We start from the raw sequence: 57671 nt of genomic DNA, 5'->3' as shown, positions 1-57671 counted from the left end.
CTTTGGTTTTCTCCGGGATTTTGCCCTTGAGTGCCAGCAGCGTACCGACCAGCTGGATATCCGGCTTCACTGCCGCCAGCAGCTCCGGTTCGAAGAGCAGCTGCTTCCAGCCCTTACGCTCCATCGCATCGGTCTGAATAACCGAGACCACATCCTCCGGGAAGAAATTCCGCACATCCCCGAGCCACTTGGACAGGTTAATTGCGGCATGTCCCGAGCCTGCGCCTCTGCCCTTCGATGCGGCAGCGGCACTCCCTTCTGCCTTGCCTGCACCTGTCTCATTGTATATAGCCGCCAGCGCGGCATCCATAATCAGCTCTTCCTCGCTCAAGATCCGGCCGCTGCCCGGGCCGAAGCCGGGCAAGGCCTCTTCCGCGTCCTGCCCCAGAATCAGCCGCCAGCGTGTAAGGGCGCTGTTCTGGTTCTCCTCCTTCAGCTCTTCATCACCCATCTACAGATCCCCGAAGTCAAAATCATTCAGATCATCCAGCATTTTGGCTTCCTCCTCCTTCAGTTCTCCTGTCAGAATCTCGGCGGCCTGCTCTGTGTTCACGCCCCACAGCTCACCCAGCAGCTCGGCGATCATCGTCTTCTCACGCGGGGAGAAGGTGCTGAACGCCCGGCGCAGGAAGACCAGCGCACGCTTGAATTCCTCATCCTCCAAGGCGTTGATATAGTCATTCAGCTGTTCCCACAGGCTCATCCGCGACAGCAGCCCATAGCGGTTACGCATGGACAGCCCTTCGAACCAGCCTGCCCCGAGGTCCGCCGGTATTCCTGGAGACAAGCGGCGCGACACCTCCGCCGCAACCTCCCCGGCAGGAATGGCTCCACGCTCCATCAGGATCGCGCAGGCGAAGCCCGACAGCCGCGGGTTGCGGTCATCCCGCTGCGCCAGCTGCAGCAGCTCCTGCAGCCACAGGGCCGTATCTGCAATCTCGCTATGCTCCTGCGAGATGTTGTTCAGATCATTCATTGCGCCGATCATCAGCGCTGCTGCTTCATCATTGCAGCCGCTGGCATCCAGCAGGAACAGGCAGCCCCGGCGGAACAGCTCCTCCAGCAGCGGTATGAACGGGGCCGTATCCACCTTGCGGATGTCGCCATAGCCGATGATCTTGGCCAGCTCCCTGGCTGCCGTGGCAATCGAGACAACATCCCGGCTGTCTACCGCTAGGCGCTGCAGTACGCGGCTGCTCTCCTCCATCTGCGTGGTCATGGCACATTCGCAGGCGGTGACAATCAGCGCAGATGCCTCAGAGATGGAGCTGCATTCCAGCAGCTTCTCTCGCAGCACATAGGCTGCCGCCACTTCAATGGTCTCCCCCAGCAGGGTAGACTCCACAATCTCAATCTCTACCTCCGGCGCCCACTGGAGTATCCAGTGCTCCGCCCAGGTCGCCCCGGACTGGCCGCTCGGCACATTCCGGGCGAAGTGGATACCGAGCAGCTCCAGCCGGTGGAACAGCACAGAGCGGTGCAGATCGAGATAAGCCGCTTCACTGCTTGACACCCGGCGGTTCTCACGCAGATCCAGCGTCAGGTCGCTGGCTACGGTCGATCTGTACTTCTCCAGCTTGTAGCGCTTCAGCAGCCGGTTCAGGTCATCCTGAATCGGCGTCTGGCTGACGCCGTCGGCCAGCCTTCCGATGTTCGTGCCAACATCGACCCGGGCCAGCGAATCAGCGATAACAGCCAGATCCCCATGCCCGAGCAAGGTCTGCGCGGCATCCCGCAGATCACGCAGCGTAGGCGCGCTTCCGCCGTGCAGCGCAGCCAGCGACTCCGCGAGCCGCACCGCTTCAATGACTTCAGCCGTGGAGCGGTGCGTCCCTGCTCTGCGCACCATCCGGGCCACAGAGGAGAGATAGAGATGGGGCAGCTCCTCAGAGCGGCCGGAGGCCATCAGCTCCCACATCATCTGGAAGTAGTGCGGAGCCGCATTACCCGCACCGTAGCCAGACATGGTAGAGAGCTTATAGTAGGAATAAGGCATCAGCGTCAGCTTGGTAGAGCGTGCAGGCAATGACGCCAGCTCCGCATCGCTCATCCCCTCCGAGAGATCGGCCAGCGCGGCGGCGTGGTATGCACCGCAGATCACAACAATCTTCTCCGGCAGATGCCCTTCGTCAATCTTGAGCTGAATCTGCCGCCGCATATAAGATTCTCGCAATGCGTTATATGCATATTCCCGCGGCTGCTCTGCGCGCTCCGTGGACTCCGACAGCTCCCGCATCTGTCCTGAGAAGGCCAGTATCGCGGCCCGGTAGGCACCGCTGCTGGCGTTATGCTCGTAATTACGCTCCCAGTACATATCATAGTCATGCTCACCGGCGAGCCGGGCAATCCGGCTGTATACGGACTCCGGCTCACGGACTTCCTCTTCCGTCGGTTCCCCCTGTTCCTCAGCCACAGGCTTCAGCTCCGGGCGTCCGCCGGCATCCTGCCGTAACGCATCCTGCAGCCCCAATGTTACAGAAGAAGGCAGGTCGATGAACTCTGCCTGTGCTCCATGCTCCTGCGCCCATTTCATCCCCTGATATTCCGGGGAATACACAGCGAACGGCCAGAGCACCGTCCGCACGGGGAGATCCTCGGTGAAGGCCAGAATAGCTACCGGCGGCTTTGTTACCGCATGGGTTAAATGACGGATCTCTCCGCTTGCATCACTCGGCCCCTCAATCAGCACGGCGGTCGGCTGCAGCTCGTTCAAATATTCCAGGACATGTCTGGCACCGCCCGGAGACAGATGCCGGACTCCGAAGACATGAACACCGGCAACCGCTGCCCTGCTCACTCGTTCATCTCCTTGCAGGCTTGATAGAGTCCGCGCCAGTCCGCTCCTTTTTTCTTCATTACATTATCCAGATATTCCTTCCACACCAGCTTATCCTTGTCGTCATCCTTGACGATCGCCCCTTGGAGTCCCGCTGCCAGATCCTCGTCGGTCAGTTCTCCGCTCCCGAAGCTTGCCGCCAGTGCCATGCTGTTCGTCAGCAGGGAGATCGCTTCTGCCGTGGAGATTACACCGGCTGGAGTCTTCACCTTCTCCTTCTTGTCGAGGGTCATGCCGCTGCGCAGCTCGCGGAAGATGGTGACCACCTTCAGCAGCGCTTCATCTGCCGGAACAGCAGCCTGCAGCTCATAGGAGGAGGCGATCTCACCCACACGCTTCTTCACAATCGACAGCTCCGTCTCAAGGTCCGATGGCGCAGGCAGCACAATGATATTGAAGCGCCGCTTCAGGGCAGCGGACATCTCATTGACTCCGCGGTCCCGCGTATTAGCAGTGGCTATAATCGAAAAGCCCTTGCGGGCACTGGTCTCCTTGCCCAGCTCCGGCACGGAGATCGTCTTCTCCGACAGAATCGAGATCAGCGCGTCCTGTACCTCGGAGGCACAGCGGGAGATTTCTTCAAACCGGGCAATACCACCGTCCTCCATCGCCCGCATAATCGGGCTCTTGACCAGCGCCTCCGGCGTCGGACCATTCGCCAGGAGCATGGCGTAGTTCCAGGAATAGCGCACATGCTCTTCGCTTGTTCCCGCAGTCCCCTGCACTACCATGCCTGAGTTGCCGTAGATCGCCGCTGCCAGATTCTCGGACAGCCAGGATTTCGCGGTGCCCGGCTCCCCGATCAGCAGCAGCGCCCGGTCAGTGACCAGTGTGGCAACGGCCATCTCGATCAGCCGGGTGTTGCCGATATATTTCGGGGTAATCACGGTCTTGCCCGCCTTGCCGCCAGTAATGAAGGTGAGGACTGAGCGCGGGGACATCTGCCAGCCGGCAGGAATACGTCCGCTATCCTCCTTGCGTAGAGCTTCCAGCTCCTCACGATACAGGATTTCAGCCGGCAGACGCATGTAATCCTGAAGCTGACCTTGTTCTGTTGACATGTACACCTCTCCTTTATATATCCCCGTCCATCCGGGACAATCTCTTCCGTGCCGGTGACACTAAGTATATTGCAGACTTTACTGCTTACTTACTAGCTGGTCCAGTATATATTCCAGCTGGCGCTTGGATTCATATTTGAACCGGGGGGCGATCTCCTTCACCCGGTCCACATAGCTGGCAGGGAAGCGCTCCATCATCTCGAACAAGTAGTGGTCAAAGGTATACAAATTGCGTACGTTGTTCTCTTCGAGCGCAGAGATCAGCAGCTCCAGCCGCTCCGTCTCAGGCAGTTCTGCCCTCTCCAGTCCTTTAAAAATATTCGCGAGACGGTCATACGTGTACCGTTTGAGCGTACCTTCCAGCTTGCCCCGCAGGTAATTCTGCACTCCCTGATGTCCGGGCCGGGCGAAGACACAGGCCAGATTCATGGCATCCTGCTTGATGGACCATTCCAGCCAGCGCGGGTCCCATTCCGCAGCAACCTCTTCAGCCGACATGATCCGCCTGTTATATTGTCTGACGCCCGAGGCATCCCAACGCACCTCATAGTCCCAGTACAGGTCCACTGCCTGCTCCTCGATCGTATGGATCAGCAATTGCGAGCGCTGAGCCGCCTGCTTGGCCGTCTGCCCGATCAGCTTGGTCTCCGTGAGGGTTCCAGCGAACCGGTCGAACATCTCCTGCGGGCTGACTCTCCGCTTGGCCGCATGGAAATAATTCGGCAGATACCGCACGCTGCGCTGCGCCAGCTCTGCGAGCTCTTCCAGCGCGGCGTTATCCGCTGATTCCTGCTTGTACCAGGCCGCCTGGTCAATCAGATGAATCCAGCCGAGGGAAGTATAACGGTTATACTCCTTAAGAACATAGCTATAAATGGCATCCAGTTCCGCACTCTTTGCCTGGCGGAGAGCCGCCATGAAGGGAGCCAGCTCATCCCAGGCCTTCTCGGTGATTTTCTTATCGGCACTCGTCTCCGGTGCGGCCGTAAGCTCATCCATGAATAATGCCGTAAGCCTCGCATAGACCTCTGCAGGAGCCCCATACGCCAGCACTGCGGCTAACATCTCACGGTCCTTCTTCTGGAGGAACACCTCAATGAGCCGCTCTGCTCCCTGTGCCGTTCCACCCGCCGCCAGCGCTGTGTAGGCGGCTTCACGGATGATTTTCTTTTTGTCGGCAGACCACTCCAGCAGGAGTGCTGTATATTCCCCATACTCTCCCAGACACTTCATGGCCGCTGCCCGGATCTCATCACTACCGTTCTCGGCTGCTTGAACAATAACGTCCAGGTGACTGGAAGCGCCTGCTTGGGCAATGACCTCCAGCTTGCGGACCTCGCTTCGCCCCCCTGCCGGGTTGAAGCTCTCCAGCAGGTATCCGGCGATCTCCGGCCCATAAGAAGGCAGAATATGATTCTTCGCATATTCTGCCAGCTCCGAATACGGGTCGTTCAGCGCTGAGACAGCCAGCGGCAGCAGACGCAGATCCTGAAAGACTCCTTCCTTATAGGCATCCAATACAATCTCATATCTGCCGCTTCCGGTAGTGGTGAGCGCTTCAATCACAGGCGCAAGCTTCCGGTAAGTCTGATTCGTCTGAAGAGTGAACTTCCGGACCGGCAAGAGTCCGGGCGTCCCATCCACGGTTGTCGTTCCCTGGGTGTACAGCACGGACTCCAGCAGCAGGGTATTCTCCTGCAACTGAATACCCGGGGCAGGACCGTCCAGACTACCCGGTTCAATCAGTGCAGTGATTCCCTCGCCTAGCTTCTTAAAGACCGGTGACCGCTCGCCTAGCTGCTGAAATTGCGGAAGCAGCCGCTTCAGACGGAAATCTCCGGCCGCCAGCTCACTTCCGGCAATATACAGTCTTCTGTATTCCTGATGCAGCTCCTGCAATAACGCTGTGCTCATGGATTGTCCTCCCTAAGTGAATTTAATTCGTTCATGATACTGATCAGGTGCTCCAGTTGCCGCTTGGCCACGAACGTGTACCTTGGCGCCGCAGCTTCCAGCCGGGAACGGTATCCAGCCGGCAACCGCTCCATCAGGCGGGTCAGCGAATTGCTGAACTGGTTCGTCTGATCGAATCTGCCGCTCTCCAGTGCAGACATAAGCAGCTCCAGGCGTCCCGGCTCAGGAACTCCTGCACGTTCAAGTCCAATGAAGATGTTAGGAAGAACCTCGTCATCTCTGGGCTGCGGAGGCACCTTCAGCTTCTTCAGCAGATATTCCCGCACTCCCTTATGTCCCGGCCGGGCGAAAGTGCAGACCAGATTAAGTGCATCCCGCTGGATAAACCAGTCGAGCCAGCGCGGGTCCCAGGCGGCTTCAATCTCCTCAGCGCTCATTCGATCGAAGGTATCCTCAGCCTTGTAGTAGTACCGTGGCTTAGGGTTAATAATCACCCGGTCCAGGATGTCGATCAGAAACTGTTCCCGCTGCGCGGTATCCTTCTTCATGAAGGAGAGCAGCCTTTGCTTCAATCCCCCGGCGAACTGGTTATACAGCTCCTGCGGAATCATCATTTTACGGGCCGCCCGGAAATAATACAGCAGATAGTTGTAGTCACGCTCCGCCAATAACTGCAGCTCCCTGAGGCTGGAATCTGTTACTGTCCACTCCTTGTGCCGCACTGCCTGAATGATAAGCTGCTTCCATCCCAGCGACTGGAAGCGGTCATATTCGCTGATTACATAACTGTAGATTTCATCAAGCTTGCTGCTCCGGGCACTAAACAGCGCCCTCATGTACTGCTGGATCTCCGCCCAGACAGCTTCCGTCTGCTGCGGGTCTCCATTATTCTGCGGGGCCTGGCGGAGCTTCACCATGAACAGGTCGGCCAGCTTCTCCGCGGCCAGCGCAGCAGGCAGGTTCGCAAGCACCTCGGCAACTATCTCACGGTCCTTCCCCGCACAGAAGGCTTCGTAGAGCCGCTCCGCTCCCAGTTCACTCGCGCCGGCCGCCAGCGCCGTGTACGCTGCTTCACGAATCGCCTTCTTCTTGTCAGCCGACCATTCCAGCAAAGCGGCTGTATATTGCTCATCCCCTGCCAAGCAAGCGATAGCAGCAACCCTGACCTCATCGCTGCCGCTCTCTGCAGCCTGGAAGACCGTATCCAGATGCCTGGCGGCACCTGCCTTGGCGATGACCTCCAGCTTGCGCGCCTCGCTCCGCTCGCCTGCCGGATTGAAGCTCTCCAGCAGGTAGCCGCTAATCTCCGGCCCATACGAAGGAAGAATATGCTCCTTCACATAGTCCGCCAGTTCCGAATACGGATCATTCAGCGCTGAGACCGCCAGCAGCAGCAGACGCAGATCCCCGAAGACGCCTTTCTGGAAGGCATCGACCACGATCTCATATCTGCCGCTGCCCGTCGTGCTGAGTGCCTCCAGCACAGGCGCCAGCTTCCGGTAAGGCTGAGCAGTCTGAAGCGCGAAGCCCCACACGGGCAGAGGGCCTGGGGTTCCTTCCACAGCTGTTGTCCCTTGGGTGTACAGCACGGACTCCAGCAGCAGAGTCTGCTCCTGCAATAGAACGCTGGGGGCAGGCCCGTCAGGACTGCCGGGTTCAAGCAACGCTGCAATGCCTTCACCGAGTCTCTTGAAGACCGGTGACCGCTCACCGAACTGCTGAACCTGCGGAAGCAGCCGGTTCAGGCGGAAATCTCCCGCTGCCAGCTCGCTTCCGGCAATGTACAATCTTCTATACTCCTGATGAAGCTCCTGTAGTAACGCTGTGCTCATAGACACGCCTCCTGTCAGTACAGCAGTCGAATGACCTCTTCGTCCATAAGAACACTAAGCGGCTGGGCACGCAGACGTCCCTGGTCCAGGTCATGCTCGAACATGACCAGAACCGTGCAGTCCTCGCGGGCTCCCGCCGGAAGGAATGGCAGCAGCCCTACTGTGCCCTGCGGGACCGATGGGATATCCTCCAGGAGCAGCCGTGTTCCTTCCCCGTCGGTCAGGACATACTGGCCGTTCTCAGTAACGCCCAGAGATGATGCATGCAGCAGCATGACCGGCTGCTTGTCGCTCAGCGGGTTCTTGATCTGGTTCTTCACCTTCTTGAAGACTTCTGAATAAGAACGGTGAGCCATGGCGGCCGCCCGCTCAAGATCAGTACCCTGCACCGGTCTTGAAGACATGGACTCGTACCGGATACGGGCATTCATGTCCCCTGGATAGGTGTACAGCTGAGGAACCACGGCAATGTCGAAGAAGCTGTCTTCCTCGCGCATCAGCTTCGCCGCCTTGTATGGGCGGTAGTTAAAGGTCCGGCGGATCTCACCGCCTTCCGCAGAGAGATCCAGCCAAAAGCCAAGGTCTACGAACTCCTGGCGGGCAGCATCGTTGTAGCTGTAGAAGGATAACTGCAGCAGCTCCGCCCCCTCCTTCACCAGACCATATTCCTTCAGCTCGCTAAGCTGCCAAGCATGGCCCAGCCATTCATCAATAGTGGATTCGTGATCGAGCGCAAGCTCCGGGTCCTCGCTCCGGGCCTGGAGATACGCCCGGCCCTTCTTGATAAATGCGTGTAGCCGTGTCAGCTGCTCCACCGCATATGTATAGTTCTGCTCCTGATCCTTGCCGCTGGACATCAGATTCGCGAAGCGGCGCAGCTCGATCTGGGCCCCGGACAGATAATAGTTCCCGAGCTCCTTCACATGCCCCTGAAGCGTCTTGGCCGCAGACTTGTCAATCGTGGACAGGCCACTGCGTACGAAGGAGAGCACCAGCTTCTCCAGCAGATCAAGCCCTTCGAGCTGTGCGTTGATTTTTTTCTTCAGGGCGGATTTGTTAACCTTCTTCGGCTTGGGGTCTGCCCCTTCTGCCGCCTGCTTCACCTTGTTCTCTTCCCGCTTCTCCGCCTTCTCGCGCTTCGATGCAATGTCTTCAGGAACCGGGGCAGGCGTGAACGTCTGGCCTTCGGTGTAGGCATAGAGCAGACCTAATGCGTGCTTGCAGGGGAATTGGCGGCTGGGGCAGCTGCAGCGGAAGACCGGGCTGTCTGGTGCGATGAAGTCCACTGAGCACTCATAGGGCGTTTTGCCGCTTCCGGCACATTTTCCGAACAATAGTTCTCCGTTCTCCGACTGATGGAGCTCCACAAAGCTCTTCTTGCGGACCAGCCCCTGGCCGTTCTTGATCGCAGCAGCATTAGGTGCAAGTGAATCGACGTACGTGGATGTTAGCTCTGGCAAATTAGATTCCTCCCGGCTGAATTAGGATGTAAGCAGAATGAATAAACGTGCATACGGGGCACAAGTATTCATTACCCAACTTCACATAAAACGACTACAAATATCATCACAAAACGACTACAAATAAGATCACATGTTTGCATTTATATTAACAAATCTTGGCGTCCGATCCAATAGAGTAACCGCTTTCAGATAGAAAATGGGTGATAGGTCCTAGATTCACTTCTAGTCAAGCTCTGTTCTAAGCGATATATGTACACTCTATATTCCAAGTGGAAACAGCATTGCCGTCCTTTTAAAGGACGGTACCGTTTCAGCGAGAAATAGAAGGATAATTTATTGTGTGCAACATATAAATTCTTATATTTGAACAAAAAAAACGGCCAGCCCTCATAAGACAGCCGCCGTTCCTGCTTCCCCGCAGGGATATTTTATTTGAACCAGCCTTTCTCCTTAAAGCGTGTAATCGCCTCGATCCGGTTGCCTACATCCAGCTTGTCCAGAATGACCGAGATATAGTTGCGGACCGTTCCGGTGGTGATATAGAGCTGGCTGGCGATCTCTTTCGTATTCTTGCCGTCTGCGATGAGCCCCAGCACTTCCTTCTCCCGCTCGGTCAGCGGATTTGCTTCCTTGCTGTAAGCCTCATCCATCAGCTCTGGCGCGTACATGCGCTTGCCGTCCATGACACTGCGGATCGACAGCGCCAGCTCTTCGCTCGGACTGTCCTTAAGCAGATAGGCGTCGACTCCGGCCTTGACCGCACGCTCGAAATACCCTGCCCGGGCAAAGGTGGTCAAAATCATGATTTTGCAGCTTTCCCCCTTCAGCGCTTCTGCCGCTTCCAGACCCGTCATGGCGGGCATTTCAATGTCCATAATACAGATATCCGGATGCAGTTGCTTCACCAGCTTCACGGCTTCTTCCCCGTTGCCCGCCTTACCGACCACCCGCATATCTTCCTCCAGGTCCAGCAGAGCCGATAGTGCTCCCAGCAGCATCCGCTGGTCTTCGGCTATCACGATTGATATCATTGCGCATTCACCTCCATGTCTGGCTGCTGCGACGCATTCGGCACCTTAATCACCAGTGTAGTTCCTTCATCCTGGATCACTTCCATCGAACCGTTGACGAACTCCAGCCTCTCCCTCATACCCTGCAGGCCATGCCCTTTATGATATAGCTTGGTCCCCTCAATTCCTCCGCCATTGTCCTTCACCTTGATGAGCAGATCGGTCCTCGAGGATTCAATCTGAATCCGGCAGAGTGAGGCCCCGCTATGCTTGACCACATTCGTTACCGCCTCCTTCATACACATGCTCAGCACGTTCTCGGTAATCAGCGAGGTCTGGGTTAAATCGGTGTTACCTTCCAGCTCATAATCAATCCCGGCAGCCTGAAGGAGCTGGCGGACCCGCACCAGTTCATCCTCCAGCCGGATGCCCCGCATCTGCGTAATCATCTCGCGGACTTCCTTCAGCGCACTGCGGGCCGTCATACGGACATCGTTAATTTCGATGATAGCCTGCGCCGGATTCTTGGTAATCAGCTTGCCCGCGAGGTCACTCTTCAGTCCAATCAGCGACAGTCGCTGCCCCAGCGTATCATGTAAATCACGGGAGATCCGCTGACGCTCCTCCATAATGCCCAGCTCAGAGATCCGTTTGTTGGCATCCTCCAGCTGCCCCTGCAGCTTATCCTGCCTGTTGCGGTTATACGTTGTGACCGGAAGCAGTACCACCGCAATGATACTGACCAGCACGAAGGGAAGCTGCGAGAGGAATACAGGATTGCGCATAATCAGCTCATAGTTAATCGCTACAATAGTCGTCAGCAGATGGATCGGATATAGGGTGAAGAAGGCTGCTCTTTTCTGAATATTCCCGATAAAAAAAGCCAGAAATAACGCAAAGTACATATACCCGAACAGCAGCGTCATCGTAATCGAGACCACCATCTGCACACTGGTCCAGAAATAGACCACCCAACCCCTCGACTTAAACGACAGCACGTAGCAGCCGAAGAAGACCATAATCATCAGGATGCCATACACCCAGCGGTCCGCCGTGGAGGAACGGAAGATGAAATAAAATGGGAGAATGTAAAAAACAACCCATACATAAGGGCTCAGTCCCGTGCTTTTATGAAAAATATGATGCCACTTCTGCATGTTAGCCATCCTTTTTGCCAGCAAGTTTATACCCCCATTTTAACATAAACCAGCCTACGACCGGCAACTTCCTTCACAGTAACCTGTGTATATTCTAAAAAGAAAGACCAGACCCGGCATCCTGCTCCCCGGATCTGTCTTTCTGCATGTTATCATGTTATCGCTTCTATTCGCTCTGGAATCCCGGCTTGATTACCTTAAGGACATCTGTGACGGCAGGCTCGTTCTGGCGCAGCCGCTGCTTCAACTGCTTGAAGCTGAGGAATACCTTATGCTCCTCATCCCAAAGGCGGTATTTCAGCGCTTCAAGACTGGTGCTGAGTGTAATGGTGGTTGCCTTTTGCAAGGGCGGGCTGGCATTGTGGGCCAATTCCAGATTGTAATTCGGCACCTTCGGGCTCAAGTGATGCACATGGTGAAATCCGATATTGCCGGTAATCCATTGCAGTACCTTCGGCAGCTTATAGTAAGAGCTTCCTTCTACAGCGGCGTTCACATAGCTCCACTCTTCATCATGCTCGAAATAGGTATGTTCAAACTGGTGCTGTACATAGAAGAGCCAGATGCCGAGGAAGCCGGATACGAATACGATTGGCAGCTGCACCAGCAGGAACGCCTGCCAGCCTATGAGCATAATAATCCCGGCGTACAAACCGACAATGGACACATTGGTCAGATACGTATTCATCCGTTCCTTGCGTCTTGCGCCTTTGGCATTGAACCGGTACTGGATAAGGAAAACAGCAATCGGTCCGATGACGAACATTACCAGCGGGTTACGGTAGATACGATAATAGAGCCGCGTGAGCGGCTTGGCAGCCACATATTCATCCACTGTCATGATCCAGATATCCCCGATGCCTCTTTTGTCGAGATTGCTGCTCCCGGCATGATGAATCGAATGACTGTGCTTCCACTGACGGTAAGGGACCAAGGTAAGCACGCCTGTGATGGTGCCAAGAATATCATTGGCCTTACGGTTCTTGAAGAACGACCCATGGCAGCAGTCATGAAAAATAATAAAGGTGCGGATGACAAAGCCTGCAGCCGGAATAGCGAACAGCAGCGTCAGCCAGTAGGACACGGATAAGCTGAAGTAGGCGGCAGTCCAGAGCAGCACCAGCGGCCCAAGCGTATTAATGAGCTGTTTTATGCTCGTGTTGCGGTCTGTTTTCTCGTAAGGGGCTACGCTTTTCTTCAATGTAGAGAGCTGGGGTATCTGGTTGTTGGTCATCGGGATCGGTTCCTCCTCGGATGCATCCATTCAAGGATACTTCTTATATTTACAGTATAAAGAAAGAAGTGTCATCCCCGTAAGTCATAAATATCAACTCTGATATATGACAAATGTCATACTCGGCTCTGAAGTGCTTCTCTGCCCGCCTCCTTCGTTCTGAGCAGCGGCAGCATAATCAGCACCGCAATCATGAAGAGTACGCTGCTCCCTGTGAAGACTGTGGATAAGGAGAGTATACCTTTTGCATAGCCGGCTACAGACATTCCGATCACCATGAAGCCCATGAACATCGGCCCCATAATGCCGCCCACCCTGCCCATATAAGCAGTGTCCGTATGACGGAGCAACAGAGTATTGATACCGATATGAATACAAGGGTAAAAGAAGCCGCTAACCGTCTGGAGCGCCAGCGTCAGCGCTGTATGATGCGACCAGCCTACTCCTACCGTTGCGGCCGCACTGATCAGCAGGCCTAGGGATAACATTGTCTGCGGCTTCATAGTTTTGCCTTTACTCATAATAAACATTCCGCCCAGCAGCATCGCCGCTCCATTCGCCATCATTACCCACTGCAGGAAGCCTTTGTCTCTGCCCAGATTCTCCATAATGATGAAGACGCCCAGCGGCTGAACCAGTCCGGCGGCAAGCCCGGCGAAGGCAAAGGTTACTCCAAGGTTCTTCAGCACCCGGCTTGCACGCACATAATTCAGTCCGGATAGCATCTCCGTCAGGAACCCGCTGCGGGCCTGTCCGGTCTCCTCCATCCGGTCAGCGGGCAGCTTGACCAGAATGAGCGCCGAGCCGATGAACATCCCGCCCATCACAGCAAGTGAGGCCTCAATGCCGTAATGACTATAGATGAAGGTGCCGATAACCGGACCAATGACCATGAAGAACGCCGTAAGCGACTGAAACATAGCCATTACACTTTGCAACTTCTCTTCAGGCACATGCTGCTTGAGCAGCTTCATCGCCGAGGGCTGTGAGAACTGGGACAGGATAGCCGACACCAGCGTTGCGAACAACAGGGCCCGCCATGAGCCTGACATGACCACCAGCAGCACAACAAAGATTGAGCAAGCGGACAACAGATCGCTAACAATCATGGTCCTTTTGGGCCGCCAGCGGTCTGCGAAGGTTCCTCCGATGATCGCGAACAGAAAGAGCGGGCCGTATTCAGCCACCGAAATGAGCGAGACATAATAAGGATCATTCTGCGTAATCTCCGTCACATACAGCAGAATCGCAAAATTCCGCACCCACACCCCGAGCTGCAATAGTACATTCGACAGCATAATAGTCCGTACATACTTGTTACTTAACACGTTAACATCCTCCATTATTCAAAATAGACTAAATAGATATGTATCTAATATGTTTACTAATATATAGACTTTAATTATATTTGTCTAGTTATTTATAGATGTTATTCTATCTGTCTATTTTTTACCGAATTACTGCTTTCTATTTTCGCAATAGAATTTATAGGGCATTCTACTTGTGCTTGGGTGTTGTTTCGTATCCTGCTTAAACGGCGGAGCGGACGGAACGACCCGCGTAAAAGCGAAAGAGGCTGCCTTTGTGCCCGGCTTTTCACCGCTAAAGAGAACAAATAAAATCTGGGGACAAGAGCGTTTGGGACAAACCATTTCATTTCCCCGTATCGCCCACTTCCGGCGTATTCAAAGGGATTTATCCCTTTCAGCAAACGACAAGAAGCACCTAAGTCTCCTTAGGCGCTTACGCGTATCTTGTGTCTATGTAGATGTTGGTCCCCCCTGGCTAAGCCTGCTTCACATGCTCCTCGCGGTACTCTGTGGGGGTCTTGCCGGTCGCTTTTTTGAATACCTGAGTGAAGTATCTCGGGTCCTGATAGCCGACCAGCGGCGCGACCTGATAGACCTTCACATTGCTGCTGCGCAGGATGTACTTGGCGTTCTCCATCCGGCAGTGGGTAACGAATTCGAGGAACGTGTAGCCGGAGATTTGCTTGAACAGGGTGCAGAAATGGCTGATGCTGAGATCGGCCACCTCGGATACCTCCTCGATGCTGAGATCCTTATGGTAATTGGATTCAATGTACCGCTGAACCTTATCAATGATGCTCCGGCCGTCTTCCCGGGCAGCGGTCTTATGACTCTGCTCCAACCAGTCGCGGAAGGTGGACTTCAGGACATTCATCATGTCCGGCAGTGTGCCGAGTCCGTTCAGCTTGCTGAGCAGCCCTTCAATGGACCAGTCATTATGGGTATTCAGATGTGCGAACTGCCGGTACAGCACCACACTCATCTCAATCATCAGGCGCTCGGCCAGCGGCTGGGGCAGACTTTGGGCTTCAATGAAGAGGGACATCTCGTCAAAAAGAGTAAGCATCCGCTCCAGGTTCAACGTGCGGATGCACTCAATTAAGGACAGCTCCAGCTCCTTCGGATACTGCACCTCACGGTTGCCAGCCGCCACTGCCTCCTCTTCCAGGAAGACTCCGGCCTGGCCGGAATAGAAGCGCTGGTACAGCGCCTGGGAGGCTAACGGGTAGACCGTGCTAAGCTGATCAATCCCGCTGGTGCTTCTGCTGATGCCGACAGAGCAGTTCAGCTTGGAGTAGCGCTTGATCCCGGCAATGAGCTGCTCCCCGAGTGCCCGCTTGCTGTTATTTAGGCTAGCCGGGAAGAGCAGAATCCATTCCCCGTTATAGAACGGGAAGATGGACAATGCCCCGTTCTCGAGCGACCACTCCTCCAGGATATTGCGCACGGCAAACAGCCACAGATGCTTCTCTTCAGCGCTCCATTTCGCCGTCAGCGCGGCGTAGTCGTCCAGACGGACCACGGCCATGAAGTATTCGCCTTCCAGCTCGCTGTTCTCCAGCCATTTGAGATGCTGAAGCGGGCGCGGGTTGCCCAGCGTGAATTCGGCCAGCATACGCTCGCGGGCCAGCAGCGACAGGGTCTGCACCGAGAGCATCAGCTGCTCGTTCTCCTTCTGGCGGTCCAGGCGCTCCCTGGCCCGATTAAGCATCTCCACCAGCTCGTCATGGTCGATTGGCTTCAGCAAATAATCAAAGGCCCCCAGCCGCAGAGCTTCCCTGGCATATTCGAACTCCCCGTAGCCGCTAATGAAGATGAAGATCAGCTTGGCGCTGCGCGGCAGCACCTCCTTCATTAGCGTGATCCCGTCAATCACCGGCATGCGGATGTCACTGATAATGATGTGCGGTGCGGTCTGCTGAATCTGCTGCAAGGCGGCCTCGCCGTTCTTCGCTTCTCCCACAATGGTCAGGCCCAGCTCATCCCATGGAATCGCAACCTTCAGGCTACGCAGTATAATTGGCTCATCATCTACGAGCAGTACCTTATATTTCTCCTGCTGTTCCTTCATCTACTACACCCCCCAGGCTTATTGACCCGAAGAACTCCGGATCAGATTCCAATACTGTTTGGATGCATCCTGCAGCTGCTGCAGGGCCTGCTCCGCCTTCAGCCCTCCGTCAATCATCTCTTCAATGACACTGAGGAAGGTCTTCTTCACTTCAGGCGATAACAGATTGTCATACGGGACGAAGCTCTGCTGATTCTCCTCCATCAAATCCATCACCTGGGCGAAGACCGGTCCGGTCTTCTCCGGGTCAAATGCAATCCGCATCGACGGAATCCGGAGCCCCTCATAGACAATTCGCGTCTGAATCTCTTTCGTATAGAAGCCCTTCATCAATTCCAGAGCCGCTGTACGCTTCGCTCCGGTGAGGCTTGAAGACAGCCCGATGCCGATTGTATACCCTCCGGCGATGGACGGCTCTGACCCGGCCTCCCGCGCAGGGAAGGGCATGACTCCAACCCGGCTCTGGAAATCGTCCGGTGCATTGTCTCCCGAGAATAAATTGATATCCCAGTTGCCGTTCAGGTACATGGCTGCCCTGCCTTCAGTGAACAGACGGACCGCCCCCTCAGTAGAGGTATCGTTAGAGTCTTCACTGAAATAGCCTGCCTCCACCCATCTGTTCAGGTGCCGGAACGCTTCCAGGTAGCCGCTGCTGCGGAAGCTCGACCTATCCTCGCCCGTTACCAGCTTCTGAATCAGGTCCGGTCCGGCGTAGCGGTCCATCAGATAATGTGCGAATATCCCCGCAGGCCAGCGGTCTTCGTTCCCCAACGCAAACGGGATATACCCCGCTGCCTTCAGCTTCGCCATCACCGTATCCAGCTCGGCCAACGTAGCCGGAGTGTTAATGCCTAGCTTGGTGAAGATTTTTTTATTGTAATAGAGCGGTTCCGCATTACCCTCAATCGGCAGTCCGTAGATATGCTTATTGAACGTCCAGAGATGTAGATCCTTGAACTGGTTGCTGAGACCGTTCTCTACAGTGAAATCAGTCAGATCCATCAGCCGGTCTGAACGCACATAAGGCTCAATCTCCGCCCCGCCGAACAGAACGAACATATCGGGCGGTGTACCGGTTACCATCTCACTCTTCAGCTTCTGCTCGCGGTGTATATTCTGATCCAGTCCCTCGAAGTTCACCTTCACATTCGGATGGCTCTCCTGGTAGCTGCGCACAACCTCCTCGAAGATCGCCAGCAGCGGCCGGTCATGCTCCTTGATCCAGAAGTGCCGGAAGGTTAGTGTGATCTTCTCGGGCGAGGTATCTTCAATTTGCTCCCGGTCCTCCTGCATAATGAACCATACGGCGCCGGACATCAGCACAATATAGAGGAGAATCCATCCCCAGTTGGTCAACCATCTAAGCACATGCCGCTGGTCCTTCATTTGGCTTCTCCCCCTCATGTCGGCTGTATCCTCGGAATCCGGATGCAGATGGCTGATCCGAAGCCCGGTGAGGAGCAGACCAGAATACCATAGGGATTACCGAACCGGATGTTCAGGCGCTCATGCACATTTTTCAGTCCAACCCCGCTGTCGCTGTATTTCTTGGGATTGCTCCGCTCCTTGTCCCACTGGCTCATCAGCACCTCAAGATCGAAGCCGGGCCCGTTATCCTTCACAATAATGATAATATCCTTGCCGTTCTCCTGAGCGGTAACCGTAATCCTTCCGTGCTCCTCCATCTGCTCAATGGCATGGTACAAGGCGTTCTCCACAATCGGCTGAACAATGAGCTTCTGGGTCATCACATATTTCAGCGGCTCGGGCAGCTCCAGCTCATAGGAGAATTTGTCCTCGAACCGGAACTTCTGGATATCCAGGTAATGGCGGACATGCTCGAACTCCATCTGCAGCGGGATCAGCTCCTGATTCTGACTGATGCTGATCCGCAGCAGCCGGCCGAGCGAGATGACCATTTTGCTGATATCCCGGTTGCCTGCCAGCACCGCCATGGAGTTGATCGATTCCAGCGAATTATAGATGAAATGCGGGTTGATCTGGGCCATCAGCGCCTGCATCTCCGCTTCCTTTTTGCGTCCCTGTTCGGTCTGGACCTGATCGATCAGCTCATTGATCTGCGAGCTCATCCGGTTGAAGCCGTCAATCAGGGAATCGCTCTCATCATTGGCCCGCAGCGGTACCGGAATCGGGGTGAAGATCCCCTGCTTGACCCGCTTCATGCCGTTCACGGCACTGTTAATGCTGCGGACGAGCCTGCGGATGAAATAACGGTCGAACAGGAAGGCCGACAGCAGCGACACCATGCCGAGAATAATCGCAATATTGCGGATGGAGACCGATTCGGAGGAGATCAGGTTCATCGGCGTAATGGCCGCCAGATACCAGTCCGCGTTATGTGAAGGCAGGAAAGTGATCAGAGAACGCTCCCCTTGATAATTGTCAATGTAATAGTCCTGCTCCTGGTTATAATTCTCCTGCAAAAAAGGAAAATCCGTCCGTTCTCCGATATGCTCCCCGGACTTGTTAAAGACGATATTACCCTGCTTGTTGACCAGCAGAATATCCCCTTTCTTCAGGGTGGCAGCCTCCCAGAAAATCTGATCGAGCAGATCCGGCTTCACATATACAACCAGATAGCCGATATCCTCCAGCGAATAATAGTCCTTAATCACTCTGGCATGGACCAGCACCGGCTTATCGCCGCTTGCCGAGCCGTTCTCTCCGGGACCGGACCAAACAGGACGCCCTTCGGCAGACTCCATGGCTCCGAACCAGACCTGCTTATGCATATCTGCAAAAGACATCGGCGCATTGTATTGATACAGCAGCCGGTCTTTGCCGTACAGGCTGAATGAGCTGATCATCGGATGGTTAATCAGCAGGTTGTTGATTTCCTGCTTGCGGTCATAGGTGAGGACGAAATTCTGCTGCTTCAGCGACTGCTGAATCGCAGGCTGTGTGATGGCAGAATTGGTGATCGATGAAATCTCACTGAGGGCGAACTTCAGCTTGCGGTCCGTCTCCAGCAGGGAGATCCAGTAGAAATTGCTTGATTTTTTCTCCATGGCATTCGAATAATTCACATACGTAACAATCCCCATGACAATCACGGGAATGAATACGAGAAGAATAATAGCGAACAAGATTTTGCGGCGGAGCTTCATGACGGTTCCCTTCCTCCTGCGGTCTCTGTCCAAATAGAAGAATAATAGGTTTCACACCTTAACTTATCCTTCTATTTCTCGCTGAAACGGTACCGTCCTCTATAAGGACGGCAAAGCCGTTTCCACTTGATTATTATTCTTCACAGCATTCTGTAAATCCTCTTACTTATAGAATAGATAGACGGTTAACTCTTGATGGCGCCTGAAGTCAGTCCGGCAATCACCCAGCGGCTGAACAGCAGGAAGACAACCAGCAGCGGCAGTGTGGCCGTGAAGGTAGCGGACATAATCATCCCGTAATCGAGACCGTCACGTGTAGTGAACAACTGCTGCAATGCAATCTGAATCGTGAAATGCTCCTTGTTCTTCAAGACCACCAGCGGCCAGAAGAAGTCATTCCATACCGTCATGAAATTCAGAATGCCCAGGGTAGCCATCGCCGGTGTAATGACCGGAACGGCAATTCTCCAGAAAATCCGGAAGTGTCCTCCCCCGTCAATACGCCCGGCTTCAATCAGTTCAGTAGGCACGGCCGAGGAGATGTACTGCCGCATCCAGAAGATGCCGAAGGCATTGACCATAGCCGGAACAATCAGCGCCTTGAAGCTGTCAATCCAGTGAAGCTTGGCCATAATGACATAGGTTGGCAATACGCCAAGCTGCTGTGGAACGATCAGGGTGGCGATAACGAAGACGAACAGCACGTTTTTACCAGGGAATTCATATTTGGCAAAAGCATACCCGGCCAGTGTACAGAAAAACACGACCGAGACCGTCACCATGGACGAGACGAACAGCGAGTTGCCGAGCGCCTGAAAGAAGTCCGATTTGTCCAGCACACGCTTGAAGTTCTCGAAGAACTGGTCTCCGATGTTGAGCAGCGGCGGTACGTGGAACACGGCTCCCTTGTCATTGGTCCCGACCACAAACATCCAATAGAACGGGAAGATGGAGACCAGTGCTCCAAGAATCAGGAGAAGATAGAAGCCCAGCTTGCCGAAGAAGCCGGGATCATCCGGTTTTTTTCTGAACATACGCAGTGTACTCACGCTTTTTTCCCTCCAGTCTCTCTGCCGCCTCTTGAGATCAGCATATTGAGGACAGAGAACAGTATCGTAACGAGGAACAGCAGAACTGCTGTAGCCGCCGCCGTGCCGAAGAAGCCGTTACGGAAGGCCTCACTGTACAAGTAAGTAACCATCGTAATCCCTTCCTGCCGGGTAGATCCGGTACCGGATTGGCCGAGGAAGACATAAGGCTCTGTGAAGAGCTGCAGGGCACCGATAGTAGATTGCAGGGAAACGAAGATAATGAACGGCTTAAGCAACGGCAGTGTAATGAAGAACAGCTGCTGTCTGCGGTTGGCCCCGTCAATTTTGGCGGATTCGTACAGGTCCATCGGAATGCTCTGCAGGCCTGAGAGGAACAGGATCGCATTGTAGCCCGTCCAGCGCCACATGACCATGGTGGAGATGGCAATTTTGACCCCCCACCAGCCGGAGTTGAAGGCCATGCTCTCTACCCCGATTCCGTTAAGCAGCCAGTTGATCATTCCGTTATTGCCGAACAGCGTACTGAATACCAGTGTAACCGCCACGATCGAAGTGATATTCGGCATGAAATAAAGGATGCGGAAGGTCTTCTTGAACCGGGTCATCCCCGAATGCAGCAGCACCGCCAGAAGCAGCGCCAGCATAACCTGCGGCACAGTACCCATAAGCCCCATAATGAGCGTGTTACTGAAGGAGATCCAGAAGGTCGGGTCCGTGGTGATCAGCTCGAAGTTCTTGAAGCCGACGTATTTCATTGGACCTAAGGCGTCCCACTTGTAGAACGATAAATAGAATGTGAAGAAGATTGGATATAGTCCGAATATCGAGAACAGAATAAAGAACGGTGAAATGAAAGTATACGCAGTGAAGCGGCTCCGTCTTTGTTCAGTGAAGAAAGGGCGTTTGCTCTCGGCATGCGGACTCGTAATTACGGGCTCTGCCATGTCACACCTCCAGGGAATTCATATCTAAATCCGGATTCACAGAGGGAATACTCCGTGAATCCGGACATTTGGGGAAGCCTGTTCCCCGCTAATTACAGGTTAGCCGCGTTCTGCAAGAGTTTTTGCCTGCTTCACAGCAGAGTCCCACTCTTTAGCCGGATCGGCTTTCTTCTCCAGCACGTTTTTCAGCGCATTCTTGAAGAAGGTATCGGTCTGGTCATGCAGCGGTCCGTAGTATACCGGCTTCACGCGGTTAGCCGCTTTGCCGAATTCCACCGCCGTCTGCTGTCCGCCGAAGAAGTCATCCTTGAAATCTACGAACGCAGGATCTTCGTACAGGGCAGGAATAGAAGGCATCAGGCCTTTGGTCTTGAAGGATTCCAGCTGGTTATCCTTGTTCACGAGCCACTGGATGAAATCATATGCTTCCTTGGAGTGCTTGCCTTCCTTCGGCAGCGTGATGAACGAACCGCCCCAGTTACCTGCGCCCTCAGGAAGCTGGGCAATTCTCCATTTGCCGGAAGAGTCCGGCGCGTTGCTCTTGATATTGCCGGCCATCCAGGCCGGGCCCATCACGACGGCGAACGATCCATCGTTCATGCCTTGGCCCCATTCAGGCGACCAGAGCATTACATTGCTGATCCAGCCTTCTTGAATGCCTTTAACGGTAAAGTCATACGCCTTCTTCACCTGCGGATTGGTATCGCCGATGAAGCTGCCGTCTGCTTTGCTGAAATAGATCTCGTCCGCCGACTGGTCACGAAGCGCATTGTAGGTCAGATCGGTCAGGTCGGAGAAATACTTGCCTGTCTTGTCTTTGAATGCTTTTGCTACCGTGGCGAATTTGTCCCAAGTATCAATCGCTGCGCCGAAGCCTTCAGGGTCGCTTGGCAGTCCGGCTGCTTCAGCCAGGTCCGTACGGTAGTAGACTACTGTCGGGCCGATATCTGTCGGAAGTCCGAGCTGGAAGCTGCCGTCGATGGAGGAAGCCTGCTTCCATTTCCAGTCGAGATAGTTGGCCTGGATGTCTTTGGCTCCGAGGTCATTAAGGTTATAGAATTTGTCCTGGGCTCCCAGGAAGCGTTCCATGAAACCGATCTCAAGCTGGAAAATGTCAGGAGCGCCTGAACCCGCCGAGAGTGCTGTGGTCAGATTGTTGTGGTGGGCCGTCTGGTCACCGGTATTCTGAATTTTAATGGTTACGTTAGGGTGTTCCTTGGTGTAGGCAGCAGCCAGCTCTTCGTAGTTCACATTGCCCAGCGTCCAGAACGACAGCTCCACCTTCTCTACGGACTCTGCCTTGTCTCCTTCAGCTGCCGGTGCTGCTGTGCTTGATCCCTTGTTACCCGAATTTCCTTCTGCAGCCTTGTTCCCGCCGTTGTTACTTCCTCCGCATGCTGCAAGTGAGCTCATGAGCATGATGGAGACCAGCGCCAGCGCCAGGTTCTTTGTTTTTTTCATTCCTCTGTACCCCTCTCAAAGGTTTCTTTTACAAGATTTAGTGTACCGTAGGCCACGGTTTTTTTTGAGGAGGCATATTGCTGATTTATGGTGGAAATACTTACGATTCTAAAACTGGAGAGTTTTTATCATTACAGTATTTATAAATATTTGTAAATTACCGATAGTTTAAAAGGTAGACGTACAAAGGGGGATTTTAATGTTTAGATCAAAAAAGCTTCTAATTTCCATCGGAATCATCGCTTTATTAGAAATTGCTATTTTTACAGGCATGTCCTTGAGAGAAGCCTTAGGGATGAACTTTCTTCTTACCTCACTTGCTGTAATTATTTTTTGGTTCGTTGGCATGTTTAAGCCGACCATTGTTCGCTGGGGAAATCGAAAAACAATTACCAAGTATTCTGCTGTTATGTTTATTATATTTTTTATTTTGTTCGTGATTGCAATTCCAAAAGCCTCTCCCTTGGAACAAGCTGCTAATAAGACTGATGACCACACGGAAGTTCTTGACACTTATGTACTTAAATCTGAAACCACTAAGAAGAATGCTGAACTTACCAGCTTGTCTATGAATGCAAAAACCATTGAAGCAAAGGTCCCGCAGTTACTGATGGTGATACCTTCACAGTCAAATTAGATGGAAAGTCTGAAAAGGTGCGGCTCATCCTAATCGACACTCCTGAAATAAAACCTGTACAGCCCTTCGGGCCAGAGGCGAGTGCGTTTACAACAAAGTTGCTTAAGGATCATACAGTCAGACTTGAATTCGATGTATCCGAACGTGACCAGTACGGACGTATCCTTGCTTACGCCTATGTTGATGATAAAATGGTAAATGAATTGCTGCTGGAGAAAGGTCTTGCACGAGTCGCTGTCTTTCAGCCGAATGTGAAAAATGTTGATCATTTCAGGTCAATCCAGAAAAAAGCTCAAGCAGCAAAATTAGGGATATGGAGCTTAAAAGATTACGCAACTGATAAAGGATATGATGATACCGTTGTGGCTAAAGCTACTATCCAGCCCACTGCCAGAGTTAAACCTTCACCTAAGCCTACAGCCACACCTAAGCCTACCGCTACTAAAAAACCGAAACCAAAAGCAACCCCGCAACCAGTTCAAGAGGTTTACTACAAGAACTGTTCAGCCGTGAGAGCAGCCGGTGCTGCGCCGATCTATGCTGGAGAGCCTGGATACTCTAGAAAGCTTGATCGAGAGGGTGACGGAGTGGCGTGTGAATAGATTTAACCCCGGAATTACGATCCGGGGTTTTGTTATTGTGATCTATTTTCCTGTCTTTTTAAAAAAGGATTTGATTCCATCGTATATGACCATCAATCCAATAATTAAAGCCAAACTTCTTACAACAAACTCAGCAATATAGAGGCTACCTTGGTATTGTGTTGAGCCGAAAGTATGCCCAGTGATAAATCCTGGTGATATCATTATAAGCACACCTACAACGACACTTGAAATTAGTAATACGACCTTACTCACGAATGTCCCCCTCCCGTTTTCACTCTTCAAAACTAATGTATTGAAACGAACAAACTTACGAATATTATATTTTCAATTCCCTTACTTAACAACACTAATCTGGAATAAAACCACAATATTACTAGCATTCAGTTCCTTCATAGGTCGAACTAAAATTTATCAAATGATATAATTGCTGAAGCAGCAGTTATCCCAATCTAAAGGAGATTTATATCCCATGCCCATCAACCGACCACTACTCACTGATCAGGATCTGCAGGAAGCGATTGACCACAAGCTGCCCGTCCGCGTCTTCCAGGATGACCATCTGGTGAATTCCGGCGCTACTATAGTGCGGTTCACCGATTCGGATGTTGTGATCCAGTCGCGGGTCAGTGATCTAACCTATTATTCGCGCAGCCGCTGTGAATTCTTTGAAGTGCGGCCTTAAGAGATGACTGCCCGGGCCTTGGACACGTGTGAGCTGTGCGGCCGTTCTCCTCTTGCAACTACCGTTCACCATCTGATCCCCCGCAAGAAAGGCGGCAGCCTGCTCCCGACTGCCCTTCTGTGCAACGCTTGCCACCGGCAGATTCATGCCCTGTATACCAACAGCGATCTCGTTGTTCTTGGCCTTACGACACTGGACAGCCTGCGGAGCGACCCGCAGATTGCCGCTTATCTGAGATGGATCATGCGGCAGGCACCGGGCTCCGAACCGAAGCTGCGCAAATCAAAGCGCGTACGAAGCAAACGCTAATCTGCTGGGAAGCAGGATGAAGCAAGTGCTTCGAGGTGAATAGGATTACCTTCGCCCAGCACCGAATGTATACTGTTTTCCGCATACATTTGGGACATATGCCGCACCTCTTATCCACTAATCCACACGCACCTTGTCCACAAAAGGAGAAAACTATACTTTCCTAAACAACAAAAAAGGTGCCTTCCGAGTTCCGGGAGGCACCTTTTTGCTGCTTTTGCTGAAGGCTCTATGATTTGCTGCAAGATCTTCTGTGGAAAATAGTTCTGCTGCACCATTGCTTATTTCTTCATGTCGCCATAGTTGCTTAGCTTCTCGTTAAGGACTTCCTGAAAGCTCTGGACTTTGTCTTCCTGTCTCTGCGCTTTGGGATGGACAACAGGCTGAGGTCTAAAAAACTGATGATTAAAAGCCATAAGGTTATGTACGCTCATACTCATTGAAGTTCAACCTCCTTCCATAATCTTCACCTTATTTGCGTGAGTGCGAAGTATCTTATCCCTTATATAACCTGCTCTTTCCAGTCCTAAACAGTTTCATCTCAGAAAAATGGAAATAGCGGACCCAGACTTGAAAATCAAAGTCCGGGTCCGCCGCTGAGTATCATTCTATTCATTCATCAGCTCTACTAAATAATGGCTACAACGAAAAATCAGTCACGCCTTTCTTGGCGGCATATTTCAGCATATACGTTCCTCCGCCCTCAAAAGGCATCGTGGCGATGGTGATGCGAGTATAGTCGAGCCTGTGATCTTTTAAGACTCTCTTAACCAGAGCAATTCCGCGGGCTTCATCTGTCACTACGCAGAATAGATTAAGCACATATTTGGCCGGGTCAGCCATACTCTTGCCCATATCAAAGCCATCCACATAACCAAGTTCGGCATCCGCCAGGAACAGATTCAAGTAATCGGTTACTTTGTCTCTAAGCCATTCATCACGCTTGCTTCCCTTGACGCTCTTCAAGGGATACTGTACCACGAGCCAATGCTTCTCATTCATTTGTGTTCACCACCAGACTTATGGGTTCCTTACAGGTTACTTCTTCAAGGCTGCCCAGGAAGCCTCGTTCAGCAGCTCCAGCTCCTCCGGCTCCAACCGGAAGCTCATGGCACCGACATTCTCCCGCGCATGGCGGGCCTTGGACGCGCCGGGAATGGCAACTACAGTGTCGCCATGATAATGAATCAGCCAGTTCAGCGCGATCTGCCCTGGAGTAACCCCGTATTTGTCAGCCAGCGCAGTCAGCGAAGTGATTAGCGGCTTACTGCGGGCCAGGCTCTTGTCGTCCAGGCCGGACATCATCCGCCGGGAACGCGAGACGGCAGCCACCTGTGAAGGATCATTATGGAAGCGGCCGGTCAGGATGCCCTGCTCAAGCGGAGAATACGCGATGATCGAGATTCCCAGCTCCTTAGCAGCCGCCATGAGACCATTCTGGTCGATATTCCGGTGAAGCAGATTATATTTGACCTGATTCGATACGAGCGACAGACCGTAGGTCTTCAGCAGCCGGTGCGCTTCTGTCATCTGCTTGGCGGAATAATTGCTCACTCCGACATAACGGATTTTGCCGGCCTTCACCAGTCCTGCCATCGCCTTCATCTCACTGGCAATGGAGGATAACGAGAACGGCTGATGGATCTGATAGAGATCAATCCCTCTACCGCCCAGACAGGCGATGCGCTGGCCGATAGTAGAGGTAATTGAGCCTGCCGTCCGCAGCATCGGCCACCATTTGGTCGCAATCAGCGGAGCCGCATGGGGACTGCCCTCCTTCTGCAGCTGATCCAGCACATGAGCCAGCGCCTGCTCAGATTTGCCGCCGCCATAGATTTCTGCCGTATCCACCCAGTTCATGCCGCCTTCCAGGCTGACCCGCACAATATCCAGAATATCCTCATCTGTAATGTTGCTCCAGTAGCGGCCTACGATTCCGCTGCCCCGGCTGAACTGCCAGCAGCCCAGACCTAGCGGTGATACAGACAGCTCAGAGCGTCCCAGGGGACGCAGCTGGACCTTGCTTGCCAATGTGTCCATGTTTCATCCTTCTTTCTGTAAGAGCTAATATAGCCATGAAACAATTTAACTGTACACAAAGCTTATGACTTCTAAGGCAGGCTGTCAATTACAGCTGTGCAGGGCAGAAGCAAGAGTCCCACCGATCGTCCCGGTCTAACGAACGAGCGCACCGTGACTCTTTTTTGCGTGGCTTCAAAAAAGGATGATATGGTATAATTACCCTGCCTATTCATATCCAACTTGCAGGAAGCGCAATCGAACCACACACGTAACGGAGGGAATTCATATCCATGATTAAAATTCTAGGTTTCCTGCTGCTCTACCGGCTGCTCGGTAATCCGATTCTGGCCCTGATCATCCTGCTTGTCGTTCTCTATTTCCTGGACCGCCGTTATGTCGGCATTCTGCCCAGCTTCTCCAAGCCATTCCGCCGCAGCCGTCAGATGTCGAAGCTGCGGACGACCATTGCCCAGAACCCGAACGATGTAACCGCCAGATTCGATCTGGCCCGGCTGCTGATTGAACGCAAACGATTCAGCGAGGCCAAGGAGCTGCTGACCGCCATCGCTGACCGTTATGAGACGTCCGCTGAATACTGGGTGGAGCTGGGATACGCCAACCTCAAGCTGGGACAGCTTCCCGAAGGCGAAGCGCAGATGCTTAAGGGGCTGGACATCAACCGCCGGGCGCAATACGGGCAGCCTTACCTGCGTCTGGCCGAGATTTTCCGGCATGTGGATCAGGACAAAGCGCTGCATTATGTAAGCCAATTCCAGGAGATTCAATCCTCCTCCAGCGAAGCCTATTATCTGGCTGGCTCGATGTTCAAGTCGCTGGGACGGACTGAGGACGCCAAGCTTGCTTTTAACGAATCGCTGGCTGTCTACCGCTCTCTGCCCAAGTATAAGAAACGTCAGGAACGCGGCTGGGCGCTGCGCAGTTATTTTGCGAAGCTGAAGTAAATTCATCCCGGTCTTCCTAAGCAAATAGCCTCCGGTGCAAATTAACCTTTGCTGACCGGAGGCTTTTATATGCTATTTTACCGGAACAGTGATCTCCAGCTCAGGAATGTACCGCTTCTGTCCATCTTTCCAAATGGTAGGCTTAATGATAATGCGGGCCGGGATCGTCTCAAACGGTTCATAATTAAAAGTGTAGGATAAGATATTGCCTTCGCCAGTCCCGCCTTCGCCGCCGAGTCCCCTAACTTCCCGCCCTTGCTCGTCTGAAAGCTCAAAATAGACCGGGAAGTGGCCATTCACCTTATATTTGTCCGGAATGTTTGCTTCTATAGCCTGAATGCCCGCCCCGGCTTCCCCTTGTAATTCTGCCACCAGCAGAGTTGAAGTAGTACTTACCTCCAGCCGTTTAATCATCAGATTAATGTGATCATGAGTTTTCAGGATATCCGGTGTAAGAACGACGCCCTCCAATACTTGGCGGGTTACGGGGAACTCAAAAATGAACGGGTCGGCAAACCCGGGAAGATAGACAGACATTTTGAAATCAAAGGTGCCCGGAAGCTTCAAATTCCCTGAATTTAGAGTTGTAATAATGACAGAATCGGAGGCCTCCTGCCCGCCGGGTGCAATCTTCACTCCCGTATTAACAAGCTCTCCGTTTACATAAAAATCCATGGGGCGGTTAAGGCGGCCTGTATCTGGATCAGGGATAGCCCATGTATCTGAAAAAGACTTGTGCGCATACACGCCCTTCGACCGGGTCATCACCAGGGACAGACGGCTTCCGTCATACATTTGTTCTGATACGGTTAGAGTCATCCCGTCCTGTGTGACGGTCTGCTCAACATTTGTGGTTAACCCTGCTTCGTTTGCTTTACGCAGCCCGGAATCTCCTGCAAGCTGGAATACGCTTGACATGAACGGTAACTTCTTCAAGGTCTCTGCCATGGCCGGGGAGATGAATCCCAGGCTAATCAGGAGCACCAGCCCTCCGGCCACAGATGCTGCACTGATCATCACCCGGGACAGCCACCGGGGCATTCTTTTACGTCTGAGCGTCTCCAGATGCTCTGAAGCCGCCTCCAAGCCAGCCTCATCCTTTTCACTGATAATCCGGTACGTCTCCTCCATACGCAGATGCACAAGCTCCGGCAGTTCAGGAAGAGTCTCTTCCTGAAGGTCTGCCAGCCTGCTCTCCAACCGCTGCTGGCTCATCCGTTCACCTTCCTTTCTACAGGTTGCTCCAGGGATTGCTGTAACGTCTTGCGGGCGCGGTGCAGCCTGGTCTTGACCGCACTCTCTGACAGCTCAAGCAGCCCGGCAATCTCTGGCACGGTTAACCCCTGATAATAATGCAGCTTAACAATGGTCCCTGATATCTCTTCGAGCCTGCCAATGGCCTGGCGCAGATCTATCTCTTCTGCGGACGAAGATATGGCTTGTACGCTCTCCGGCGGATTGGGCATGACGACTACCCTTTCCCGTCTGCGCAGAATCAAGTTGCATTCGTTGATCAGAATACGAAATAGCCATGTGTTGAAATAAGCCGCTTCTTTCAGTCCTGAGATGGCTTTAAAAGCCTTCAGTACAGTCTCTTGCATCGCATCTGCACAATCCTCGTCACTCCTGACCATGGACTTGGCCATACTGTACATCCGCCGCTCCTGACTCTTCACCAATTGGATGAAGACCTCGCTGTCACCTGCCTGGGCACGCCTGACCAGATCCTCTTGTCCGGTGTTCAAATATGATTGCCCCCCTTCTTCCGGGAAGCTGCCGCATCCCCATTCAGTGCTTTCTTTCATATACTCTTTAGATGATGTACAAGCCGATAAGGTTACATCGGCACGGTGATTTTTTATTTTTCTTTGTAAACAGCCAAAGAGCAGGCCCCAAATAACCGGGAAGCCTGCTCTTTATTGTTTCATCTCTTGTAGTGAAGAACGTTACATATCCAGTGATTTCGAGTGATCGTCCCCGGCCGCCGGACGGAACGGCCACCAGTTAGCCCGCCCGAACATCCGCACCATAACAGGTACGAAGAACGGCAGGAAGACCAGCGCATACAGCGCCAGACCTGACAATACAACCGTCGCAATCTGCATCATCGACAGGACCCCGGACGGGTACATCGAGGCGAAGGTACCGCCCAGAATCACTACAGCCGAGAGAATCACTGTCCCCATATTGCGCATGGCGTGCAGGATGGCTTCACGCACATCCCAGGTTTTGTTCTCATTGAAGCGGTCCATCAGGAAGATGCTGTAGTCTACCCCGAGGGCAATCAGCATAACGAAGCTGAAGAACGGCGTCGTCCAGGTGATTCCCGAATAGTTCAGCAGGTGCACGAAGATCGCTTCCGTGATGCCCAGCGCCGTAAAGTAAGTGATTAACAATGAGGCAATGATGTACAGCGGCATAATCATCGAACGGAACAGCACCACCAGGATGATGAAAATACCGCTTAGCATCAGAATGACCGTACGCGTGTAATCTTCATTGGAGATGGTCTGCAAATCATTGTAGGTGCTGGTCACGCCGCTCATGGCCGTTTCCGCATTCTCCAGCTTGGTGCCGGCTACGGCACGGTCCACCGCTGCCTGAATCTGTCCGACACTGTCAATAGCCTTCGCGCTGTATGGATTTCCGGCGAAGACCACATCCAGGGTCATGACTTTGCGGTCCCCGGACAGATAGGTATCGAATACCTGCTGCATCTCCTTGGCCTTGAGCGCCTCTGCCGGAACCAGGAAACCACTCAGCTCATCATCCTTAGCATTCTGAATCTGCTTGAGGTAATCCTGCGCCGAGCTTAGGCCGCCGGTGATTTGTCCCAGACCGTCCGCACTTTGCGTCAGCCCGTCCGTCAGCTGGCTAAGCTGGCCTGTAAGCTCGCCGAACCCGTCGGCAAGCTGCTTCTGCCCGCCCTGGAGCTGTGTAAGCCCGGTGGTAATCGCCGGAAGCTTGCCGACAATCTGCCCCTGGCCGTCAGCCGCCTGCTTCAGCCCGGATTGCAGCTTGCCGATACCGGCTACCAGCTGATCCAGCCCCTTCGCCAGCGCTGCCTGCCCTGCTGCCGCTTTGGAATACCCGGCGTTGGCCTCCGTCAATCCGGCCGCCGCCCCGCTCAGCTGGGCCGAGATCTGGCCCAGTCCTCCGGCAAGGCCCGCAGCTCCCTTACCGCTCTGCGTGACTGTACCTTTGATCGTCTGATAATTCACATCCTGTAGCAGCTCCGGATAGGCGGCTTCCAGTCCGGTGAATGAAGCTCCCAGACCGTTAAGCGCATCTGCCACGCCTTGAAGCTGTGTCTGCAGACCGGTGAGGCCCCCGTTCAGCGCGGTCAGGCCGCTGCCGATCTTCTTGTAGCCTTCGAGCAGCGCGGCATTGGCCTGTGCCAGCTGCTTTGCACTGCCTGCCGCCTGCGCAAGGCCCGCTTTAATCTCTCCCGCTCCGGCCCCGCCGCTGCGGATTCCTTCTTCGATTCGTGTTAAGCCTGCGCCCAGCGCATCAATGCCTTTTTTCAGCTCAGCCGTTCCTGCTGTAAGCTTCGCACTGCCCGAGGCGGCTTCAGCAAGCTTAGGCTCATTGTCCTTCAGCTGCTTGCTTGCTTCGCTCAGCCCGCTCTGGATCTTGGTTAACCCTTCACTGCTCTGATCCAGACCGTCCGACAGCGTAGCAACCTGAGTAGGAATCAGGAAGTCATTAATCTGTTCCCCGGTAGGCCGGGACATGCTGCGCACAGCCTTAACGCCATCCACCTTTTCCAGCTCGCGGCTGATTTTCTCGGCAAGTCCCATATATTCAGCAGTGTCCATCCGGTCGTCATTCTTGATGACAATCTTGCCCGGCATGGATTCACCCGGACCGAAACTCTCGGATATAATATTGAACCCTTTGACCGAGGCATAGTTAGGCCCAATCTCATCCATGCTATTGAAGCTCAGCTTCCCGCTGTAGGTAAGCAGGAACGGTGCCACAACCGCAGCAACGATCAGCAGCGCAGCCCAGGGTCTCTTCAGCGAGAACGAACCGGCTGCTCCCCAGATCCGGCTCTCACTGTGCTCCAGCTTGCCGCGGGATGGCCAGAACAGCTTAGGACCTAGGACCGCCATGAAGAACGGCACGACCGTTACCAGTGCAAGCAGCATCACTGCTATGCCGACCGCCACCGCCACTGCCGAACGGTAGAGCATGAACTTGGACAAGCCTATGGCCACGAAGCCGACAAAGACCGCCAGCCCTGAATAGAACACCGTTCCACCAGCCTTCCGGTAAGTGGCGATAATGGCGCTTTGTGTATCCTCCGACTGGGCAAGCTCCTCCTTGAACCGGCTGATCAGCAGGATACAGTAATCGGTCCCGATCCCGAACATGACAGCCACCATGAAGATCTGGGTGAAGGTCGACAGCGGGAAGTCGAAGCGGTCCACCAGGAACGCGACAATCGACTGGGACACGATATAACTCAGCCCCACCGTCAGCAGCGGCACGAACGGAGCCACGAACGAACGGAACACCACGAACAGTATCAGCAGAATAAACACGACTGTGATGTATTCCGACTTTTTCAGACCGGCTTCCGAGCTGGCAATCGTATCCTCCGTAATCAGCCCTTCGCTGGTCATATAATGCTCCGCAGTGACGTTACTTAGCAGCTCAGCAGACTTGGCCGGCAGCTCCTTGACCGCCGCTTCTCCGCCTTGCACCGACAATGCGACCATAATCGTCTTGCCATCCTTGGCAATAAGCGTATCCTTCAGCTCCGGTTGAGAGAAAGGATCTGTAATCGTGCCGAGCTTCAGGGAATCCTTGTTCCCGGCCAGCTTCTCCACACCCTGCTTAATACTCTCGGTGTCTGCGGCCGTCAGCCCCTCCGGCTTATGGAACACCAGGGCTACCTGATGCACCGTCTCCCCGTCCTTGGCCGCAGCGACCTCCTTCATAATCTCCGCAGCCCGCGAAGAGGTGTAGCCAGCCGGAACAGCGATCTGACCCTTCTCCCGAACCAGATCTGACATGCCGGGAGCCGTGAGGAATAAGACTACTGCCACAGCCACCCACACTGCGATAACCGCCCATCTTGCCTTCAAAATCGTTCTCAATTGCTTCTACCCCCTGTATCCTGCATCAGAAATGCCAGCTTCTCAAACATGGTAATAAACTGCTCTATGTTGTCTTCCTCGAAGTGGGAAAAGTATGGGGAGATCACCTGCTGCATCTGCTTCTCAGAGCTCGTGTAGACGCTCTGTCCGTACTCCGTCATGGTCAGATACACCTGCCTGCGGTCATTCTCATCCCGGGTCCGCTGAATCATTCCGGCTTCATCCAGCCGGTTGATGATGGCCGTGATTGAGCTTTTACCGACCGCTACGGCCTCAGCCAGATAAGTGGAGGTACACCTCTCCTGCCCGCTGATCAGCCTGAGAATGAGGAATTGATCCGTTGTCAGTCCTTCCTCAAAAATATCCCGGAGCCGCGAGTTGATCTGCCTGGTAACGACCATATAAGCATCTACGTAGCGGTTAATCCATTCTTCTGCGTCTTTCTTCAATGATGCCTCCGCCCTTTCATATTAGTTCACGTGTAGAACTGTTTCACAGTAAAACTATATTGTCCTTTTCATAAAAAGTCAACTGGTTTTCATGAATTTTACATTGTTCTTCAGCAGAGCGATTGGACAAGCTTCATGGACGCAAAAAACCACCCCGCACGTAAAGTGCAGAGTGGCTAATATTGTGAATTTCACTTATTGAATATCCTGATACTGCTTGTTCTGCTTACTCCTCGTCTTCCGTCTCTTCCACCTCATAGACACAGCGGAACATTTCGATTCCGGCAGCGTTCTCGCCCAGGCTGTACACCATGAAGCCCAGACTGCGGTAAAAGTCAGCGGCAATCTCGTCCTCTGTCTCCGCTACCAGATAACGCGGCTGACGGGAGGTGACCAGCTCAAGAATCATGCCGCGCGCATACCCTTTGCCCCGGTTCTCCGGGAGCACTGCAATATGGCGGATGTCGAGCGAGCCGTCTTCCGTCTCTTCATACCCGGCCAGTCCGACCAGCAGCCCGTCCTCCTCCCAGCCGCACAGCTGCATAGCCGCAAGCTTACTATATTCCTCCGAAGTGCGTATCAGCGCATCCGGGTCATCTATAACCGCATAAGCCAGCAGCTCATTCACCTGCGGTGTGCCGACAAGCGGCTTCAAATCAATCAACATATGTCTCATCCTCCTAAAAGTATACTGACCCCAGACCTCCCGCTATTCCCGCACCAGCCGCAGCAGCGCATACCCCGTCCAGACCCCGAGCAGGTTAAGCAGCAGATCGTCAATATCCAGGCTCCCGACATGCAGCAGCATCTGCAGCAGCTCCAATACAATGATACCCAGAGCAGACAGAAGCGTCAGCCGGATAAACGAGCGGTAACCGGTGACCACCAGCGGAAGCAGGATGCCAAATGGCGCGAATACTGCCACATTCCCCAGGAGATTCACCAGCCTGCTGGCATACGATAGTCCATTGGTCATATCAAAATATAAACGCACTGTCCGCAGCGGTTCAAGATTGTAACGGAGCGGCCCGTCCAGCTGAACCGTCCGTCCGAACCCGAGGAACATCCAGTACAGCAGCATTCCGCTATACGCGAGCAGAAGCAGCCAGGCCAGGAAGCGGCGTCCGGGCGGCAACGCCTGTTTGGCTGAAGTCTTCCCTTTCCGGCGGCTTGCATGCGGCTTAGTGATCCTGGCCACCTTCAATAATCTCAATGGTGCCGTCACTCTTGCCGATAATCGCCAGATCGGCGATCCCGATGAAGAGTCCATGCTCGACGACTCCCGGAATTCGCTGAAGGGCAAGCGCCAGCACTGTGGCCGATTCAATGGCTTCAAAACGGCAGTCGGCGATATAATTGCCGTTATCCGTCTTGTACAGGTCCTCTCCGCTGCGCCGCAGCTCCGTCTTGCAGCCCAGCTTAGCCAGAGCGGCAACCGTCCACTCCCAGGCGAATGGCACAATCTCCACCGGCAACGGGAACTTCCCGAGCGTGGTCACGGCCTTGCTCTCATCGGCCACAACGATCATGCGTGCGCTGCCCATGGCGACAATCTTTTCCCGCAAAAGCGCACCGCCCCCGCCCTTAATCAGCTGCAGCGCCCCGTCGAGTTCATCCGCCCCGTCAATCGTCAGGTCGAGGCTGTCCACATCACTGAACGCTACCAACGGGATGCCCAGCTCGCGGGCCTGATCCTCAGACGCCTGTGAGGTAGCTACGGCCGTAATCTGCAGGCCTTCGCTCACCCGCTCCCCCAGCTTGCGGATGGCCCAGTAAGCAGTGGAGCCTGTACCCAGTCCCACCTTCATGCCATCCTGCACATATTCGACTGCCTTCTCCGCTGCCAGCTGCTTCACATTGATACTCATTTTATTCCCTCCATGTTATCCGTTATAATGAACGAAGTGGAATCGGCTGTGCCTGTCCACAAGGAATTCCTATCCTTACCATCAACCTGACACTAATAATCCATCAGGAGGCATCCGCATGAGAACCGAGAACCAAATCCAATCCAAAATCAACGAAATGACGCTCCAGCGCAGATCCCTGGAATCACGGCTGGCCCCCCTGCCTCCCGGCGACCCTCAGCGGGCAGCACTTGACGCCCAGCTGACCAGGCTGGAAGATCTGATTCTAATGCTGGAATGGGTGCTGAACGCACCCGCGGGCAAATATCACGCCTGACTTCCGGGCTTCTGCCCGGACAGGCTTATGCCGTTCAGCTATAATTCCCGAGCATGGCCTCGTATAACCCGGCATTCTCATGCTCGAAGCAGACGAAATCGATCTGCCGCAGCGGGAGCTCTGCCGGGCTCTTCGCGCGGACATAATGAACTACAGCTTCCAGCGCCGTCTTGCAGGCCAGCTCCTTCGGGAAATTGTAAATGCCCGTGCTGATATTCGGACAAGCCAGGCTCTTCACCCCATGAGCGCAAGACAGATCAAGACTGCTCTTATAGCATCTCGCTAAACAGCCGCTTCACCGGCAGTACCGCCCTGCCAGGAGGTGATGTCGCCTTCATGAACCGGCAGGACGACATCATTAACGTTGATCTGCATAGCGGGTCTCCTCCTTAGCCGCAGTCTCCAGCGCCTGAATCAATTCCTTCTCGCCCCTGCGGGCAGCCTTCCCTGAAAAAGAAACATGCGTAAGCCTGCCGCCTTTCACTGCAGCCTGGCGGAGAATACCCAGCATATAATTCTGCGCATCCGATAACACGAGCTCACCCGTTCCGGCGGCAACTCTGCACAGGGCACGGGTCGTTCCCGCTTCTGACTCCGGCAGGTCTTCTTCCCCGGGCTCAATCACCGTGAATTGGAACAGCGGCACCGCCTCCGGCAGCTCCTCACCCGCTAAGAATCTCTGATTATATACCGAGTACATCAGATTGCCGGTATGCGCTCTGGAAGCATCCGACTCTTGCTCCGCAAGGATTCTGCTGTTCTGGTAAGCAATAATTCCGGCCGTGACCAGCAGAAACAGCACCACTCCCGCAATTAAAGTATACATTCCTGTCACCAGCCCATCACCTGTAATGAACAATACCGCTTCTATAGTATCATGGACAGAAGTAGCCGTGAATGGTCCTCCCCGTGTAAAAACAATTTTTTGCGCGGATTCCATAAAGTTATTTTGAAAGATTCAAATTAACAGTTGAAACTTTACGCAGCATGTCTCATAATGAAGTGGAGCCTGCTGTTTTGTCAAATCCATACGAAATCAAGGGAGGATACCCGGAAATGAAATTTTTCTTGGATACCGGAAATATTGAGGAAATCAAACGTATTACCCGCCTCGGATTAGTGGATGGCGTAACGACGAACCCGTCGCTGATCGCCAAGGAAGGCAGATTGTTTAAGGATGTAATCAAAGAGATCGTAGCGATTGTCCCTGGTCCTGTAAGCGCTGAGGTTATCGGTCTTACGGCTGAAGAGATGCTTAAGGAAGCTTACGAGATTGCTGAATGGGCTCCGAACGTGGTCATCAAGCTGCCTATGACCGAAGATGGTCTGGAAGCTTGTTATGAACTGACCAAAAAAGGCATCAAAACGAACGTAACTCTCGTATTCTCCGCTGCTCAAGGCCTCATGGCCGCTAAGGCAGGAGCTACTTATATCAGTCCGTTCGTCGGACGTCTGGATGATATCGGTGTAGACGGCATGAAGCTGATCAAGGATCTGAAGACGATTCTGACCAACTACGACCTGAAATCCGAGATCATCGCCGCCAGTATCCGCAACATTGCCCATGTGGAGCAGGCTGCCATTGCCGGTGCTCACATCGCTACCATCCCGGGATCACTCCTGCCATCGCTCTGGAAGCACCCGCTGACCGACAATGGTATCGAACGCTTCCTGAAGGACTGGGAGAAGGTTCCACAGGTTTAAAAACAAATAGTTCAAGCCCCCTTCTGCATCATGCGGAGCGGGGCTTTTTTGTGTTGCAAAGGAGCTTGAACTCCCCGATCAATATAGGTGGATTTCCTCCACTAGTTTAAGAAGGAGCACAGTCTTTTCAGGTAATAGTTGGAAAAACCGCTCTTAATATTTGCAAATCCTCCAGAGTTGAGGAACTCCTTAAAAATAAATGACGTTTTTCCAATTAATCTCCCCAGCCGCTGCAAGACACCGAAATTAGGATGCGTTTTTCCAACTAATGATGCATTAGGTAGGGCGGGTGCTGCAGTAGGTATGACGGACAGCATTCAACGGCTGAATTTGGCAGAGCGTGCCCCATTCATCCTTGACTCATTTACTTGTTATGCTTATACTTGTTACAACAAGTAATTAATAAAGGAGCCATTCATTTATGACCCTGTCCTCTCCCCAGCAATTCCTCGGCTTCCTGCTGGGCTCAACCCACCGGAGAATCTCAGTGAGCTTCGCCCGGGCGTTGAAGCCGTATGACATCACACCTGAGCAATGGTCCACCCTGCTGATGATCTGTGACCGCAGCGGAGTCAACCAGAAGGAGGTGGCCGTTGCCTCCGCCAAAGACCAGCCCACCACCGCCCGGATCGTGGAGCTCCTGCTCAAGAAAGGCTTCATTACCAAAACAGCCAACCCGGAGGACCGCAGGGCGTTCCAGCTCTATGCCACAGGAGAGGGAAGGGCGTTAATTGAGAACACTATAGCTCTGGAGCAGCAGACTATAGATATGGCTGTAGCCGGGCTCGAGCCGCAGCAGCTTGAAGATCTCCGCAGTATGCTGGAGCAGATCTATCACAACACCGGAAATATACATCAGGAATAGGAGTCAACCCACTTGAATCAATCCTCTGAACGTCTATGGACCACATCCTTCATTACACTGACCCTTTGCAATCTTCTGCTGTTCATAGGACTGCAGATGACCTTATCTACCCTTCCTGCTTATGCGGAAAGTGCTTTGCATGCTACCCCCGTGCAGGTTAGCCTTGTTACCAGCCTGTTCGCCTTCAGTGCCATTGCCTCCCGCCTCTTCTCGGCCAAGGCCATGGAGAAGGGCGGGCGCAACCTGCTGATCTTCCTCGGCCTTGCCATTGCCCTCTCTGCGGTGGCGGGCTATTATTTCGCAGGCAGCATCTTCACCCTGCTGCTGTTCCGCATCCTGTTCGGCATAGGCTTCGGCATGGCCAGTACAGCGTTCCCGACCATGGCCTCCGATGTCATCCCCATCCGCCGGATGGGCGAGGGCATGGGCTACTTTGGATTATCCACCAGCCTCGCTATGTCGGCTGGCCCGCTGATCGGACTCAGCCTGCTGCAAGGACCAGGCTTTGGGTCCCTGCTGCTGGGGACGGCTGTCGCGATTGCTCTCATCCTGCCGATGGGCTTCCGCCTGGCGAAGTCACTGCCTGGCGGACATCTGGAGCCGCCCGCAGTTCCGGCTACTGCTGCCGGAAGCAATCCTTACCGCAGGCTGCTGCTTCCCTGCCTGCTTAACTTTCTTTTATCCATCTCTTACGGCGGTCTGCTCGGCTTCCTGGCGCTCTACGGGCAAGAGAAGCACCTCCAGCATATCGCTTACTTCTTCCTGTTCAATGCCGTAGCCATTGTCGTGATCCGGCCGCTCTCCGGCAGAATCTACGACCGCTATGGTGCGCCCGCCCTGCTCATCCCGGGAAGCCTATTCATCGTTGCGGGGCTGCTCCTGCTATCCTTTGCCTCTACAACGGCGGGCTTGTTCCCGGCCGCCCTATGCTACGGCTTCGGCTTCGGCTCCATGCAGCCTGCGCTTCAGACCTGGATGATCCAGTCTGTCGAGCCACGCCAGCGCGGGTTAGCCAACGGAATGTTCCTGAACTCCCTGGATCTCGGTGTCGCCATCGGCTCCATGCTGCTTGGCGCTGTCGCCATGTTCACCAGCTACGCCGTAATGTACCGGTATTCGATATTGGCACCTCTCCTGCTGCTCGCTGTCTATCTTCTGGTACTCGTGACTCAGCGATCCCGGAAGCACAAAGCTGCCCTACAGGGTTAGCTGGAAGCCACACTTCCGTGGAATACACAAAACCGCCTCGCGTCACACGCGCAGGCGGTTTTATATTTACTCACTTCTCCAGCTCACCAGCCGAAACCGTTTCACGCACTGCAGCAGGCATGAACGGGCTTGGCTGTCCCAGGCTGTAGATGTGAAGCAGATGCATCGCCCGGGTACAAGCGGTATAGAACAGCTTACGTTCATGTTCACGCCCGTATTTCTCAGCGGAACCGTCATAGATGATTACAGCATCGAACTCGACGCCCTTGGCGAGGTAAGCCGGAAGCACCAGCGTCCCTTTTTGAAAATTAGGCGTTTCCTTCGTAACCAGCCGCACCGGCAGCCGCTTCTCCAGTTCACGATGCACCTGTGCGCTCTCTTCTGCTGTCTTGCAGATTACCGCCACATAATGATAGCCCTGGGCATGAAGCTTCAGCACATCCTGCTCCACAGAGGAGAGCAGATCATCTTCACTGTCCACCAGCGTCAGGAGCGGCTCCTCCCCCCGGCGGTGAAAGGGTACGATCTTCTCGCCACCGGGAATCATCGCCCGCGTGAATTCAACAATCTCATAAGTAGACCGGTAACTGCGGGTCAAGGAGATCACCTCGGTGTTCTCTTCGCCGTAGATGCTCACCAGCCCCGCCAGATCTCCCAGCACCTCGCCTTGGGCATAGATCGCCTGGTTCAGGTCGCCCAGCACGGTCATTTTAGCCCGCGGAAACAGGCGGCGCATGAATTCCAGCTGGAACGGCGAGTAATCCTGCACCTCATCGACAATGACATGACGGATCAGCGTGTTCGTCCGGAAGCCCTGGCTTAGCTCCTTCAAATACAGGAACGGCGTAGCATCCTCATAGGCCAGCTCATTGCCCCTGATCGCAGTAAGCGTCTGCGCGCAGATCTCATCCCACGCTTCAGGCAGCGGCTGGCGGGTATCCAGGCGCTCTATCAGCTCACGACCCTCGAATAAGCGGCTGTACAGCGCCTTCACATCCACGAAGCGTCCGCGCTTGGTCCAGCCGCGCAGCGGCTTGAGGCGCTGGCTGACTACGTAGCGGGCAAGCAGGATCCGCTCCGCATCATAATCATCGAAGCTGTCATTATGCCCTCCGCCCTTGCGGCGCATCTGGTTGTAGGCCCGCTGATAATCGCTGTTATCCATCAGCTCAATCTGTTCGTCTACCCACGCCGCACTCCGCTCTTCTGCGCCGAAGGCCGCAATTTTTTTGAGCAGCCAACTTGTCATCAGCTCAATCCGGTTCGCCAGCTTGATGCCCGGGTCGTAGCTGTAGAACTGGCGCTCCATCTCTTCCTTAGAAGCAACCGCCTTCCCCTGGAACATCAATGGCTTGAATAGCATGCCTTCATGCTCCAGCAGATTCACATATTGCCGGATGGCGCTAAGGAAGGCTACTGATGATTTATAAGCAATGCCTTCACGGCGTATGAACGCCTCCTCCCCGTCCGGGGCATTCAGCAGACTCTCCGTCTGGCTGAACACATCCTCCAGCTGAAATTCCTGGCCCAGCCGATGCTCCAGGTACATCTGGAAGGTGGTCTGCTGCATATTCTCTTCCCCCAGCTCAGGCAGCACAGTGGATACATAGCTGTTGAACAAGGGGTTCGGCGAGAAGAGCAGCATCTGATCCGCCTGAAGCACCTCACGGTACTTGTAGAGCAGATATGCCACCCGCTGGAGCGCCGCAGAAGTCTTGCCGCTGCCGGCAGCTCCCTGCACAACCAGCATCCGGCTTCGGTCATTGCGGATGACCGCGTTCTGCTCCTTCTGGATGGTGGCCACGATCGATTTCATCCGGTCATCGGCGCTGTGGCTCAGCACCTGCTGAAGCAATTCATCGCCGATGGTGACGCCCGTGTCGAACATAACTTCAATCTCACCGTTATCAATCACGAATTGGCGCTTCAGTTCCATGGTGCCTGTAATCTGCCCGCCCGGCGTCTCATAGGACGCAGGCCCCGGTGCCCCGTCATAATACAGGCTGGAGATAGGCGCGCGCCAATCGTAGATCAGGAAGGTCCCGTTATCCTCCATCAGCGAACCGATGCCCAGATAGATGGTATCAGCCGCAGCATCCCCCGCCTCCGAGAAATCAATCCGGCCAAAATAGGGCGATACCACCAGCTTTTTATATTTTTTGAGCGCCTTGCTGGATTGCAGATGATGGCGTTCGCGTTCGTTCAGAATCTGTGCCTGCTGCCGCAGACTGGTCGAAGTCTCCCCCAGGTCGTCGGGGCTGCTGAAGTTCACTGTGACCTCTTCCCAGAAGTCTTTGCGCATATCCACGACATCCGTGCGGTGGAGTCCCAGCTCCTCTGACAGCAGCCGGATATGGGTAGACAGCAGCTTGGTGATGCCGTTTACCCGCTCCTGCTCCTTTTGCCACTCGTGATCATGTTTATCCAATTCATTTCATCCCCTTTGGAAGGTTGACTAACAATTTTACCAACTCTGTAGTTGTTTTACAAGTTTTTGCCATATTCAGCCTACGCTCTATATTTTCTCACTCAGCACTGCACTTTCCTTGTCTTCTGCGTTCATGCGGTGGATCTGGTCAGCCACCTTATCCAGACGCTCCAGCTGATAGCCGTAGTCATAAATGGCCGCAGCCACCACCGACAGCCGGAGTTGCCCGGACTTCTGCGGATCATACCCGTTAATGGCTGATTTCAGGAAGCGGTCATTGTCCTCTGCCAGCGGCTCGGAATCATTGGCTCCCGGCTTCAGTTTTTCCTCGAATTTCAGCAGAATGTATTCATGATACTTGATCAGCTGCTCCAGATGGCGGTCGAACAGCTCATCCGTTTGCTCCGTCCGGTCGGCCTGGAAATAGTGCCGGTCAATCGCCTCAAGCACCTGATAGCCCTTTTGCAGGGAACCCAGCAGGTTTTTATAGACTACCATCTGTCTCGTCTGACTGTATTTAGCCCTGCGGAGCTGCTTCTGCTCCTCCTCGAACAACGCGTATTTGTCAGCCAGCGCTTTAATCGCGCCCTCCAGGCCGTTCTTCTCATCCCGGAAGACACTTTCCTTCATCTCATGCGACACCGCCGTCCGCAGCAGCAGCGATAAGCTGGTGAACACATTCTCGATCTGCTGGATGTACTGCTTGCGCGGCTGGGGCGGAAATACAGTGATATTGATAATAAAAGCCGACAGGATCCCGGTCAGGGTCAGCAGGAACCGGGTTAATGCGAACTGCCACTGGCCGGAAGCCTCCATGACAGAGATGACTGTGACCAGCGTCAGGCCGATCGTATCGGCCCGGTTCATTTTCATGCTGATCATAATCACCAGGATGCATACCAGTCCAACCGCAATCGGTTCATTGGAGAGCAGCATTCCGCCAAGCAGCGCTATCACGGCCCCCATCGTACTGGTCTGGATCTGATCGAGGAAATACCGCCATGATCTGTATATGGACGGCTGCATGGCAAAGATTGCCGCAATAGCCGCACCGACAGGAGAGGCGAAGTTGAATAGAACGGACAGATAAAGGGCAAGCGTTACGGCCATTCCTGTTTTGAGTATGCGGGCACCGAAAGCCAAATCCATCCCTCCCAAGAGCTTGAAGCTTATCATAATTACTGCGTATGTTCATCCTTTATGTATATCCTGTTATTACCCATGAACTGCGCTGGCGAATTTTAGTATGTCTTAAGCCGGGCTTCAGGATTCTTTCAGCTTTCAGGGAATACTGTTATACCGGGTAGTCACTATAACCATCAGAAGAGGTGTATTCATGAAAAAAACGACCCGAACCCTAACCGCATGGGCAGCAGCCATGATGCTTGCCCTGTCTCCAGCAGCCGCCTTCGGCGAGCAGCTTCCCAAAGGCACAGCCACCCCTCCTCCGGCCTCACCGCATACCGGCAGAGAGCATACCCCTCCCCGCAGCGGGGACCGGAACTTCAGGGCCGGAGGCCATTTCATTATCAGCGAAACGGCTGAGCTCCTGGGAATGGGCCGTGAGGAGCTGATCGCCAGCCTGAAATCAGGTAAGACCCTGTCGGGTCTGGCCCAGGAGAAGAAGGGCTGGAACGAAGACCAGTATGTCCAGAAGCTGAGCGATGCCGCCAGCCTAAAGCTGGATGGATTCGTCAAGGAAGGGAAGCTGACGCAGGAAGACGCGGCGAAGCTGAAACCGGGCTTACCGACGCTGATCAAGCGCAGCCTCAGCCGCGTAGCCCAGCTTCACCAGGGCAAGCCGTCACCGCCGCCTGCTGCAACGAAGGCCCCCTGAACTGTACGGCACCGTCCCGGGAGAGACAAGCTAGCCAGACCGTCCTCCTTACGGATGGATACCGTATGCAAAAGAACAGGCACCGAATGCCCGGAGTTACTACTTCCGGGCATTCTTTGTGTTACGCGGGTTCGCCATGTAGTTCCTGTAAGCCTCGAAGCAGGCCGCCGACAGCATTAGCCAGGCTCCGCTCGCGGCATAGCCGCCGATCACATCACTCGGATAATGCACCCCCAGATAAATCCGGCTCCAGCCGATTCCCCCGGTCATCAGCACAGTGAACAGAATCAGCAGAAACCGCTCGCTCCGGTTGCGCATATGCCTCCAGAGCAGGTAGGCAATGACTCCGTATAACGAGAAAGCCGCCATTGAATGTCCGCTGGGGAAGCTGTAGCCTGCCTGCTCAATCAGCCTGTGAATGGTGGGACGCTCCCGGTGGAACCACAGCTTGAGGAGCGTGTTCAGCAATTGGGAGCCGAGGCCCACCCACAGGAACAGGGCAAGTTCCAGCCGGTGCTTCAGCACGAAGAACAAAATGAGCATGGTCAGCACGGAGGTACCTATTGCCAGCTTCGAGGAGCCGACCAGGGATAAGCCTTTGGCCAGCGCCGTCAGCGGCGGAGATTCCATCGATTGTACGAACCGGATCACCGCATCGTCGAAACCCCGGGCTCCGCCCAGCTTAACCAGCAATGCGATCAGGATAAAAGCCAGCAAAAACCATATAAACCGCCGGAACCCGCGCGACCAGTAATGATAATATAGCATAACTACCCCCTTGTCTATTTGTCAGGCTCAATGAACACATTTCCTGGGAAGGTCTGTCCCGTGTTATAATGGCCTGGAGAAATTATTTTAATTAAAGATGGAGTGCTGCCAAGTGGAAAGTCTAAAATTGCAGGAACGTTTGTTGAACCAGTGCATCTCAACAAAGATGCCTGTGACGATCTTTACAACTAACGGAGTCAAAATGCAGGGACTGGTAACCTCTTATGACGCTTATACGATTACCTTGCAGGGTCAGGGTGACGGGAGACAGAACGTACTCTTCAAATCGGCAGTCTCCACCGTGGTGCCGCTGAAGCCCGTCTCACTCAAGTAAGCTGTCAGCACGGCGCACATTTTAACCTAAGCTATTACAAATGAACTGTCCAGGAACTCAAAAGGAACACCGGAGCAGCATCCCGGTGTTCCTTTTGCCGTTGTCTCCCTAGGGTCAGTCAGCTCGTCCTAAGCGGGGAATACCGCCGGCATTACGCACACCGGCTTCGACAGTTCAGCTGTGTTGCCGGTGAAGCTCAGGCGGCCGCTGCCTTCGTCCAGGGAGAAGACAACCAGATTATTGCCGTCCCGGTTGGCAACAATCAGATAGGCACCGTCCGGTGTAACTGTGAAGTGACGGGGATGTCCGCCTCTGGTGGATACATGCTCTACCAGGGTCAGCCCGGCTGTCTGCGGATTTACAGCATACTGTACGATGCTGTCATGTCCGCGGTTCGAGCCGTACAGATATTGGCCATCCTTGGAGAAGGTGATCTCTGCACAGCTGTTCTGGCCGGCTTCATAGCCTTCAGGCAGTGTGGATACAGTAGCAGCCGTCTTCAGGGTTCCTGCCTCTGCATCATACAGGAATGATGTCACCGTGCTGTCCAGCTCATTAATCACATAAGCGGACTTCCCGTCTGGATGGAACACGAAATGCCGCGGTCCAGCTCCGGCATGCAGCGGAGTATCTCCAATCGCATCAAAGGTTCCCGCCTCTGTATTTATCCGGTAGCTGCGGATCAGGTCCAGTCCCAGATCCGAGACGAACAGGTAGCGTCCATCAGGGCTGAAAATTGCCGAATGCGGGTGCGGACGGTCCTGGCCCGGTGTTGCCCCATGTCCGGTATGCTGGGCGGTATCCGTCAATGCTACTGGCAGTCCGCCCTTGTCCAGCGTGAGCAGTCCAACCGATCCCCCGTGATAGCTGCACACTATAAGATGTTCATTATTGGCGTCCCGGTTAATATTACAGGTCGTGCTCTGGCCTTTGCCTTCAGAAGGCATAGTCTGAATCCGCTGCAATTCGGTCAGCTTGCCTGTCTCAGGATCGATTGCGAAGGTTATAATTTCCCCTTCCTTGCCGCCCGTACCGTTCGGCTTCTCCCCAATGGCATACAGCTTCCGCCCGGAAGGGTCCACATTGACGAACGTAGGATTCGTCAGGCCTTCTGCGGTATCCAGCCGCTCCAGCGTACCCCCGGCTTCACCGTCAAAGGCAAACACCTGGATACCGCTCTCTTCTGCGGTGGCATATGAACCGGTAAATAACAGCAGCTTAGTCTTCTCGTTCATCTAGAATTCCTCCTCAAGTTAAACAGCCATCTATATAATTTACATTTTTTCGTGAGGGTTGACAAATGCAACGGAAAAAATGACAAAAAACATTTCAAAAATAAGACTTCTCAAGAACAAAAGAGTATGATATAATGAAAGCGCTAACATTATTGTTAATCAAGAATAAAGGGGGAACACGAATGAGCAGCCTGCTGGAAGCCAGAAATGTATATGAGGACTTCGAGGTGGAGACAGACATTCTGTTCTTTAAGGTCGGGGACCATGACCTGGTCATTTTTCACGGCAGAAACTACAATATTAAAAAGAGAATGACTGCCGAGCAATTGAACCGCTTATTGTCGAGCAACAGCTATTACCATGTGTACGGGAGCTGCTACGTGAACCTGAACAAGATCAGTTCCATCGAGGATGACTGCATCTACTTCGGTGAGATGGGCCTCTATGCGAAGTCTGTACGGGTTCCAAGACGTAAGCAGGAGAACATCCGCCATCTGCTTAAGGGACTGAGTTCCTAAGCCGGAGGCGTTATCCGCACACATCTTGCAGCTTGGGTACTCTTCTATTCGAATCATTACAGTCTCTCTCATCAGGCCGGAGCGCATACGGGGACACCCGTGCTGCTCCGGTTTTTCCTGTGTTTCACCTGTTTCTTAATGGAATCTTAAAAAGTAATTGTGCTTTTTTATACTTTCTTAAGGTTTGGAATTCTGTTTTCTGGTAAAGTTGTAGAAAGACAGGCACCACCTATATTGAAGGGAGTCATTAATTATAATGGACAAAAAAGATTTCAATGAAAATGAAAAGCTAGAAAACGGCATTACGCCGGAAGAGAACGACGCTTCTGTGATTACTCCGGAAGAAGGCATCGAGCCTGCTGGAACAGCCCCAGTGCCGCAGGAACCTGTACGAACAGCTCCAAGAGTTGAAGAAAGCGTTCCCGTAATGAACAAAGTCGGCGGCGGAGGCACTCCTCCTTCCTCACCTGCTCCATCCGGCGGCGGCAAAGGCTGGATGATTGCGTCGCTTGTACTCGCCGCAGCGCTGATCGTAGTGCTGATTGTACAGCCTTTCAAGAAAGATGACAGCAAAATTGCAGTTGCTTCCGTGAACGGAACAGACATCACCAAAGCGCAGCTGTATGATAAATTGGTTGAAGCCGGCGGGGAATCCACCCTGCAAAACCTCATTACTACCACTCTGGTAGGCCAGGAAGCCAAAAAGGCTAACATTAAGGTAACCGATGCTGACATTAATCAGGAAATCGAAGATCTCAAAACCCAGTTCGGCGGCGAGGAAGCGCTCAATAACGCCTTGCAGCAGAGCTCGATGACGATTGAGGATCTGAAGAAGCAAATGCCTCTCCAGGTTGAGATCCGCAAGCTGATCGAACCTAAGATCACAATTACCGACACTGATATTTCTAAATATTTTGACGAGAATAAGGCTAAATACAATCAAGAAGAGGAAGTTCGCGCTTCCCACATTCTCGTGAAGACCAAAGAAGAAGCCGAAGCCATTGTTAAGCAGCTCAAAGACGGCGGAGACTTTGCCGCACTGGCTAAGGAAAAATCCGCTGATACCGGCTCCAAGGACAAGGGCGGCGATCTTGACTTCTTCAAACGCGGAGACATGGTTGCAGAATTCTCCGATGCTGCCTTCAAGTTGAAGGTTGGCGAAACCAGCGGTGCAGTGAAGTCCGAATACGGTTACCACATTATCAAGGTTACCGACCGCAAGGAAGCCAAGGAATATACGCTAGCTGAGAAGAAAGACGAGATCAAAAAGACCCTAACGGCACAAAAAGTGTCTGAGATGTCGGCTACCTGGTTGGCGGATCTGAACAAGAGTGCCAAAATCACGAATACTTTGACCGATAAACCGGATGCATCCGTTCCTCCGGCAGCCAGTGAAGCACCGGCTGCTGCAACGGAAGCTCCTGCTACGAAATAAAGATTGCGATAATGGTACAAGCTATAACAATATAGAAGGATACAATAAAGAGGACAAGCGGGAACGCCAGTCCTCTTTATTTGTGTTCAGATGTCTGCCTCAATTATTGTTCATGCAGATTGAGCATGACAAAAACCTCCTTGATCTGGCTATATTCATACTTAGCCGGATCAGGGAGGTTCTAAACTGCTTATCGCAGGGTTTTCTTACTTAATGACCTTCACACGTTCTTCAATCGGCTGGAATTCCTTCTCGCCTGGAGGAGTCAGGATGTTACCGAATGGCATCTGGGCAATCAGCTTCCAGTCTGCAGCAATACCGAAGGTCTCCTTCACTTCATCGTCGATCAGCGGGTTATAGTGCTGTAGGGATGCACCCAGACCTGCTTCTGCGAAGGCGGTCCATACTACAAATTGCAGAATTCCGGAGGACTGGTTGGACCAGATCGGGAAGTTCTCAGCATACAGTGCAAAGTTCTCCTTCAGGTGCTTCACCACTGCCTGATCTTCATAGAAGAGCACAGTGCCGTAGCCGGCTTTGAAGGAGGACAGCTTCTGAGCTGTGCCTTCGAATTGTTCAGTAGGAACGATCTTACGCAGGGTTTCTGCTGTAATATCCCACAGCTTATCATGTTGTTCGCCCAGCAATACTACAGCTCTGGAGCTTTGCGAGTTGAAGGAAGTTGGGCTATGTAGAACAGCCTCTTCTACAATCTTCTGAATTTGTTCATCAGAGATTGGGGATTCTTTACTGATGGCGTATATGGAACGTCTGCCTTTTACCGCTTCAAAAAAAGTCTTAGACATAAAATAACTACCTCCATTTAATTAAGTAACTTACTTTTTTTAATCATAACACTTTTCCTGTCTGAATACAACACATCATTCACAACTTTTTCCTGTACTAGCTCTTTGTTTGTATATCCGCTCTTAGTGTCGCTGAATTGCTCTCATTTATGCACCTTCCACTATTTTCTATAAGCTATTCTGGAGGTTTAGAAACAACGGCTAACATATCGTATATACAACCCGGTCATAAATAAGCTACAATAATTCAGCTAAAATACAGAAAGAAGGTTAAGCTATGCGCGTCCCGCTTCATAACCGCACAACTCATATGGTGAAGCTCATCTTAATAATGCTCCTCTCTTCCCTTCTCTTCCTCAGCGGGTGTGAAGACTCCGCTTCTTCTGCCTTGAACGCTGTTCCAGCGGCCGCCGGGTCCGTGACCCCTGCTACAGAACCCGGAGAACCTGTATCCTTCTGGGTCGCCACCGATACGCATTATCTGGACAAAGCCCTGGAGGACGGCGGTCAGGCCTTCCAGACCTATGTCACAGGCGGCGATGGCAAAATGCTTCCTTACAGCGATGAGCTGACCGAAGCTCTGGTCCGGGACGTGGAACAGAACAAGCCCGCCTTCCTCATTCTGAGCGGTGACCTCACCAATAACGGGGAAGCAGGCAGTCATAAGGAGCTGGCTGCGAAGCTGCACCGGATGGAGGCTGCCGGAACCCGCGTCTACGTGACTCCGGGCAATCATGATATCAACAACCCCTGGGCCAGATCGTTCGACGGTGACAAGCAGGTCGTTGCCAAGCATATTAATGTAGAGGATTTCCTGCGCATCTATGACGATTTCGGATATAACGAGGCGGTCTCGCGGGATGCAGACAGCTTAAGCTATGCGGTGAAGGCCGCACCCGGCCTTTGGCTGCTGATGCTTGACAGTGCGCAGTATACGCATAATGAAGAATATAATTTTCCACAGACCGACGGGCGCCTTCTGCCCTCCACCCTTGCCTGGATTGACGACAATGTGAAGCTGGCCGCTCAGGAGCATGCGTCTGTGATTACCGTGATGCATCATAATCTGCTGAGCCATACCTCCATGGCCGTATCCGGGTTCAAACTTAATAACGGCCAGGAAACGATGAAGGATTTTCGCCGGAACGGTCTAAATCTGGTATTATCCGGGCATATTCATATGCAGGATATCCGCCGCGATCCTCCAGAAGCCTCGATCGATCCGGCCTTGCCTGTCTATGATATTGCAACAAGCGCCATGGCGGTGAATCCGCACCAGTTTGGCAGAATGACCTTCGATCCCGCTTCACGGGCCGTGACCTACCGCACCGCTCAAGTAGATGTTGAAGGCTGGGCCAAAGCCAACCACAAGACCGATCCGCACCTGCTGAACTTCAAAGCGTATGCGGAGCAGATTTTCGCAGAGAATTCGTATGACAAAGCGATGAGCCGGCTGAAGGAGAGCAGCTTCACAGAAGCGCAGAAACAGTCGATGGCTGAGGTGATGTCGAAGTTGAACGTGAAGTATTTTGCCGGGAACGCTGCTGATTCGCTGGAGGAGATCCGGGCGATGCCGGGATTCAAGCTGTGGGAGAGTATGGAGGGCGGCTTCATGTCCGGATATATCCGCAGTATGGCGGAGCACGCAGAAGAGAGCAATACCTCGCTGGAGATGGTTCTGACTACACAATAGCAAAGGTAAAGCCTCCCTTCCGGTATACGAAAGAGAGGCTTGTTCCAAGCTTATGCTTCTATAAACTGAAGTGCACAATCCGTATGATGATCGGCAATTCCTTGTGCGAGCTGCTGGTCAGGGAAGCCTCTGTGAACTAACTTCAACCCGCCTGAGATTAATGAGAGATGATGATGGAACTTATAGAATAGCTTCCGGTTCTCATCGAGCGGAACATCGTTCAGATAGCGGTAGTACTCCCCAAAACGCATTTCGAGGAAGCTGTGCTCGTGTTCAATATCATAAAATTCGGCTCCTTCAATATCAATCAGGCAAGGCTCCAGCTGATCCGTTACGATCACATGGTTGGGGCCAAGCTCCCCGTGAATGAATCCGTAGCTGTTTCGGGGTACTATCTTAGACTCCAGGTTGTATAGCCTGTCGAGTAGCTTCCCTTGGTTCTTGCGGATTGCTTCCACATGCGCTGCGGCGTAAGTTAGCTGTTCTATCCCATTGTATAATTGATACAGATGACATTGTTTGTTGTTAGGCGCAGTCTGATCCGGTTTACCGTAGGTTCTGCTCTGAATCCTATGCATGGTGCCAATCATCTCTCCCACCTGCTGGAAGACCTTATCCTGAACCTTGCGGTCGGGATGCTTGTAATACCCCCCGGCATCTTGTCCGGCTACATATTCAACCAGCGCATAATCGAAATCGTACCGGTCTCTGTCTCTGTTCAGATCATAGAGTATTGGTGTGCGGATCGCATGCTCCATCAGGAACTTGTTATTGCTCGCAAATAATTCACTCCCGTAGGACTCAGCATGCAGGTTATGATTAACAATTTCTTCCTGAAAATAATTCATGGTAAGGTCCCACACGTACAGAATACAGGAGAACCCATTGCTGCAGTCGAGCTTATAGACCACCTTCTGGGCACCGCCCTCCATCTTGCTGACCTTAACGACGGTATAACCCGTGCCTAAGACCTTCTCCACATACTCCTGCAACGCAGCAGCCTCCAGATGACAATGAAATTTCAAGGAACCACACTCCACTTCTTCTTGTATTGCCGGCTACTCCACTCTATTCCATTCCCGGAAAAAAATATAGACTGTTTCTTTGCGTTCTGTTATTATGTTGAATTAGGTCTTGCTAAGTTTGCGGTTCGCACTGGAGTAATTAGAAAAAAAGTTGAAGAAAGATCATTCAACGGGTGTATGACTATCGGGCTCATTTTACCGGTGAATCTCAAGCGTATGAACTCACTACTCGTACCATGAAGGATGTCTGCAACATACTTTCCATTTAGCGAGATCGTGAAATCCTCCCCCTTCTTCTCGAATATAGCTACCTCGTCCTCAATATCTCCGATTTCTGCGGTTTGGGATAACAAACGTAGTCTGTCGGCAGCGGTTTCTAACCTTATAATACTTTCACTCGCCAATACCGTCGTCCGTTCTACCGCTTTTAACAGAGGAGCTGTTCCAATTGTAATCTCTGATATAAAAGTATGCGGAATCACATGGTGCAAGGACGGGTACTCTCCCTCAATTAAAGCAGATTGAACCATAATATGGTTAGCAGTGAATCTAACATGCCGGTTGGTTACTTCAACTTCTGTTGTTCTGTCCTCGCCGTCCATGATTTTTACCGCTTCAACTAAATTTCTGCCAGGAATAATAATATGCTTATCCATCTCAGCTTTATGTTCAACATCAATAGTCCGGGAAGCCAGACGGATACCGTTAGTAGCCGTTAACTGTAGCCGATGATTTCGATACTGAAAAGATACCCCGGTCAACACAGGCCGATGTTCTGATGAAGAAGCCGCCCCTGCTACCTGTAGGATGGAAGCCTTCAATAGTTGATTATTAACTGCTAATTTAAGTGCAGCATGATTCTCAGCAGGATGTATAGCCGGATAATCTACAGCATCCATTCCGCATAACCGAATTTGTGTATGTTCTGAGGAGATAGTGAGCCGTAAGGATCTGTCGACTTCCAAAGTAATCATCCCAGAATCAGACTTCCGTAATATTTCGCAGAAATACCTTGCCGGTACAACCACTTCTCCAATTCTCTGAACCGTCAAAGAGGTATCTTCCCCGGGAATCCGATACTGGATAGTCATACTGCTATTGCTTGCCGTAACTATTAGTTCATTGGATAGAGCTTGTATATGAACCCCTGCCAGTATGGGAATCCGTTGGTTTGCCGGTACAGCCTTAAGCACTTGCTGAAGAGCTTTGAGAAGAATATCCTTGCTTACGTTGATCCGCACTGACTTCACCCGCTTCCATAAGCTACATTACAAATCGGTAGACTCAATCAGAGATCGGATAAGCTCCGACCGGGACAATTTATGCTCTGCGCAATGCTGTTCTACCTTCTCCCAAAGCTCACTAGTTAAGGTTAGCGAGACTTTTTTCGTTACACCTATGTTCTTGCGGCCTGCTCCCTCCCGCGGACCTCCTCTTGCAGACATGAACCCTAATTGACCTTCTTTATTGGAAAGACCTATTTTTAGATCATTTTGAGTCAAATTGATTTGTCCTCTCTTTTTTTGATTTTGGTTACCTTTTTCAATATTCTTTTTATTATTTTATCATACGATCAATGGGCTTACAATGTTAGGAATGGATGATTCTGGTGGCAAAAAGAAAACCACAACAAAAAACTGACCCTGCAAAGTTGCAACGGCCAGTTCTATATAGAGCAAACTATTTTAGTATCCTTTAGATTTAGGCAGCCTTACGATCACATTCCCCCGACCACCATTCCACCCGCCGCACCAGCCACCACAACCAACCAAGGCGGCAGCTTCCAGAAGACCAGCATTACAAACAGAATGATAGCCAAGGCAAAGTCCAGCGGCGCGAGGATGGCTGTCGTCCACAGGGGATCGTACCAGGCGGCAAGCAGGATGCCGACCACAGCGGCATTGATTCCGGTTAAGGCTCCTTGAATCCGGGGGCTCCTTCTTAAGCTGTTCCAAAAAGGCAGTGCGCCTGCAACCAGCAGAAAGGCTGGCAGGAAAATCGCGAGCGTGGCCATTATGGCCCCGGGAACACCGGCGGTCATTGCTCCAAGATAGGCTGCAAAAGTGAACAACGGACCCGGTACAGCCTGCGTGGCCCCGTATCCCGCCAAGAAATCGGCTTGGCTCACCCAGCCGGCAGGAACGACTTCTTGTTCCAGCAGCGGAAGCACGACATGTCCGCCGCCGAATACCAAAGCACCGGAACGATAAAAGCTGTCAAATATCGCTATTCCTCCCGTCTCAGCCGTCCCTCTTAGGAGTGGGAGTACTATCAGGAGTAAGCCGAACAATGCTAAACAAACGACACCGGACGACCGGCGAATAGGGACCGGAACATTCGTCAAGCTCTCCGCAGGACTGTGGCGATACAGCCATAACCCGGCTATGCCCGCAGCAGCAATCGTTAGAATCTGACTGTAGCCGGTCTGCCATGATAATGTAACAGCTGCCGCTATAGCCGCGATGGTCACTCTTTCCCGGTCCGGGGTCAGCTTCTGCCCCATGCCAAGGATGGCCTGGGCAACAATCGCAACAGCTACGATTTTCAGTCCGTGAATCCAGCCAACACCAGCAATATCATAGCCCTGAAGCAGGAAGGCAAAAGCGACCAGCACCAGGACAGAGGGCAAAGTGAAGCCCAGCCAAGCGGCCAACCCGCCCAGCCAGCCTGCCCGCACCATTCCGATGCCAATCCCCACCTGACTGCTCGCCGGACCGGGAAGGAACTGGCAGAGCGCTACCAGATCCGCATAGCTTCGTTCATCCATCCATTTCCGGCGGCGGATATATTCATTGTGGAAATAACCCAGATGGGCGACCGGTCCGCCGAAGGAGGTAAGACCCAGTTTGGCGGATACAAGCAGAACCTCAAGTAACGCCCCGGCCCTGCCCTTCCGCTGTTTTTCCGGCACCGCCTGCTTCTCTGCTTGCATACCTATTGCTCCCTTGACTCTAGAATGTATACCTCATTCCAGACTATCATCCGAGTTCAAGCATTAGATAAAAGGTACAGCAGTGTTCTGTAAATGTTTTGTAAATGTGCGTATTGCCTCACTGTACGCTAGTTGCAGGGCTGAATGATTCTATGGTGTAAGCTTGACACTATCCAGCCGGTCGATCAGCTTACGGAGGCCAGCTTCATCCGCTCCAGACGGACGGACATCCTCGCCCAGCAGCTGATCCACCTCTTCTCTGGTAAATGTGAAGCTGTAACTTATCCCTTCATCCGCAAGCGAATAATGAATGATATCTGCATTATCGATCAGGGTGAACAGCAGGACCGAATTCTTTAGGAGAGGGTCACGGCTTACTGCCTGAAGCTCATCGTTCCACATTCCGGTAATATCGTTTACTTTATAATTGACGGTTAATGCATATGGGCGGGAGCCGGTTGTCAGCTCAATGCCTGCCCTCTCCAGTCCTTCCGGCAGCGGCATTGCACCAAGCAGCGCTGTGACTTTGCTGGCGTCCCCAATATACTTTGTTTTGCTCTCCAGCAGCTGATCCACCGCATAACCGGTATCTAACACCTGCGCCGGGGGCTCCACCGTCTTCGGATTGGCTGTACATCCAATAAGCAAGATCACAATAAGCAGGGTACAAGCGGCCATGCTCCTTGAAGTCGGTTTTCGGTACGCCAGAATATGCTTGATCCGGGCCTTCACACTGCTCTCGCCAAAAGCCAGCGGGCTGCCGGTCATAAGACCGCTCCGGCGGGCTGAGAAGCCAAGCAGGGAGCCTGAGTAGCTGCTTTTAACCTGCGGACCCAGCTTCCGGATCACCACTTCATCGCAGGACATCTCCATATCCTTGCTCATGAGCACAAAAGACAGCCACATCAGCGGATTGAACCAATGGAGAATGACCAGCAGGAACATAAGCGGCTTGACCAGATAATCCCGTCGGTCAATATGAGTCTGCTCATGCAGCAGAATATGGGACAGCTCCTGTTCACTCATTCCGGCCGGAATGTAGATCCTTGGCTTCAAGAAGCCGAAGACGAAAGGAGTCATAATCTGGTCGGTCTCAAAAACATGCCCATTCACCAGGGTTGCCGTACGGACTCTGCGCATGATTCTTACATAAGAGAACACGCTGTACAGCAGCAGTGTTATAGCGCCTGTCAGCCAGATCATACTGCCGGCCCACAGGATGATCTGCACCGGATTCACGCTTGCTGCAGGTGCAGCCGGCGGAAGCAGGCTGTTCAACAGACTTCCATGAGAAGCTGTTCCGGTATCCACCGCAGGCTGTGCTTGCATCCCGATGTTCTTCGGAACGAATTGCAGCTGCCCTGTGCCGGACGAGCCCGCAGGCCCTACCAGCTTCAGGATACTGAAGCTTGAAGTGAAGCTAACCGGAAGGATCAGCCTGATCATTACTGCTGACCACAGCATATAGGAGAAGATTTTGGGAGCGCGCCGCAGCAGGACTCTCGCCAGCATCACGGCGACGGCCACATAACTGGCGGTAATGCTCATGTTCAGAATACTGATCCACAGGTCCGTCATTGGGAGGCCTCCTCAATAATCCTCTTCAGCTCCGCCGCTTCCTTGGCCGATAATTTCTTATCCCCGAGAAAAGCAGTCAAAAACTGCGGTAACGAGCCGCCAAAGGCTTTGTCCACGACCGTCTGGCTCTCATGCCGCTGTGCTTCCGACTTCGGGATGATGGCGGTGACCATAGCCCCCTCGTTCCTGAGAATTCCCCGCTCACATAGCTTTCTTAACACGGTATAGGTCGTGGACTTCTTCCAGCCCAGTACCGCTAGACTCAGCTTCACCAGTTCAGTGGAATTAATCGGTTCATGGTCCCAGATCAGGCAAGCAAATTTATATTCGGCATCATATAATTTGTAGGGTTCCATCCTGTTCACTCCTTATAAGTTTATTGCAGTAGACCTACTGATGTTAAGTCTATTGCAGTAAACCTATATTGTCAAGGATGCACCCGTTACCTCCAGCACAAAATAACCCCACAAAGTGGGGATTTAGCTTCGATGATAACTCAGGTACTTTGCGGGACCCCAAAACACATAAATTCTTATCTATCAAAAGAAGCCGGAACCGCCTGATTGCTCAGGGGTCCCGGCTTCTTGACTGTTGCCTTACTTCTTACGGACGTTCGATCCAGATATAGCCGTCATCATCTACTTCAACCGTAGCATGCAGGCCTTCGGCCAATACACGCAGCGGCACATTAGCATCTCCGTACTCATCTAAGAATACCGCTAACGGAAGCTTCACGGTCTTGCCGGCAATTTGTGCCTGCGCGGAACCGATTTTGAAGACGAGCTGATCACCGTATACATCGTCGGTAACCTTGATCGACTTGTTAGGTCCATCCCACTCTACCTTAGCATCCAGATCCTCTGCGACATAGCGCAGCGGAACATAGGTAGTGCCATTCTTCACAACCGGATAATAATAATCGTCGTCCGGTGCGATCATCACGCTCTTAGCGGTGATTCCCATCTCTTCTTTGAGCAGCTTATATACCTGTGAATTAGGTTCGAAGCTTCTCAGGGTCTCCCCTGGAGTAAGATCTCCCATGGAGTAATCAATTGCACCTGTTGTGCTGATCGCATCAGCCGTTACCGGACCGTTCACATTCCAGGTCTCGGATACCAGCTTCATGTTGATGCTCTGCAGCGGCAGATCTTCACTGGCCGGAAGAGCAACATTGAAGTCGATGTTCTGTTTGCGGACATGGAAGCCGCTGTCCACGAAGATATCCGCGCTCAGCTTGGTATCCTTGCCTAGAACAGTCTTAAGTTCAGGAGTGGTCTCATAGAGGTTCTCCAATTGCTTGTCATAGACCAGCAGGAGAGCATCCACAGCCAGCTTAGCTGCATCATGCACTACAGTGACTACCCCTTCTTTATCCTCCAACGGAATATCGCCCAGACCAATGCTGTTCAGATCTTCAGCTCTGTCTTTGATCAGCGGATACATATAATCATATAGACCGCTGATCAGGGCAGTGAAGCCTTCGGTATCCTTAGACACAGATCTCAGGAAGCTCTTAAGCAATACCGGAAGCTCTTCTCCTGTAATTTCCGTATGTAGCTTCGTCAAGCTGGTTGGCTGGCCGTATACGGATTCATTTACTGATGTCACTGTGATCGCACCCGGATTCGGAAGATTCTTGATCACAAACTGGGAGGCCAGCTTAGTGAATTCCAAGGTCTTGGCAGGATCGGTTGCTTCCAGACCAAGCAACATTTCATTGCTCTGAAGCGGCATGTAGAACGGCTGCTTCGCGCCTTCTGCGGTGAAGACCAGGTTCTTCTGGTCGGTGAAGAGGGAGAAAGGAATCTTGAACTCCTTGTAACCCACAACTCCCGTGGCCGAGACATTGCCGTTATCCTGAACCTTCACATGGCCG

Annotated in this window: 55 protein-coding genes (2 of these 55 cut by a window edge); 14 read left to right on the top strand and 41 right to left on the bottom strand. The window is 52.9% G+C overall.

All coding sequences use genetic code 11. The annotated features are described in order from the left end of the window. The 16 genes from MKZ07_RS04725 to MKZ07_RS04650 form a co-directional block, all read right to left on the bottom strand. Positions 1-451, bottom strand: partial view of a VWA domain-containing protein gene (locus tag MKZ07_RS04725; RefSeq protein ID WP_036694404.1) — the 5' portion only. 779 nt of this gene lie to the left of the window's left edge; the window shows 451 of its 1230 coding nt (coding positions 1-451); the start codon lies at positions 449-451; its stop codon lies beyond the left edge, outside the window. After that, entirely contained in the window at positions 452-2797 is a 2346-nt protein-coding gene (locus MKZ07_RS04720; protein ID WP_341024783.1) for a DUF5682 family protein, read from the bottom strand. After that, positions 2794-3897: an AAA family ATPase gene (locus tag MKZ07_RS04715; protein WP_036694406.1), complete on the bottom strand. Its 1104-nt coding sequence runs from the start codon at positions 3895-3897 to the stop codon at positions 2794-2796. The genes MKZ07_RS04720 and MKZ07_RS04715 overlap by 4 nt, the downstream gene beginning before the upstream one ends. A 78-nt stretch (positions 3898-3975) precedes the next feature. Continuing rightward, positions 3976-5811 carry a HEAT repeat domain-containing protein gene (locus MKZ07_RS04710; protein WP_341024779.1) on the bottom strand — a complete coding sequence of 612 codons (1836 nt, stop codon included), beginning with the start codon at positions 5809-5811 and terminating at the stop codon, positions 3976-3978. Further along, a complete protein-coding gene (locus MKZ07_RS04705) occupies positions 5808-7643 on the bottom strand; it encodes a HEAT repeat domain-containing protein (RefSeq protein WP_341024777.1) in 1836 nt (611 codons plus the stop codon). Before MKZ07_RS04705 ends, MKZ07_RS04710 begins: the two co-directional genes overlap by 4 nt. A gap of 14 nt (positions 7644-7657) precedes the next feature. After that, positions 7658-9103: an SWIM zinc finger family protein gene (locus tag MKZ07_RS04700; protein ID WP_341024774.1), complete on the bottom strand. Its 1446-nt coding sequence runs from the start codon at positions 9101-9103 to the stop codon at positions 7658-7660. A gap of 431 nt (positions 9104-9534) precedes the next feature. Further along, positions 9535-10137 (bottom strand): response regulator transcription factor, encoded by a 603-nt coding sequence (locus MKZ07_RS04695; protein WP_036694411.1) that lies wholly within the window; start codon positions 10135-10137, stop codon positions 9535-9537. Continuing rightward, positions 10134-11273, bottom strand: a complete 1140-nt coding sequence (locus MKZ07_RS04690) for a sensor histidine kinase (protein WP_036694412.1) — start codon at positions 11271-11273, stop codon at positions 10134-10136. The genes MKZ07_RS04695 and MKZ07_RS04690 overlap by 4 nt, the downstream gene beginning before the upstream one ends. Positions 11274-11439: 166 nt before the next feature. Beyond that, positions 11440-12507 (bottom strand): fatty acid desaturase, encoded by a 1068-nt coding sequence (locus tag MKZ07_RS04685; RefSeq protein ID WP_036694566.1) that lies wholly within the window; start codon positions 12505-12507, stop codon positions 11440-11442. A 116-nt stretch (positions 12508-12623) separates the two neighbouring features. After that, positions 12624-13835, bottom strand: a complete 1212-nt coding sequence (locus MKZ07_RS04680; RefSeq protein ID WP_143804179.1) for an MFS transporter — start codon at positions 13833-13835, stop codon at positions 12624-12626. Positions 13836-14292: 457 nt separating this feature from the next. Beyond that, the gene (locus MKZ07_RS04675) at positions 14293-15888 is read right to left on the bottom strand and encodes a response regulator (RefSeq protein WP_341024768.1); all 1596 of its coding nucleotides are present in this window, start codon (positions 15886-15888) and stop codon (positions 14293-14295) included. 18 nt (positions 15889-15906) lie between these two features. Next, on the bottom strand, positions 15907-17274 hold the full coding sequence (locus MKZ07_RS04670) for an ABC transporter substrate-binding protein (RefSeq protein ID WP_036694415.1): 1368 nt from the start codon (positions 17272-17274) through the stop codon (positions 15907-15909). A 14-nt stretch (positions 17275-17288) separates the two neighbouring features. Next, entirely contained in the window at positions 17289-19016 is a 1728-nt protein-coding gene (locus tag MKZ07_RS04665) for a cache domain-containing sensor histidine kinase (RefSeq protein ID WP_341024765.1), read from the bottom strand. Positions 19017-19201: 185 nt separating this feature from the next. After that, positions 19202-20065 carry a carbohydrate ABC transporter permease gene (locus tag MKZ07_RS04660; RefSeq protein ID WP_341024763.1) on the bottom strand — a complete coding sequence of 288 codons (864 nt, stop codon included), beginning with the start codon at positions 20063-20065 and terminating at the stop codon, positions 19202-19204. Then, the gene (locus MKZ07_RS04655; protein ID WP_341024762.1) at positions 20062-21012 is read right to left on the bottom strand and encodes a carbohydrate ABC transporter permease; all 951 of its coding nucleotides are present in this window, start codon (positions 21010-21012) and stop codon (positions 20062-20064) included. The genes MKZ07_RS04660 and MKZ07_RS04655 overlap by 4 nt, the downstream gene beginning before the upstream one ends. Before the next feature lie 99 nt (positions 21013-21111). Further along, positions 21112-22473: an ABC transporter substrate-binding protein gene (locus MKZ07_RS04650; protein WP_341024760.1), complete on the bottom strand. Its 1362-nt coding sequence runs from the start codon at positions 22471-22473 to the stop codon at positions 21112-21114. Positions 22474-22672: 199 nt separating this feature from the next. Here MKZ07_RS04650 and MKZ07_RS04645 point away from each other — a divergent pair, with 199 nt between their 5' ends. Together MKZ07_RS04645 and MKZ07_RS04640 are read left to right on the top strand one after the other, a co-directional pair. Beyond that, on the top strand, positions 22673-23110 hold the full coding sequence (locus MKZ07_RS04645) for a hypothetical protein (protein WP_051493399.1): 438 nt from the start codon (positions 22673-22675) through the stop codon (positions 23108-23110). 17 nt (positions 23111-23127) lie between these two features. Further along, positions 23128-23712, top strand: coding sequence for a thermonuclease family protein (locus tag MKZ07_RS04640; protein ID WP_051493400.1), 585 nt, complete (start codon positions 23128-23130; stop codon positions 23710-23712). Positions 23713-23754: 42 nt separating this feature from the next. Here MKZ07_RS04640 and MKZ07_RS04635 read toward each other — a convergent pair whose 3' ends face one another. Further along, on the bottom strand, positions 23755-23967 hold the full coding sequence (locus MKZ07_RS04635) for a hypothetical protein (protein WP_036694420.1): 213 nt from the start codon (positions 23965-23967) through the stop codon (positions 23755-23757). Between the two features lie 217 nt (positions 23968-24184). Between MKZ07_RS04635 and MKZ07_RS04630 the strand changes: the two genes are divergently transcribed. Continuing rightward, a complete protein-coding gene (locus MKZ07_RS04630) occupies positions 24185-24397 on the top strand; it encodes a hypothetical protein (protein ID WP_036694421.1) in 213 nt (70 codons plus the stop codon). Positions 24398-24400: 3 nt separating this feature from the next. Further along, positions 24401-24706, top strand: coding sequence for an HNH endonuclease signature motif containing protein (locus tag MKZ07_RS04625; protein WP_036694422.1), 306 nt, complete (start codon positions 24401-24403; stop codon positions 24704-24706). A 281-nt stretch (positions 24707-24987) separates the two neighbouring features. Here MKZ07_RS04625 and MKZ07_RS04620 read toward each other — a convergent pair whose 3' ends face one another. The 3 genes from MKZ07_RS04620 to MKZ07_RS04610 form a co-directional block, all read right to left on the bottom strand. After that, on the bottom strand, positions 24988-25146 hold the full coding sequence (locus tag MKZ07_RS04620; RefSeq protein ID WP_200869198.1) for a hypothetical protein: 159 nt from the start codon (positions 25144-25146) through the stop codon (positions 24988-24990). Positions 25147-25345: 199 nt separating this feature from the next. After that, entirely contained in the window at positions 25346-25708 is a 363-nt protein-coding gene (locus MKZ07_RS04615; RefSeq protein WP_341024752.1) for a hypothetical protein, read from the bottom strand. Positions 25709-25744: 36 nt separating this feature from the next. Further along, the gene (locus MKZ07_RS04610) at positions 25745-26746 is read right to left on the bottom strand and encodes an aldo/keto reductase (RefSeq protein WP_341024749.1); all 1002 of its coding nucleotides are present in this window, start codon (positions 26744-26746) and stop codon (positions 25745-25747) included. A 272-nt stretch (positions 26747-27018) separates the two neighbouring features. Between MKZ07_RS04610 and MKZ07_RS04605 the strand changes: the two genes are divergently transcribed. Next, a complete protein-coding gene (locus MKZ07_RS04605) occupies positions 27019-27690 on the top strand; it encodes a tetratricopeptide repeat protein (RefSeq protein WP_341024748.1) in 672 nt (223 codons plus the stop codon). Between the two features lie 72 nt (positions 27691-27762). Here MKZ07_RS04605 and MKZ07_RS04600 read toward each other — a convergent pair whose 3' ends face one another. The 7 genes from MKZ07_RS04600 to rpiA form a co-directional block, all read right to left on the bottom strand. Continuing rightward, positions 27763-28905, bottom strand: a complete 1143-nt coding sequence (locus MKZ07_RS04600; RefSeq protein WP_341024746.1) for a DUF4179 domain-containing protein — start codon at positions 28903-28905, stop codon at positions 27763-27765. After that, positions 28902-29435, bottom strand: a complete 534-nt coding sequence (locus MKZ07_RS04595) for a sigma-70 family RNA polymerase sigma factor (RefSeq protein WP_341024744.1) — start codon at positions 29433-29435, stop codon at positions 28902-28904. The genes MKZ07_RS04600 and MKZ07_RS04595 overlap by 4 nt, the downstream gene beginning before the upstream one ends. A gap of 201 nt (positions 29436-29636) precedes the next feature. After that, complete coding sequence (locus tag MKZ07_RS04590) at positions 29637-32795, bottom strand: MMPL family transporter (protein WP_036694429.1); 3159 nt, start codon at positions 32793-32795, stop codon at positions 29637-29639. Continuing rightward, entirely contained in the window at positions 32792-33244 is a 453-nt protein-coding gene (locus tag MKZ07_RS04585; RefSeq protein WP_036694430.1) for a MarR family winged helix-turn-helix transcriptional regulator, read from the bottom strand. The genes MKZ07_RS04590 and MKZ07_RS04585 overlap by 4 nt, the downstream gene beginning before the upstream one ends. 226 nt (positions 33245-33470) lie before the next feature. Continuing rightward, entirely contained in the window at positions 33471-33911 is a 441-nt protein-coding gene (locus MKZ07_RS04580; protein ID WP_036694431.1) for a GNAT family N-acetyltransferase, read from the bottom strand. 42 nt (positions 33912-33953) lie between these two features. Further along, positions 33954-34457: a VanZ family protein gene (locus MKZ07_RS04575; RefSeq protein WP_341024740.1), complete on the bottom strand. Its 504-nt coding sequence runs from the start codon at positions 34455-34457 to the stop codon at positions 33954-33956. Continuing rightward, positions 34426-35106: a ribose-5-phosphate isomerase RpiA gene (rpiA, locus tag MKZ07_RS04570; protein WP_179090396.1), complete on the bottom strand. Its 681-nt coding sequence runs from the start codon at positions 35104-35106 to the stop codon at positions 34426-34428. The genes MKZ07_RS04575 and rpiA overlap by 32 nt, the downstream gene beginning before the upstream one ends. A 124-nt stretch (positions 35107-35230) precedes the next feature. Here rpiA and MKZ07_RS04565 point away from each other — a divergent pair, with 124 nt between their 5' ends. Further along, positions 35231-35428 (top strand): hypothetical protein, encoded by a 198-nt coding sequence (locus MKZ07_RS04565; RefSeq protein WP_036694433.1) that lies wholly within the window; start codon positions 35231-35233, stop codon positions 35426-35428. Positions 35429-35462: 34 nt separating this feature from the next. Here the strand turns inward: MKZ07_RS04565 and MKZ07_RS04560 are convergent, their stop codons facing one another. Next, a complete protein-coding gene (locus tag MKZ07_RS04560; protein ID WP_076154786.1) occupies positions 35463-35666 on the bottom strand; it encodes a hypothetical protein in 204 nt (67 codons plus the stop codon). A 120-nt stretch (positions 35667-35786) separates the two neighbouring features. After that, positions 35787-36254, bottom strand: coding sequence for a hypothetical protein (locus MKZ07_RS04555; RefSeq protein WP_156949609.1), 468 nt, complete (start codon positions 36252-36254; stop codon positions 35787-35789). 230 nt (positions 36255-36484) lie between these two features. On the opposite strand from MKZ07_RS04555, the gene fsa reads away from it, so the two are divergent. The 3 genes from fsa to MKZ07_RS04540 all read left to right on the top strand — a co-directional run bounded on the left by fsa (position 36485) and on the right by MKZ07_RS04540 (position 39206). After that, entirely contained in the window at positions 36485-37132 is a 648-nt protein-coding gene (fsa, locus tag MKZ07_RS04550; RefSeq protein ID WP_036694437.1) for a fructose-6-phosphate aldolase, read from the top strand. A gap of 421 nt (positions 37133-37553) precedes the next feature. Continuing rightward, entirely contained in the window at positions 37554-37997 is a 444-nt protein-coding gene (locus MKZ07_RS04545) for a MarR family winged helix-turn-helix transcriptional regulator (RefSeq protein WP_209873179.1), read from the top strand. A gap of 12 nt (positions 37998-38009) precedes the next feature. After that, positions 38010-39206, top strand: coding sequence for an MFS transporter (locus MKZ07_RS04540; protein WP_036694440.1), 1197 nt, complete (start codon positions 38010-38012; stop codon positions 39204-39206). A 70-nt stretch (positions 39207-39276) separates the two neighbouring features. On the opposite strand, the gene helD is transcribed toward MKZ07_RS04540, so the two are convergent. Both helD and MKZ07_RS04530 read right to left on the bottom strand, forming a co-directional pair. Next, entirely contained in the window at positions 39277-41634 is a 2358-nt protein-coding gene (gene helD / locus MKZ07_RS04535) for an RNA polymerase recycling motor HelD (protein WP_341024732.1), read from the bottom strand. Between the two features lie 87 nt (positions 41635-41721). Further along, complete coding sequence (locus MKZ07_RS04530; protein ID WP_036694442.1) at positions 41722-42777, bottom strand: FUSC family protein; 1056 nt, start codon at positions 42775-42777, stop codon at positions 41722-41724. Positions 42778-42970: 193 nt separating this feature from the next. On the opposite strand from MKZ07_RS04530, the gene MKZ07_RS04525 reads away from it, so the two are divergent. Next, on the top strand, positions 42971-43471 hold the full coding sequence (locus MKZ07_RS04525) for a hypothetical protein (protein WP_036694443.1): 501 nt from the start codon (positions 42971-42973) through the stop codon (positions 43469-43471). 99 nt (positions 43472-43570) lie between these two features. Here MKZ07_RS04525 and MKZ07_RS04520 read toward each other — a convergent pair whose 3' ends face one another. After that, positions 43571-44239, bottom strand: a complete 669-nt coding sequence (locus tag MKZ07_RS04520) for a phosphatase PAP2 family protein (protein WP_341024728.1) — start codon at positions 44237-44239, stop codon at positions 43571-43573. A 112-nt stretch (positions 44240-44351) separates the two neighbouring features. On the opposite strand from MKZ07_RS04520, the gene hfq reads away from it, so the two are divergent. After that, positions 44352-44573 carry an RNA chaperone Hfq gene (hfq, locus tag MKZ07_RS04515; RefSeq protein WP_051478328.1) on the top strand — a complete coding sequence of 74 codons (222 nt, stop codon included), beginning with the start codon at positions 44352-44354 and terminating at the stop codon, positions 44571-44573. Positions 44574-44701: 128 nt separating this feature from the next. Here the strand turns inward: hfq and MKZ07_RS04510 are convergent, their stop codons facing one another. Next, complete coding sequence (locus MKZ07_RS04510) at positions 44702-45808, bottom strand: lactonase family protein (RefSeq protein WP_076154776.1); 1107 nt, start codon at positions 45806-45808, stop codon at positions 44702-44704. A gap of 182 nt (positions 45809-45990) precedes the next feature. On the opposite strand from MKZ07_RS04510, the gene MKZ07_RS04505 reads away from it, so the two are divergent. Then, positions 45991-46326 carry a LytTR family transcriptional regulator DNA-binding domain-containing protein gene (locus MKZ07_RS04505; protein ID WP_036694446.1) on the top strand — a complete coding sequence of 112 codons (336 nt, stop codon included), beginning with the start codon at positions 45991-45993 and terminating at the stop codon, positions 46324-46326. Between the two features lie 256 nt (positions 46327-46582). Next, positions 46583-47761 carry a peptidylprolyl isomerase gene (locus MKZ07_RS04500; RefSeq protein ID WP_036694447.1) on the top strand — a complete coding sequence of 393 codons (1179 nt, stop codon included), beginning with the start codon at positions 46583-46585 and terminating at the stop codon, positions 47759-47761. Between the two features lie 206 nt (positions 47762-47967). Here the strand turns inward: MKZ07_RS04500 and MKZ07_RS04495 are convergent, their stop codons facing one another. Further along, positions 47968-48567 carry a nitroreductase family protein gene (locus MKZ07_RS04495; protein WP_341024721.1) on the bottom strand — a complete coding sequence of 200 codons (600 nt, stop codon included), beginning with the start codon at positions 48565-48567 and terminating at the stop codon, positions 47968-47970. A 277-nt stretch (positions 48568-48844) separates the two neighbouring features. Here MKZ07_RS04495 and MKZ07_RS04490 point away from each other — a divergent pair, with 277 nt between their 5' ends. Next, a complete protein-coding gene (locus MKZ07_RS04490) occupies positions 48845-50260 on the top strand; it encodes a metallophosphoesterase (RefSeq protein ID WP_051493403.1) in 1416 nt (471 codons plus the stop codon). Between the two features lie 50 nt (positions 50261-50310). Here MKZ07_RS04490 and MKZ07_RS04485 read toward each other — a convergent pair whose 3' ends face one another. The 7 genes from MKZ07_RS04485 to MKZ07_RS04455 form a co-directional block, all read right to left on the bottom strand. Then, positions 50311-51240 carry a phosphotransferase gene (locus MKZ07_RS04485; protein WP_036694570.1) on the bottom strand — a complete coding sequence of 310 codons (930 nt, stop codon included), beginning with the start codon at positions 51238-51240 and terminating at the stop codon, positions 50311-50313. Positions 51241-51377: 137 nt separating this feature from the next. Then, the gene (gene dnaN / locus MKZ07_RS04480) at positions 51378-52526 is read right to left on the bottom strand and encodes a DNA polymerase III subunit beta (protein ID WP_036694452.1); all 1149 of its coding nucleotides are present in this window, start codon (positions 52524-52526) and stop codon (positions 51378-51380) included. A 27-nt stretch (positions 52527-52553) separates the two neighbouring features. Beyond that, positions 52554-52730, bottom strand: a complete 177-nt coding sequence (locus tag MKZ07_RS04475; protein WP_256706306.1) for a ribbon-helix-helix protein, CopG family — start codon at positions 52728-52730, stop codon at positions 52554-52556. Positions 52731-53002: 272 nt separating this feature from the next. Beyond that, a complete protein-coding gene (locus MKZ07_RS04470; protein ID WP_036694454.1) occupies positions 53003-54217 on the bottom strand; it encodes a chromate transporter in 1215 nt (404 codons plus the stop codon). A 150-nt stretch (positions 54218-54367) separates the two neighbouring features. Next, a complete protein-coding gene (locus tag MKZ07_RS04465) occupies positions 54368-55795 on the bottom strand; it encodes a M56 family metallopeptidase (protein WP_341024716.1) in 1428 nt (475 codons plus the stop codon). Then, positions 55792-56151: a BlaI/MecI/CopY family transcriptional regulator gene (locus tag MKZ07_RS04460; RefSeq protein WP_036694457.1), complete on the bottom strand. Its 360-nt coding sequence runs from the start codon at positions 56149-56151 to the stop codon at positions 55792-55794. The genes MKZ07_RS04465 and MKZ07_RS04460 overlap by 4 nt, the downstream gene beginning before the upstream one ends. A gap of 247 nt (positions 56152-56398) precedes the next feature. After that, positions 56399-57671, bottom strand: partial view of a copper amine oxidase N-terminal domain-containing protein gene (locus MKZ07_RS04455; protein WP_341024715.1) — the 3' portion only. Its footprint extends 236 nt past the window's final position; 1273 of the gene's 1509 nt are visible here — the last part of the coding sequence; its start codon lies off the right edge, out of view — the gene reads right to left on this strand; it ends in the stop codon at positions 56399-56401.

It is taken from the genome of Paenibacillus sp. FSL P4-0338 (assembly GCF_038002365.1).
Classification (GTDB): domain Bacteria; phylum Bacillota; class Bacilli; order Paenibacillales; family Paenibacillaceae; genus Paenibacillus_AQ.
Note: the sequence above shows the minus strand (reverse complement) of the source record. Positions and strands in the feature narration are given on the sequence as shown.

What these genes read in the sequence shown, in the direction of transcription:
- MKZ07_RS04545 (WP_209873179.1), top strand. Translation starts at nt 37,554, where the DNA reads ATGACCCTGTCCTCTCCCCAGCAATTCCTCGGCTTCCTGCTGGGCTCA.
- fsa (WP_036694437.1), top strand. Translation starts at nt 36,485, where the DNA reads ATGAAATTTTTCTTGGATACCGGAAATATTGAGGAAATCAAACGTATT.
- MKZ07_RS04615 (WP_341024752.1), bottom strand. Translation starts at nt 25,708, where the DNA reads ATGAATGAGAAGCATTGGCTCGTGGTACAGTATCCCTTGAAGAGCGTC.
- MKZ07_RS04690 (WP_036694412.1), bottom strand. Translation starts at nt 11,273, where the DNA reads ATGCAGAAGTGGCATCATATTTTTCATAAAAGCACGGGACTGAGCCCT.
- MKZ07_RS04685 (WP_036694566.1), bottom strand. Translation starts at nt 12,507, where the DNA reads ATGACCAACAACCAGATACCCCAGCTCTCTACATTGAAGAAAAGCGTA.
- MKZ07_RS04510 (WP_076154776.1), bottom strand. Translation starts at nt 45,808, where the DNA reads ATGAACGAGAAGACTAAGCTGCTGTTATTTACCGGTTCATATGCCACC.
- MKZ07_RS04580 (WP_036694431.1), bottom strand. Translation starts at nt 33,911, where the DNA reads ATGTTGATTGATTTGAAGCCGCTTGTCGGCACACCGCAGGTGAATGAG.
- MKZ07_RS04525 (WP_036694443.1), top strand. Translation starts at nt 42,971, where the DNA reads ATGAAAAAAACGACCCGAACCCTAACCGCATGGGCAGCAGCCATGATG.
- MKZ07_RS04490 (WP_051493403.1), top strand. Translation starts at nt 48,845, where the DNA reads ATGCGCGTCCCGCTTCATAACCGCACAACTCATATGGTGAAGCTCATC.
- MKZ07_RS04670 (WP_036694415.1), bottom strand. Translation starts at nt 17,274, where the DNA reads ATGAAGGACCAGCGGCATGTGCTTAGATGGTTGACCAACTGGGGATGG.
- MKZ07_RS04600 (WP_341024746.1), bottom strand. Translation starts at nt 28,905, where the DNA reads ATGAGCCAGCAGCGGTTGGAGAGCAGGCTGGCAGACCTTCAGGAAGAG.
- MKZ07_RS04520 (WP_341024728.1), bottom strand. Translation starts at nt 44,239, where the DNA reads ATGCTATATTATCATTACTGGTCGCGCGGGTTCCGGCGGTTTATATGG.
- MKZ07_RS04710 (WP_341024779.1), bottom strand. Translation starts at nt 5,811, where the DNA reads ATGAGCACAGCGTTATTGCAGGAGCTGCATCAGGAATACAGAAGACTG.
- MKZ07_RS04625 (WP_036694422.1), top strand. Translation starts at nt 24,401, where the DNA reads ATGACTGCCCGGGCCTTGGACACGTGTGAGCTGTGCGGCCGTTCTCCT.
- MKZ07_RS04565 (WP_036694433.1), top strand. Translation starts at nt 35,231, where the DNA reads ATGAGAACCGAGAACCAAATCCAATCCAAAATCAACGAAATGACGCTC.
- MKZ07_RS04470 (WP_036694454.1), bottom strand. Translation starts at nt 54,217, where the DNA reads ATGCAAGCAGAGAAGCAGGCGGTGCCGGAAAAACAGCGGAAGGGCAGG.
- MKZ07_RS04705 (WP_341024777.1), bottom strand. Translation starts at nt 7,643, where the DNA reads ATGAGCACAGCGTTACTACAGGAGCTTCATCAGGAGTATAGAAGATTG.
- MKZ07_RS04500 (WP_036694447.1), top strand. Translation starts at nt 46,583, where the DNA reads ATGGACAAAAAAGATTTCAATGAAAATGAAAAGCTAGAAAACGGCATT.
- MKZ07_RS04620 (WP_200869198.1), bottom strand. Translation starts at nt 25,146, where the DNA reads ATGAGTATGAGCGTACATAACCTTATGGCTTTTAATCATCAGTTTTTT.
- MKZ07_RS04495 (WP_341024721.1), bottom strand. Translation starts at nt 48,567, where the DNA reads ATGTCTAAGACTTTTTTTGAAGCGGTAAAAGGCAGACGTTCCATATAC.
- MKZ07_RS04695 (WP_036694411.1), bottom strand. Translation starts at nt 10,137, where the DNA reads ATGATATCAATCGTGATAGCCGAAGACCAGCGGATGCTGCTGGGAGCA.
- MKZ07_RS04650 (WP_341024760.1), bottom strand. Translation starts at nt 22,473, where the DNA reads ATGAAAAAAACAAAGAACCTGGCGCTGGCGCTGGTCTCCATCATGCTC.
- MKZ07_RS04605 (WP_341024748.1), top strand. Translation starts at nt 27,019, where the DNA reads ATGATTAAAATTCTAGGTTTCCTGCTGCTCTACCGGCTGCTCGGTAAT.
- MKZ07_RS04645 (WP_051493399.1), top strand. Translation starts at nt 22,673, where the DNA reads ATGTTTAGATCAAAAAAGCTTCTAATTTCCATCGGAATCATCGCTTTA.
- MKZ07_RS04460 (WP_036694457.1), bottom strand. Translation starts at nt 56,151, where the DNA reads ATGGAACCCTACAAATTATATGATGCCGAATATAAATTTGCTTGCCTG.
- MKZ07_RS04465 (WP_341024716.1), bottom strand. Translation starts at nt 55,795, where the DNA reads ATGACGGACCTGTGGATCAGTATTCTGAACATGAGCATTACCGCCAGT.
- MKZ07_RS04715 (WP_036694406.1), bottom strand. Translation starts at nt 3,897, where the DNA reads ATGTCAACAGAACAAGGTCAGCTTCAGGATTACATGCGTCTGCCGGCT.
- MKZ07_RS04665 (WP_341024765.1), bottom strand. Translation starts at nt 19,016, where the DNA reads ATGAAGCTCCGCCGCAAAATCTTGTTCGCTATTATTCTTCTCGTATTC.
- MKZ07_RS04475 (WP_256706306.1), bottom strand. Translation starts at nt 52,730, where the DNA reads ATGTCTGCAAGAGGAGGTCCGCGGGAGGGAGCAGGCCGCAAGAACATA.
- MKZ07_RS04675 (WP_341024768.1), bottom strand. Translation starts at nt 15,888, where the DNA reads ATGAAGGAACAGCAGGAGAAATATAAGGTACTGCTCGTAGATGATGAG.
- MKZ07_RS04610 (WP_341024749.1), bottom strand. Translation starts at nt 26,746, where the DNA reads ATGGACACATTGGCAAGCAAGGTCCAGCTGCGTCCCCTGGGACGCTCT.
- MKZ07_RS04555 (WP_156949609.1), bottom strand. Translation starts at nt 36,254, where the DNA reads ATGTATACTTTAATTGCGGGAGTGGTGCTGTTTCTGCTGGTCACGGCC.
- MKZ07_RS04655 (WP_341024762.1), bottom strand. Translation starts at nt 21,012, where the DNA reads ATGGCAGAGCCCGTAATTACGAGTCCGCATGCCGAGAGCAAACGCCCT.
- MKZ07_RS04505 (WP_036694446.1), top strand. Translation starts at nt 45,991, where the DNA reads ATGAGCAGCCTGCTGGAAGCCAGAAATGTATATGAGGACTTCGAGGTG.
- MKZ07_RS04630 (WP_036694421.1), top strand. Translation starts at nt 24,185, where the DNA reads ATGCCCATCAACCGACCACTACTCACTGATCAGGATCTGCAGGAAGCG.